Below are 57671 nucleotides of genomic sequence, written 5' to 3' on the forward strand. Positions count from 1 at the left end.
TCGTTCGACAGCGTGAGCAGCACGACGATAGCGGCGGGCGGAAGCACTAACATCGACTTCTGGGTGGTGAATTTTGGTAAGGCTGCCGCCGCCGCGTCGATCTCGGGCCTCTATCTATCGACCGACGCCACGATCACGACCGGAGACACGCTGCTGACGACGGTGGCCTCGCCAGGGCTGTCGGCGAACGGGGCGCCGGGCTATTTCGATCACCAGACGATCTCGCTGGCGCTTCCCGCCAATCTGGCGCCCGGCACCTATTACATCGGCGGAATCTCGGACTACAATAATGCGATTTCGGAGAGCAACGAGGCCAACAACAATCACAATGCTACGCAAATTTCTGTTATTGCCGCATCGTCTCAGGTGCAGGACACGACTGGCGGCAGGGGGGACAACCCCGACTCCGGATTTCATTTTGTCGACCCGACAGGACACTTCATTATAGTCTGACCTCTTCGGGAGCCGATGACGGGTGATGGTCGCGGTTTGTTGCCCCGACTCAACTGCGATGACCAACGGGTGGCCGAGCTATGTCTCTGATCTATCGTTGATATGCAGCCTGAGAGCCGAATGAACGTCCCCGGCCGCCTTCGCCGCCTCATTCATGGCTGGTCTGCGAATGTCGTCCAGATGCTGCTTGCCCTGACCCAGCAGCTCGTTCTGATTCCGGCGTTTTTGCATTTCTGGAGCAGTGACACACTTGCGGCCTGGCTCGCGCTGTATGCGGCCGGAAGCCTCGTTGTCGTCGCCGATGCCGGCCTGCAGCTTCGTGCCATCAACCGCTTTCTCGCGTTCAAGGCCTGCGTCGATTCCGACGGACGCACGGCAACTTTCTACGCGCGCATGATGCGGCTCTATCTGGTGATCGTCCTGGGACTCAGTGCCCTGCTGATTGCGGGAACCGAGCTGTTCCCGCCGGCCGCAGTCCTCGGGTTTCACGAAACGCCGAGCTTCAATGTCGCGATGATCGTCATCACTGTCGGCACGCTGCTCGCTCTGCCGGCCAATCTCGTCTCGGGGCTCTATCGCGTGCGCGGCAAATACAGTCGCGCGGTGTGGTCGCAGAATGTCGCGCTGCTAGTTGGACAGATCGGACAGTTCATCGCGGTTGCATGGCTCGGGAGCCTGCTTGCGGTCGCGATCACTTTCGTCGCGACGCAGATTCTGTTCGCGTTGTTCTTGACCGTCTACGACGCCCCGCGCCAGTTGCCATTCCTGCGGCGGGGACGCGCGATCGCCTCACGGTCCTGGCTATGGAACGCCGGGCAATTCCGTCTTGCGCTGCCATTCGCCGTGGCCAATCTGACGGAGATCGCGCTCGCCAATGCGCCGATGCTGCTGGTCAGCGCGATGGTTGCCGATCGCGTGGCGGTCGCGCAATGGGGCTTGATCCGCGTGATCTCGAGCTTCCTGCGCGGCATCAGCATCCAGATGACATTGCCCATCGGCGCTGAGCTCGGCCACGATTTTGCGATCGGCGACTTGGTACGGCTGCGCGGCCTCTACGCTTACGGATCGCTGTTCATCACCGCGATGGCCAGCTTGATCGTCGGCGGGTTGCTGCCGTTCTGGCCGGATTTCTTCACATTGTGGACGCATGGCAGTATTCCGAACGACGCCGCGCTCACCGTCACGCTGCTGATAGGTTCAGCTGTCGTTGCGCCTTCCCTGATGGCCCTTAGTTTCGCCAATCACAGCAATCGTGGTAATCTCCTAGTGCGGACCAAGGGAGTACAGCTGGGAGTTTTCCTGGTGTTGTCTGCCGTGCTGATTCCCCGGCTCGGTCCGCTCGGTGCCGCAATCGCGATCGTTGCGAGCGACCTGCTTACCCAGTTCGGAATCCTGACGCTCGTGATCGTCTGCCAGACGCTAAGCCATCCGGTCCGCCACGTTGTGGTCCTGATCTCAACCATGGCGACGATCGTGCTCGGCGGATGGGGTCTTGGCGCAGCAATCCGGGATGTCGTGCCGGGGGCGGGGCTGCTGCCTTTCATCGCGGGGTGTGCGATCTGGCTGGTCGTCGTTGCCATCGCGGCCAGTCCGCTTCTGATGGAGCGGGTGCGTGCGCGGGTGCTGGCGGCGGTGCCGAACTGATTTAGCACATCCGGCCAATCGTCTTTCCTGCTCCTGTGGAAGTCAGTAGATCTGGGGATAGCGGCGGTATCGAAGCCGCATCAGCTTCCGGGCGAGCTGGCGATGACCCTCGTCAATCCGCTCGGCGAAAAAACCGAGCCGCTCCTTGCCGGCCGCGGCGAGCCGGCTGCGCTCCTCCGCCGAGCCGACCTTGACGATGGCCTTGGCCAGCGATGCGGGGTCGTCGTAGTCGAACAGGATTGCGGCATCGCCGGCTTGCGCCTTCAATGCTTCCGGATAGATTACGGGCGTTCCGACCGCCCAAGCTTCCAAGGGCGGGAGGTTGGTCGGGCCAAAATAGGTAGCCATCACCATCGCATTTGCAGCCCGATAGAGAGCGGCAAGCTCGGTGGAGGGGACGAAGCCAAGGATACGGACGGAATCTTCAAGCTTATGTTCGGTGACAAGTGCCTCGAAAGTGGATCGTGCACCAGGATCTGAGCCGCACAGCACCAGCCTATGCTTGTGCCCTTGATCTCTCAGCAGGCGCATGGCGAGCAGGATGGTCGCATGGTTCTTATGCGACCAAAACTGTGCAGGGTAAAACAGATAGCCTGGCTCCAAGCCGTATCTGCTTAAAATCGCAGAATCCTGTTCCCGTGTTGCCTCGTCCGCGTTCGCTCGGGTGACGTAAGGTGATGGCGAAAGAGGAATGCAGACGGCGCGGTCCCGCGTCATCGCATAACGAAAACATAATTTATCGATGAGCTCGTCGGCGTTCGTGATGACAAGGGCGGCTTTAATGCAAGCGCTGCGCCAAACGATTTCACGTCGCTCGAACTGGGCGAATTCGCGCACCTCGTCGAACTCGGGGCTGTCGCGGAAGCAACCGTCGAAAACCGTGATGATGAACGGCAGCTTGTAGAGCACCAGATTCCAGTTGGACGTGGTGGTGAAGTAGACGATATCGACCTCAGCGTTCCGGAGCTTTTTCTCGAACGGCGCGCAGGCGCGCAGGCTGTATTGCAGCAGATCGAACGGTCCCAGATATTTGAGGAACAAGAACAGGCGGTCGAGCCAGTTGAGTTTCAGATACACGCTGGTGATGCCGAGCTCGGCAAGGATCGCAACGTTATCGCGCAGCGTCGTGAATACGGTGACCTCCAGGCCGACGGTCCTGGCCCAGTCGTGCATCCATATGATGTCGGTGAGCGACTGCTGGAAACCGCCGCCGACGTCGAGCGGAAGTTCGAGGAACACACCAATGTGGTAGCGTTTCATCGTTCAGCGTCCACTCGTGTTTGTGGCTTCGGCAGCAAGTGATAGCGGCTGGTCAATCGAAACCCGCTGGAGTCTGACGTCGTGTCGACTTTGAATGGACACCCGTAGTACGTTCGGTGTGATTCGTAGGCAGACCACCTTGTCAAACGATCCTCTTCGTCAATGAGTATGTGGTTCACGCGAATGCTCGAGCTGATTTTCGACGCTTTGGGGTTGTGCGATCCGGCGCGAATTGAAGCGTCCCGTACTTGATCCGCTGGATGCGCGCTTGTTGAGAATGATCTTAGGTAAGGTTGCTCGCCGAATCTGAAATGACCAACGTATGCTATCCAGGCCCTTAAATAAAAAAGGCGCCATTAAACTGACATGGCGTCTATCAAGCGCAGGCACTTTGGCTATTTTGATTCGTACCGTCAAGAGCGAAGGACTCGCGACTTTCAGCTCACAAAGCGAAGAATGTCCTCGATCCGCCGCCTGAATGTATGGGTCGAAACTGTCCGCGCCTGTCCTGCGGCAGCAATTGCGCAGCGCTCGTCTTCGTTCCCAAGGTAGCGATCGATCAGCGTGAGACAGTCGTCGGCCGTGTGCCAAGCCGCGACCTCGCTGCCTATATCGAACAGTGTGTGGAGATTGTCCTTGAAATCGGTCAGCAGGAACGTGCCGGCGCCGGTCGCCTCGAACAGCCGCGCGTTGCCGGCCTCGCGGCCAGCCTGATCGATGTGCGAATTGAGCGTCAGGCGCGAGGCCCGGAGCGCCTGGTACATCTCCACGCCCCAGACCTCGCCTTGATAGCAGCGGTGCAGCGGCGACGAGGCGGGCAGGTTCTGCAGGCCGCTGCCGTAGAGCTTCAGGTCGTATTTCCAAGCCACCGCTTCGAGCTGTGCGACCCGCTGCTGGTGATCCGCCGACACCGCGCCCACGAAGGAGATGTCGATGCTGCGCTCGGGCGCCGGCGGAAGAAGGTCGAGGATATCTGGTTCGAAGGCCAGATGGACCACCTCGGACCTGACGCCAACGCTGCGGAAGGACTCAACGACCCGGAGAAGCTGCGAGATCATCAGATCATAGGCCGACCAATCCTCGCCGCGCGAGGGGACGATGCCGACCTGCCCGATCAGTATCGGCCGCCCGATGCCCTTGATCTGCCGCGCCAGGCGCGCATCGATGTGGAAGACGTCCTGGTTCAGCACGACGTCCGGCTTGAATCCCTCGATCTGCGCCAACAGGATCTCTTCCGCCTGCGCATCGAGCCGTGGGCTCAAGCCCACTTTTCGTGCCAGTGGCCTGAGGATCGGCTTGAATGGCGCGATCATGCGTTGAAGCGAGCCGGGGATCGCTCGCCGTTGAGCCTCGTTTCCCGGCTCCGGTGGCTGTTCGAAAGCAAGCCCGTGTTCGCGCGCCCAAGCTGCGCGCATCCAGGGATTGTTGATGTGAATGTCGGCGGCGACATGCCCAGCGGCCGCGAAGTTGCGTGAGTAGAAATCGGCAACGCCGAACAGGCTGGCATTGCGCGCCGCCATCTGCGTCGCGTAAGTCGCGCCGGCAAGATCGGGCGTGCGACGGTACAGCCAGGTCAGAAAGCGTGGGTAGTCGGCGTTGAGGATGAGGACGCGCATCGCGTTAATCCGCTCGTTCGGTTGTGTCTCGCGGCATCACATACCACAGGAGAAACAACACGACGGCTCCATGGGTCAGCATCACAGTCGTGAATGGCACGTTCAGCAGGGTCTGCGGCAACAGTGCCGAGGAAACCAGAACAATGCGCTGGGATGCGCCCGCGGACATGCCGTTGGCGATGGCGACGACGATGCCGCATACGAGTGCAGAGATCGGGGCAAGCAGCGGGCCGACCGACGCAACGCCTTCGGTGGCGAAGAGCGAGGCGTTCATGTAGCCACCGATGCCAAACCAATTGTAAATGACAACTGCCAGTGGCTCCCGATAGTGGCAAGGCATGATTGGCTTCAAATAGCTGATCTGACAGAAATGCGTCTGTTCGTGGCTGAAAAAGAACGCGTTGTAATAGTCCATCGCAAGCGAGGGTATGGCCACCATGCGAAGGTTCACCAGCTGGAATACCGCCATCGCGGACCGCTCAGGCAATAGGCCGCTCTGGTAAAGGCTGAACAGAACCAACCCTGTCGCAGTCGGGAGCAGGAGGGACAGGATGACGGTGAGCCGCAAGCCGATGAACCGTGTCACCACGAACATGAGGACGAGCCATGCCGGGGCAAAGAAAGCCTGCTTGCTCAATGTGACCGGATAGAACAGCAGCAGCAGGATGACGACGGCGCCGGCCCGCCAGAGTTTTCCATGCACGGCGTAGCATGCGAATGCGAACGGCAAGAGGGCCGTCATTGTGATCCCAACCAGGTAGTTCACCAGTGCCGGTGCGGTCAAAGCTTCGCGATACGTGTAGATGTCTCCGAGCGAGACCAGCCTGAAGTTGTAATACGCCCCGATCGCGGCGACGGCGGCCCCGATCAGAACGATCCAGCCCAATAGCCGCTCTAAAGCCTGCGAGGACAATTCCAGCAATCGCGGCAAGGTTGGCTGGTGAAGTGCTGGCAACAGGAATGCCACGGCGGAGGCCGCCGCAGAGAGGCCGCTCAGGCGATGGTTGTAATCGAACTCGGTGAAGTTGTTGAGCCAGAGATAGCCGGCAATCATGACGAAGAGGTAGTAGCCGGCAAAATAGCCGAAGCTGAACCGGGCGCGGACGAACAAGATGGTCAGGACGGCGAACGCTGCGACCGTAGCAATCGCGGTGGGTAGCCTCTCGTTGTCGAAGATAATGCTGTAGACCGGGTAGATGCGCGCCACGCAGATCAGCGAGATGCTGCCCAGGACCAGGTGGCACAGGATGAGCAGCGCTACGCCGCGATCGTTGCCGCGCAAACGAAATCCGTCCGCGGCCCTGTGATCCGTGAAGTTCGTGGGAGGCACCATGTGGCGGATCGGATATCCCATTTGAGGAACGCAGGCAATGTCCAAGGCACGCCCGAATGGGGATATTGAACTGTCTAAAGCCTTGATTTATTCGGGCTTTTGTTAATATAGGTCAGCCTGACCGGTGCGCTCAGACCCTTTCGTCACGAGCCATCAACGGGAAAGATCGAGGTCTTATGGTTAGGTTCGGCCTGCTCGGATGCGGGCGTATCGCCAAGCGCCACTCCGAGATCCTCGGCGGCGGCATCATTGAAGGCGCTCGCCTTGTCGCGGTGTGCGATTCCGATCGCGCACGGGCGGATGCGATCGCCGCGAAGTTCAAGGTCGCCGCGTATGCCGCTCTCAACGAGATGCTCGCACGCGACGACATTGACGCTGTCGCGGTGCTCACGCCGAGCGGGATGCATCCGCAGCATGCGATCGCCTGCGCGCGCGCGGGCAAGCATGTGGTGGTCGAAAAGCCGATGGCGCTGCGGCTGCAAGACGCCGACGACATGATCCGCGCCTGCGATGCAGCCGGCGTCAAGCTCTTCGTCGTCAAGCAGAACCGCTTCAACGTGCCGATTGTCAAGGCGCGCGAGGCGCTCGATGCCGGCCGCTTTGGAAAGCTCGTGCTCGGCACGGTTCGCGTGCGCTGGTGCCGGGAGCAGGCCTATTACAATCAAGACGCTTGGCGAGGGACCTGGGCGCAGGACGGCGGCGTGCTGACCAACCAGGCCAGCCATCACATTGACATGCTGGAGTGGTTCTTCGGCGACGTGGTCAGCGTTCATGCGCGCAGCGCGACCGCGCTGGTGAAGATCGAGACCGAGGACACGGCGGTTGCTACGCTGAAGTTCCGCAATGGGGCACTGGGAATCATCGAGGCCACGACCGCGGTGCGTCCGGCTGATCTCGAGGGGTCGCTCTCGATCCTGGGTGAGAAGGGAACGGTCGAGGTCGGCGGCTTCGCCATGAACCACATCCGCCACTGGCGTTTCGTCAACGAGTTGCCGTCTGACAAGGAGGTGATCGAAAAGTTCTCGGTCAACCCGCCGAACGTCTATGGCTTCGGCCACCAGGCCTATTATCAGCAGGTCGTCGAGTGTCTCGCTGACCGCGGCGCAGCTCTGGTCGACGGGCTGCAGGGCCGCAAGAGCCTGGAACTGATCTCGGCGCTCTACGAATCGATCGAGACGGGGCAGGAGGTGCCGCTTCACTTCGTGCCTCGCCGCAGTCGGCTGGGTGTTGCTTCGTGAGTGGCCCCGAGCGCCATCAGGTCGGAATGCGAGACGTCAGCTTCGGTATCGGCGTCAAGATCGTCGAGCCCTGCAATCTCTACGGTTGCACGATCGGCGATGACTGCTTCATCGGCCCCTTCACCGAGATCCAGAAGGATGTCGTCGTCGGCGCCCGCACGCGCGTGCAATCGCACAGTTTCGTCTGCGAGCTCGTCAGCATCGGTGAGGACTGCTTCATCGGCCACGGCGTGATGTTCATCAACGACACCTTCGCGGGCGGTGGTCCGGCGCGCGGTCGCAAGGAGCTGTGGCGTGAGACCCGGATCGGCAACAGGGTGTCGATCGGCTCGAATGCCACGATCATGCCGGTCACGATCGTGGACGACGTCGTGATCGGCGCGGGCTCGGTGGTGACCAGGGACATCACCGCGGCCGGAACCTATGCCGGCAATCCGGCGCGCCTATTGACCTTGCGGAAGTGACTGATGGCCGTACCCTTCGCTGATCTCCAGCTCCAGTACCAGAACATCAAGGGCGAGATCGACGCTGCGATTGCGGTTGTCATCCGCGACAACGCCTTTATCCGCGGCCCATTTGTCGATGCGTTCGAGCGCGACTTTGCCAAGGCCGCATCCGTCAAGCACTGCGTCTCCTGTGCCAACGGGACGGATGCGCTTTATCTGGCGATGGCCGCGCTCAAGGTGAAGCCGGGCGATGAGGTGATCACGACGGCACATTCCTGGATATCGACCTCGGCAATGATCACTCACGCCGGCGCTGTCGTGAAGTTTTGCGATACCGATGGTGTGACGTTTACGATCGATCCCGCGGCGATCGAGGCTGCGATCACACCGCGCACCGTCGGCATCATTCCAGTGCACCTCTATGGTCAGCCTGCCGAGATGGACGCGATCATGGGAATCGCGAGCAACCATGGTTTGTGGGTGATCGAGGATTGTGCCCAGGCGCATCTGGCCCGCTACAAGGGGCAGATGGTGGGAACGTTCGGCGCGGCCGCAACCTACTCGTTTTATCCGGGCAAGAATCTTGGCGCGATGGGCGATGCCGGCGCCGTCGTCACCAATGACGCCGGGCTTGCCGAGCACATGACGCGGCTCGCGCGTCACGGCGGCCTGGTGAAGCATCAACATGAGATCGAGGGCGTCAACAGCCGGCTCGACGGAATGCAGGCCGCGATCCTGTCGGCAAAGCTTCCGCATCTGGCGGCCTGGACCGAGGCGCGGCAGCGTGCGGCCGCGGTCTATGATTCCGGCCTCAACCGGATCGAGGGGGTGAGCGTACCGCAGGTCGCGCCTGGTCGCCACCACGTCTATCACCTTTATACCATCCGGCATCCGCGACGAGATGCGCTGGCGGCTCACCTCAACGCTAACGGCGTGCAGACCGCAATCAACTATCCGACCGCGCTGCCGCTGCTTCAGGCGTACGCGCGATTCGGTCACACGGCGGCGGAATTTCCACATGCATACCGGGACCAGACCAGCATCCTGTCGCTGCCGATTTTTGCCGAAATCACGCCCGCGCAGCAGGAGAGCGTGATCCGGCTCGTGCGCGAATTTGCATAGCCCCGGTGGCGCGCCTGTCGCGCAAGAGATTTGTTGATCTTTCTCAAAGACTTGTGCAACAGGGACGGTTGTATTTCGTGCCGGGGTCCCGAGCCCATTGCGGGCCTGCAGTGCATTCAAAACTGGCCTCCAGCGGCGGGAATGATTAGAAGCTGCCGTATCAGGTGGGCAGGCAGGTTGGGTGGCCTGCCAGAGGGGAACCGGAACTTTGCGAAAAGTACTTTTGACGGGTGCGGGTGGGTTCATCGGATCGCACCTCGCCGAAGAGCTGGTCCGACGCAATGTCGCAGTGCGCACGTTCGTGCACTACAACAGCGCGGGTTCGTACGGATGGCTCGATTCCTCGTCGCCCGAGATCCGCAAGGAGTTTGACGTCTTCGCGGGCAATGTTTGCGACCCCAACGGCGTGCGAACAGCGATGAAGGGATGCGATGCGGTGCTGCATCTCGCCGCGCTGATTGCCATTCCCTATTCGTATCACTCGCCCGACACGTATGTGGAGGCCAACATCCGCGGCACCCTCAACGTTCTGCAGGCAGCGCGCGATCTCGGCGTCGAAAAGGTCATCCATACCTCGACCAGCGAGGTCTACGGCACCGCGCAATTCGTTCCGATCACCGAAGAGCATCCGCTGCAGGGCCAGTCGCCTTACTCCGCGACCAAGATCGGCGCCGACCAGCTTGCGTTGTCATTTGAGCGATCGTTCGGCACGCCGGTGGTCGTGGTGCGGCCCTTCAACACGTATGGCCCGCGGCAATCGGCCCGCGCGGTGATCCCGACCATCATCACCCAGATCGCGGCAGGCGCGCGCAAGATCAAGCTCGGCAGCATTCATCCGACCCGCGACTTCAACTTCGTCGCGGACACCGTCGGCGGCTTCCTGGCGGCGCTTGATTCCAAGGCCGGCAAGGGCGAGGTCATCAATATCGGCAGCGCCTTCGAGATCTCGATCGGCGACACCGTGAACCTGATCGCAGAGCTGATGGGAGTCGAGATCGAGATCGAGCATGACGACGTTCGTGTGCGCCCCGAGCGCAGCGAGGTCGAGCGGCTATGGGCCTCCAACGCCAAGGCGCAGAAGCTGCTGGGCTGGTCGCCGCGTTTCGGCGGCGTCGACGGCCTTCGTAGGGGTCTTGAGCAGACCATCGCCTGGTTCACCAAGCAGGACAATCTCGCCCGCTATCGCGTCAATACCTACACGTTGTGAGCACCATGAGCATGTCCTCCGCGCAAGCGAGCCCGAATCGTCCCGCCATGCTTGACGTCAAGCCGGTGCTTGACGCCGTCGATGCCGCGCTCGGCTCAGCCCAGCGTCCGGTCGAACTGCATGAGCCGCGGTTCGGGGGTCGCGAGCGCGAGCTGGTGCTCGACTGCATCGACACCAACTGGGTGTCGTCGGCCGGCAAATACGTCACACGTTTCGAGGAAATGGTGGCGGAGGCGACCGGCTCGCGCCACGCGGTTGCGATCGTCAACGGCACCGCGGCGCTGCATGCGGCGTTGGTGCTGGAGGGCGTCGAGCCTGACGACGAGGTGCTGCTGCCTTCGATCACCTTCGTCGCCACCGCCAACGCCATCAGCCATGCCGGCGCGGTGCCTCACTTCGTCGACTCGACCTGGGACACGCTGGGGCTCGACCCGCGTGCGCTCGAGGCCCATCTCGATGCAATCGCCGTGCAGCAGAACGGCGCCTGGGTGAACAGGCACACGGGGCGCCGGCTTCGCGCCGTCGTGCCCGTGCACATTTTCGGGCATCCCGTCGACATGGCTGCGCTCGGCGCGGTTGCGGCCCGCTACGGCCTCGTCATCGTCGAGGATGCGACCGAGTCGCTGGGCTCGCGCCTGAACGGCAAGGGCTGTGGCACGTTCGGCCATTCCGCGGTGCTGAGCTTCAATGGCAACAAGATCGTCACGACGGGCGGCGGCGGCATGATCGTGACCGACGACGAGGCGCATGCCCGCCACGCCCGGCATCTCACGTCGACGGCAAAGAAGGCCCACGCCTGGGCGTTCGAGCATGACGAGATCGCGTACAACTACCGCCTGCCCAACATCAATGCCGCGCTCGGCTGCGCGCAGATGGAGCGGCTGGGGGGAATGGTCGCGGCCAAGCGTGTCCTCGCTCAGCGCTATCTCGATGCCTTCCGTGATTTTCCCTCGGCGCGCATCTATCGCGAGCCGAAGGGGTCCGAGAGCAATTATTGGCTCAATACGCTGGTGCTCGACCGCGACTATGCCCCCGAGCGCGACCGCTTGCTTCAGGCCCTGCACGGCCACGGCATTCGTGCACGCCCGCTGTGGACGCCGATGCACCTGTTGCCGATGTACCGCGACTGTCCGCGCGCGGCGCTCCCCGTGGCCGAGGACATGAATACCCGCTGCATCAACTTGCCGAGCAGTCCGTTCCTGGCGGAAAGCGCGAACGAGCGCTGATGCCCCGGATCGTTTTCTTCACGATTCACAGCACGACGGCCTGGTGGAAGTACCTGGCCTCGCGCATGGAGTTTGCCGACGCCGTCGTGCTCAGCGATCTGCGCGACGACGGCGACCATTCGCTGGTCGACGACTTCTATCGCTTCGTCGACAGGGGCGATGCCGCTGCCGCGGCATTCGACCGGTTCGGCCAGGACGGATGTGCCGATATCATCCTGCGCTGTCGCGTGCTCAGGAGCCTCGATCGCGATGTCGCGCTCAGGATGATCGGCGGCATGACGCAGGCGATCGAGCAGGCTTTTGACAAGCTTGCCCCCGAGCTGGTCACGACATTCACCATCGACCGCTACGTCATGGACGTGATGGAGCGCATCGCGCGGCGGCGTGGCATCGACTTCCTGGAGATGACGACCTCGATCATCCCGGATCAGGTCATGCTGATGCGCCGGGGAAAGCCGGTCTGGTTGCGCGAGCCGTCCGCGGAGGACATCGCCGCGGCCGTCGGCCAGCTCTGCAAGGAGGATTTCGCGCCGGCCTATGTGCGTGACGCCAAGCGTTTTTCGCTCGCCAGGTTCTGGCGGATCTTCGGCTACTATGCACTGCGCGGGGCCTACTTCAACATCTGGCGGTTCATCAAGCGCGATCGCTACAATTGCCACTATCTCGACGCACTGAAGCGGCTGAAGCACAAGGTGCGTATGCGCGACGTCGCCGTGGTCGGGTTGCTCGATCACGGCTGGGACAAGCGGCTCGCCGGAGTCGAGCGCGAGCGCCGGGTATTCCTCGGGCTTCAGCTCTTCCCCGAAGCTTCGATGGACTACTGGCTCGAATCGCAGGGTATGCTCGCGCATGACGACGTGCTGGTGCGCTATTGCGAGGTGCTCGGCCGTGCAGGCTACCGCATCTTCGTCAAGGACCATCCGCTGCAATTCGGTTTTCGTCAGCGCGAGCTGTTGGAGCGCCTGGCGAAGCTGCCGGCCGTTGTGCTGGTGCCTTACGACGTGCCTGCGAATCTGCTGATCGGGAAGTGCGCGGTGTCGGTCACGTTCACCGGTACCATCGGCTTCCAGGCGGCGCTCGCCGGGTTGATTTCCGTCGCGACCGAGCCTTACTACGCAACCGAGCAGCACTTCCTGCATGTCCGCGACACAAGCGAGATCGACGGTCTCGCCGAGCGGCTTGCAAAATGGCAACCGCCTGACGATCTCGCCGCGACGCGTCGCGCAATCATGCGGCACCTGGCGTCGATCAGCGTCGAGGGCGACTATTTCGGCTGGCGCAAGTTCGATCCCGAGAACGAAGCCGTGCGGGCTTCAGTCGAGCCGCTGGCACGCTCGTTGAACGCGCACCTGCCGCAATTCATGAAGTCCTGCAAGGCCGTCGCTTGACGATCCCGCGGGGAACGCACTTGCAACCGATGTCGTCGTCCGGCGGAGATGGAAACAGCGCGATGCGACTTCGTCTGCTTGATCTCGTGACGCGTCCGGCGGTTGCCGGCACGGTCGCGGCGCTGGTGCTGCGCGCGCTGACGCTGGCGAGCCGCTTTCTGCTGTCGTTGCTGCTGGCGCGCATGTTGTCGCCAGCGGAAATGGGACAGTACGGCCTCTTGACCGCGACGCTGGCCTTCGCGCTGCTCGCAGTCGGTCTGGAGTTCTACTCCTACACCTTGCGCGAACTGGTGCCGGCCACGCCTGAGCGGCGCGCGCGCATCATCGCCGACCAGATGGTGCTTGGCACGGCCGCGCTCGTGGCGGTCGGCATCGTGGTTGCCGTCGCGATCGCCGCGGGCTCCTTTCCGGCGCGTCTGGCGCCGTGGTTCATCCTGATCCTCGTCACCGAACACGTCTCGCTGGAGGCGACGCGGATCCTGATCATCACCTGGCGGCCGGTGAGGGCTTATATCGGCGTGTTCCTGCGCGGCGGGATCTGGGTGTATGCGATCGCCGTTCTGATGTTCGCGGCGCCCTCGACGCGGACGCTGGAAACAGTGATGGTCTGGTGGGCGCTCGGTGGTATGGCGGCGATTGCCTTTTCTGCGTTCTCGCTCTCCGAATTGCCGTGGCGCGAACTCGGGGGATACCGGCCGGACCTCAAGAACATCCGGCAGGGCCTCTGGATCGCGCGTCCCTTCATGCTGACGGCCGGGGGAGCGCTGGTCATTTCCTATGTCGATCGCTTCGTCATCGACGCCTTCGTCGGCCGCGATGCGCTCGGCATCTACACGTTCTATTCCACGATCCTGATCGGCCTGCTGTCACTGGGCGCCTCGGTGTCGCACCAGTTCCTGCCGAAGGTTATTGCGGGCTATACGGCGGGCAGGGATGCCTATCGCACCGCGCTGCGCTCGTTCTTCTGGTCCATGCTGGCACTCGTCTGTGCCACGATGATCCTGTCGGCCTTTGCGATGAGGCCCATGCTCGCGCTGCTCGGGCTGTCGACTTACGCAGCGAGCATCGGTGTGTTTTACGCCATGCTGCCAGGAATATTCCTGCGCATGCTGGCGGATGTTCCCTCCTATGCGCTGTATTCGGCGCGGTCGGATAAGTATCTTCTGATCTGCAATCTCGGTTCCGCCGCGGTATCGACGGTGCTTAACGTGACGATGATCCCCGTACTCGGCATCTACGGTGCGGCGCTTGCCGGCGGGATCGCCAGCGCGGCGCTGTTCGTGTCCCTGACCGGCTTTGCCGTCCACAGGATGCGCGAGAGCTTCAGGGAACCCGCCGCAACCGAGACGGTCGGCCTTCCCACCGATCCAGACATGCTCTACCCCTGAGGGCGGTTCATAGGTAAACGTCAAGACAATTTCACGTCTTAACCCGAGGGGCGCTTCTTGGACGGCAAATTGCAGCAGCGGCTGCTTCCGTTGGTCGGCGCTCTCGCGTCGCCCGCGATTCTGATGACCGTAATCTGGTTCGGGGCGCTTTTCGCTGTCGCCGTCGGGCCGATCGACTATCCGGGACAGCCGTCGATGGCAGTGCTGACCGTGGTTGCGATCGGGCTGGCGGTCTTCTTGCTGTCCTATCGGGGCGGCAAGCTAGCCTTCGATCGCTGGTTCGCAGGCCACGACCGTTCCCCGCCGGCCTCTGCACGACTGCTCAACAACGTCACCTTAGCCGCGTCGCTGTTCGGCATCGTCGGCATAGCGCTGGTGGCGCTTGACCGCACGTTCCTCAGCGGCGTGAGCAATTCCAGCTATGCCGAACTGCTACGTTGTGCGCCTGGGCTCGTCGACACGGTTGCGATCAGACGCACGCCGCTGCTCTATGGCGGTTACGTGATGTTCTCGTTTGGCTTCGCCTCCCTCGTGCTGTTCTTGCTCAGGGGAGAGGAGATCAGGGGATGGGCAGCGGCATTGGCGCAACTATCCATCATCTCGCCGGTCGGTTATGCGCTGCTTTATTCCGGACGCATGCCGATCCTGTTCGTTCTCGTCTTGGTCGCGATGGCGATGCTGGTGCGCCTCGCACAGGGACGAACGCTTCTGCCGCGGGGCCATTATCTCCTGCCCAAGACCGTGATCGCCGTGGGCGTGTTCGCGGTCTATTCGAGCGCGATCTGGTCCAGCCGCCAGAACTTCTGCATCCTGATGTCGCCCCTGATCGCCGAATTGCAGCAGGAGACAAACCAGCTCGACACGGCCGCGGCAGCCGGCGCGCCCGCGGCATCAAGCAAAGCCCACCGCTCCAGGCCCGCGGAGGCGATCACCGCAGCCGAGCTCAACAAGCGCGTCGCTGAGACGAAGGCGGTACCGTCACAGGCCACCGGTACGACCTCGATGGAAGCCGTTCTGGCCACGATGCTCGATGCCTGGAACGTCAAGCCGCGCGGCTATGTTGCGTCGGCGATCCAATCTAGCCGTGTGTCGGCGCGCAGCGCGATGATTGGGTTGAGCACGTATTTTTATCTGACACACGGCGTGCGAACGGTCGATATCGTCTGGAAGTCGCGCGACAAGTTCACGCCCCAATGGGGCGTTTACGAGATCGGCGCGCTGTCGCCTTTGCTGCGGATATTCTTCCCGGAGAGCGATCAGGTCGCAATCATGGAGGCCGAACTGCGGGAAGCGCTGATCTATGGCTTCTTTCCGAGCGTCTGGGCCGCCGCCTTCATCGATTTCGGCCTTGTCGGCGCGATCGTCTACGTCGTGATCTGGGGAGGGGTGGCCGGCTGGAGCACGGCAGGAAGCCGGCACTCCGGTCTGATGACGCCGCTGCTGCTGCTCGTGTTCGCGCTCGCCAGCGTCCTGCTCAGTCCGGTTCAGGGACCTCTCGGCGTGGCCAATTCGGCCCTGGTGCTGGTGTCGATGGTGGCGACCGGGCTGGTGCTGGATCTCGCCAGGCTGCGCGCGAAGGCACCACAGGAAGCCGGCGGAGTCGGGCTTAACAGGCCGGCGACTTGATCTCAGCGCGCGGAGATGTTGCGCAGCCAGGCAACGGTTGCTGCGACGCCTTGCTCCATATCGCACGGAAGCGGGCCGCAGACCGCGGCGGTCTGTGCCAGATCGAACTGATACTGCGTGAGCACGTTGTTCAGGCGAAACGAGTTGAACGGAAACCGCTTCAATCCCATCGCGTTCACGGCGTCGCCGCAAAGCGCCAGCGTGTGGGCGACGCCGGTCGGCAGATGCGGGATCGGACGCGAACCGAAGGCGCGTTGGAATGCGTCGCTCCACGCGATCAGATCGATCGGCGTGTAGTCGGCGAGATAGAACGTCCGGCGATGGATCTGCTCCGCCGGAACGCTCAGCAGACGCCAATACTGGAAGGCGATGTTTTCGATATAGCTGTAGGACTTCCAGAGCGGGTCGTGCCCGACATGGAAATAGTGGCCGCGCTCGATCATGTGCAGGAAGCGCTGGTAGTGCGCGCTCATGCCGGGGCCCCAGACGGTCGTGGGGCGCACCAGGCACCATTCGCGCTCTGCGCCGTCGGCGCTGCGGACGATCTCCTCGGTCCGCACCTTGCTCTTTCCGTAGAGCGTGTCGGCCTTGTAGTCGGTGTCGCTGGTCGGCACATAGCCGACGCGGCAGACGAGCTGCGACGAGGTCCAGATCGCTCGCCGCACCGACGGCGTGCGCCGCACGGCCTCGACCAGGTTTTCGACGCCCTCGATATTGGCGGTGTAGCCGGCAAGGTCGGTCTTCTCGTCGAGGTCGATGCGGGCGGCGAGATGAACCACCCCATCGGGTGCGGCGCCGGTGACGGCTTTCGTCAGGCCGCCGGCATCGAGGATATCGCACACGATATCGGTGGTCTCGGCCGGAACCTTGTCGAGCCCCACGACCTCGCAATGCTCGGCGCGCAGTCGCCGCACCAATGCCTGGCCGATGAAGCCGGAGCTTCCGGTCACGAGTACTTTCATGCTGATGTCGCTGTCTTTGCCCACGGGGCGGTCGCTTGACCGGCTTGCCGGGCTGATCTACCAAACCGACCAGTCGATTGCAAACTGTCGCAAATTCATTGTGAGCAGGGGCATTTTGCGATCGCGATCCTCCACCTCGGCTTCTGCCCAACCGGCGCTCGCTTCATGAAGGCATTCGTCTCTGCCGCGTTTCAGGCCATCAATAACGTCCTGGAACCGATCGGCCTGCGCCTGATGCGTACCAACGCGCCGGTCAGGAATTTCAGTCTGTTCTTCAAGCATCTGAAGTCGCTCGGCTTCAATGTGAAGACGGTGGTCGACGTCGGCGTCGCATTCGGCACGTCGCCGATCTATGATGCATTCCCGCGCGCCAAATACTTCTTGGTCGAGCCGGTGGCGGAATGCCGAACGCTGCTGGAGCAGCTCAAGCAACGGCTCAACGCCGAGTATTTCTTGGTCGCGGCCGGTGCCGAGAACGGCGAGATCACCTTCAACGTCCATGACGACATCTCGGGCTCCAGCATCTTCGCACAGGTCGAGGGCAAGGCGCTCGACGGCGAGGCGCGCAAGACGCCGATGCGCCGGCTCGACTCGCTGTTGCCGGAGACGCTCGAGCACCCGGTGTTCCTCAAGGTCGATACGCAGGGCGCCGAGATCGAGGTGTTGAAGGGGCTCGGCACGCGGATCAGCGAGATCGATCTCATGATCCTCGAAACCACCATGATGCCCATGCGGCATGGCATTCCGCAATTCGCCGACGTCGTGCGCTTCTGCGACGACGCCGGCTTTGCAGTCTACGACGTGCTGGAAGGGCATATGCGCTCGCTCGACGGCGCGCTTGCCCAGATCGATCTTGCTTTCATCCGCAAGGACAGCCCGCTGCGCAGCCAGGCGGCTTATTTCAGCCCCGAGCAGCTTGGCGAATATCTCAAGCGTCCGAGCAAGCTGCAGCGGCAAGCTTGACGTCAGATTTCCGCGAGCAGGATGAAGAGGCAGCGGCGCTCGCCCTTGTTGACCATGCCGCCGCGATGCATGCCGTTGCCGTCGAACAGCACGCAATTGCCGTAGTTCGAGGTCGCGGCGAAGTGGCCCTCGCGCAGGCGCGCCACGTCGGGCGAATTGTCCGGCAGGTCGCCGCCGAAGTCGGCCTTCTTGCGCAGGAAAGCCGGCAAGGCCATGAACTTCTTGCGCGCGTCCGGCCGGCGGCCGGAGAAGCCGGAGAAATCGTTGGTGCGGCGGATCATGCCCTCGAACCAGCCGATCTTCGCGTTTTGGCTGCCGCGGATGTAGCAGAACGGGCCGCCATCCGGGCCGATGTCATGGACGTAAATCGCGCATTTCAGCATGCCGTAGGTGGCATCGATGTGCAGATAGCTGCCCCAGGGGTCGGCAAGCTGCGTATCCGGGAACACACGCTTCCAGAATGCTAGATCTTGATCGTTAATCTGCGCATTGACGTGCTTCACGCCGGCGGGGCGGCCCAGATAGGCGCTTCCCGCTTCCATGATGCCGTAGCGCTTGAAGATGGACTCGACGGTCGCGAACGCCTGCGGATCGGCGGAGCGCGTGCACCAGTAGACGTTGTCGTCGAACTTGCGCTTCTCCGGCGAAATGTTGGCGCGGCGCTCGTCGAGCTTGGCGAAGCCCGGATTTGTCACGTTGCGGATCTGCTCGATCTCGTCGGGTGTGAGGTTCAGGCAGACGATGCCGTCGGATTTGATCTTGTTGAGCAGCGCCGGGTTCACCGGCTTCGCAGGACGGCGCGTACCGGTCAGCCAGCCGATCGCGCGGCTCGCACGGATTCTCGCGAACATCGAGACGTAGCGCAGCGCTGTCCGCGCATTGAGACCGCTGAAACCAGCCTCCTTGGTGAGCAGCGGCATGTTGTCGTAATCGACCATGCGACGAATGGTGACGAAGGCGAAAGTGCGCGCAAAAACGTTCAGGGCATAAAGCCGCTCACGCAAGGTGGGCTTCGGGAACATGCCGCCATAAGCCGGGTGCGCATCATAGTCGATCGCAGGAATCGTGTTGCCGCGATAGGGCGGAATCGGAAGTTCACCGATCTCGACGGCGCGGGTCGCCGGCGTCACGTCGGAAAGTGATTCGATCGTCGTCATGTCGCGTTCTCCCGGAACGAGCGCCGTTCGTCTCCGGCGCGCCCCCATCTATACAGCCTGGGGTGCTGCGCAGGCAACAATGGACGGGACTTATACGGCCAATCCAGAGGGTTTCGGTGGAGGTGCTAAATCATGGAAATGCTTGGGGAAAGCGCGCCGAAGCTCGATCTTTCGAAGGGTTCCGGCAATGGCCTCTGAGGCCCCGCCGCGGCCGTAGGGCGGATCAACGCCCGGATCGGGCTGGAACCGGCCGTCGAGGACACGTTGGAGACTTGCGAGAACGGCAGCCGAATCGGCCGGGCAGTCGATGATCGAGGCGGCGCGCAGCCGGCCCTTCTGGCGGTCGCCGATGTTGATTGAGGGCACGCCGACGGCCGGCGCCTCCAGGATACCGCTGGAGGAATTGCCAACCACGGCATCGGCGAGCCGCAGTGCAGGCCAGTAGCGTTCACTGCCGAGTGAGGCGAAAAGGTGAGCGCGTCCGGGTCGCTCCGCGACAAAAGCCGAGATCGCGTCATCGATCGCGCGATATCCAGGATCGGCGTTGACGCCGGTGAAGATGATGCTGCGGTCCTCGACCTCGGCGAGCGCGCCAAGGGTCGCGGCAAGATTTGCGGCGTCCGCCTCGGGCTGCGCGGTGGTCGGGTGCAGCGTCACCAGCAGGAAGCGCTCCGGACCGCCGATGCCGAGCTTTGCGAACAGCTCGGCGCGGGTCAGTGTCGGCGTGCTGTCCGCCAGATCGAGGCCCGGCGCGCCGACGTTGAAAACAAAATCGGGCTGCTCGCCCATCTGGATCACGCGCTGGCGATAAGGCTCTGCCGCAACGAAATGCAAGCAGGCCATTTTCGTGATGGCGTGCCGGATCGCATCGTCGAATGCACCGGCGGTGATCTCGCCGCCATGAATATGAGCGATCGGAATATTGAGCAAAGTTGCCGCGACCGCGGCGGCCAACACCTCGTAACGATCGCCCAGCACAACAAGGATGTCGGGGGCGAGCTTCGGCAGCACCTCGGCAAATCCGGTTACGCCGATGCCGGTGCCGCGCGCTACAGACTCGGCGCGGTCGTCGGCGAGCGCGAGATCGACTTTCGCGGCGATCTGAAAACCGTCAGCCTCGATCGCCCGCCAGGTTTCGCCGAAGCGCGGCACCAGATGCATCCCGCAGGCGATGATGCTCAGCGCGACGTCGTCGGCCGCCTTTAGCCGCGTCAGTATGCCCCGCAGCAAGCCGTAATCGGCGCGCGAGCCCGTGACGACAGCGATGCGGCGGCGTGCGCTCATGTTCGCTGCTGCCACCGCGAAGCATCGAGCATCCCGTGCTCGATGACGTAGGAGGCATAGGCGAGGTCGGCCGCACTCTCGATCTCGATGGAATGCATGCGATCCATCATGATGCCGTAACTCGCGGACGGATCGGCGTAGATCTTGCGATGCCTGCGCATCGCGTCCCAGCCGACCAGGTAGAGTGCGCCGTTCATGGTGACTTCGACGGCCTGATCCTGCCGTCGCTGCGCCGTCGTGGTCAGCATTTTCTCGACGATGCCTCCGATGGAGCCGTCCTTGCCGAGCGTCCCGACGAAGATCGAGGAGACCTCGGTCTCGCGCATGCCGACCACGAGGCTCGCTTTGCGCGCGGCGAAAAGGTCGACGGCCTCGTCAAAATGCGCCGGCGTGGCGAAGGGCGAAGAGGGTTCCAGCAGCATGATCGCGTCGTAGCGCCGCTTCTCGTGCGTCTCGATCCAGTCCATCGCGTGCAGCACCACGTCGTTGGAGGAGGCGGTATCGGTCGCAAGCTCGGCCGGCCGCTCGAACAGCACCTCGGCACCATGCCGCTCGGCCTCGGTCCTGATCTCGGCGCTGTCGCTGGAAACGATCAGGCGCGAGCAGTAGCGGGACTGCCGCGCAGAGATTGCCTTGTAACCGGTCAGGCTGAGGCCGCCGATCTCGCGCAGATTCTTGCCGGGCAGACCCTTCGATCCACCGCGGCCGACCAGCAGGAACAATATCTCAGGCGTTTGCGTCATTGGCTCTCGATGATCCGGCTTCTGTGTCCTTGCGAATCGGCATGATTCGTCGTCCAGCGGGACACCCGCGGGGCCTTTGGACACGCCGCGAGCCGCCCGCCTGCGTTGCTTTTACCAGCGTGCTCGACTAAGACAACCGCTTGATTGGCGGGCGATTTCGCTGCGCCGCGCGACGAAACCCCATGCACCGCCGAACCCTGATCATTGCTGAAGCTGGCGTCAACCACAACGGCGACCGCGCGCGCGCGCTGGCGCTGGTGGAAGCAGCTGCGCGGGCCGGGGCCGACGTGGTCAAGTTTCAGTCGTTCCGCGCCGACAAGCTCGCGACAGCCGAGGCCGCGAAGGCGAGCTACCAGCAGGCGACGACCGGGAAGGCACAGTCGCAGCTCGACATGCTTCGTGCGCTCGAGCTCAGCACTGACGACGAGGTCCAGATCGCGGCGGCCTGCGCGGCCGCTGGGATCACCTACATGTCGACGCCGTTCGACGCAGACAGCGCCACCCATCTGGTCCGCCAGGTCGGGGTTTCAACGTTGAAGGTCGGTTCAGGCGACCTGACCAATGCGCCGTTGCTGCTGCATCTGGCGCGCTTCCGCCTGCCGATCATTCTGTCCACCGGCATGGGGACACTTGCCGAAGTGGAGCAGGCGCTCGGCGTCGTTGCCTTCGGCTATCTCCGCGATGCATCGGCGCGGCCGACGCCTGCGGATTTCGCAAATCTCCTGCTGGATCGCGCGACTTGGACAGAGTTGCGCGCAAAGGTCACGCTGCTGCATTGTACGACCGAATATCCGGCTGATCCGCAATCGATCAATCTGCGCGCGATGGCGATGCTAAGCGGTGCGTTTGGCCTGCCTGTCGGCTTCTCCGACCACAGCCGCGGTATCCACATCGCGTCGGCTGCGGTGGCGCTGGGTGCAACCGTGATCGAAAAACATCTGACGCTCGATCGCAATTTGCCGGGGCCCGACCACCGGGCCTCGATCGAGCCGGACGAGATGGCGGCAATGATCGCCGCGATCCGCGACGTCGAGACAGCGCTGGGAGATGGTCGCAAGGTGCCGGCGCCGGAGGAGATTCCAAACCGCGTGGTGGCACGCCGCAGCCTCGTTGTGCTCCAGCCGGTGCGCGCCGGGGAACGCTTCACGGAAGGCAATCTTGGCGTCAAGCGCCCGGGCAGCGGTATTCCGCCGATCGAATATTGGAGCTATCTCGGCAAGACCGCCCAGCGCGACTACGCGGCCAATGAGGCGCTGGAGCCATGAGTCTGATCGTGCTTTGCGCCGGCGGTCACGCCCGTGTCGTCATCGAGGCGTTGCTGAGCCGCGGCATACGTCCGATAGCCGCGGCCGACGCCGCGCGCATCGGCGAGGTTATTGGCGGCGTCCGGATCACGGTATCGGACGACGACGTCCTGAAAATGTCCGCTGATGAGATCGAGCTCGCCAATGGTCTCGGCAACCGCGCCTCGCGCCGCAATTCCGGATTGTCCGACCGGCGCGCCCTGTTTGAGCGGTTCGCCGGGCCGGGCTACAGATTTCCGGTGATTGCGCATGCTTCCGCCGTAATCGCCTCCGATGTACAATTTGGCGACGGCGCGCAAGTGATGGCCGGTGCCGTGATCCAGCCCGCGGTGCGCATCGGACGGAACGCCCTGATCAATACGCGCGCAGTGGTCGAGCACGATTGCATCGTGGGCGATCACGCGCATGTTGCTCCGGGGGCGGTGCTGTGCGGGGGCGTGTCGGTAGGCGAGAGCGTTCATATCGGCGCAGGCGCCGTGGTGCTGGGCAGCATCAAGGTGGATGCCGGAGCCGTCGTTGCCGCGGGCGCGGTGGTTAGAAAGGATGTCGCGGCCGGCGGATTCGCCGGCAACGAATAGGATGAGTTTGTCATGAAGGGTGCATTCGTCGTCGGTGAAGGTACGCCATTGATCGAGACGCTGCGGCGGATCGATCAGGGCACGCTGCAACTCGCCGTCGTCGAGCGCGACGGCAGGATCGTCGGTACCGTCACGGACGGCGACGTACGGCGTGCGCTGCTGGGCGGCGTCAGCCTTGATGCTGCCGTCAGCCTCGTGATGAACCGTTCGCCGGTCACGGCCTCCGTCGGCATCTCGAATCCCGCGGCGCTCAATGTCATGCGAAAGCATTCCATCCATCAGCTTCCGCTGGTCGATGCGGAGGGACGGGTGGTCGAGGTCAAGCTGATCGACGACCTTGCGCTCGCGCAACAATCCGATCATTGGGTCGTGCTGATGGCCGGCGGCCTCGGTTCGCGGCTGAAACCACTCACGGACGACATTCCCAAACCGCTGATCCGCGTCGGCGACAAGCCGATCCTGGAGACCGTGCTCGGCGGTTTCGTGAAGGCCGGCTTTGGCAAGTTCTTCATCTCGGTCAACTACAAAGCCGATATGATCCGCGACTATTTCGGCGACGGTTCGGCCTGGGGCGTGGAGATCGACTATCTCCAGGAAAGCGAGCGGCTCGGCACTGCCGGAGCCTTGTCGCTGCTGCCGGAGCGGCCGACGCAGCCATTCTTCGTGATGAATGGCGATCTGCTGACGACGGTGAATTTCGAGCAGATGCTGAAATACCATCGCGAGCACCAGGCTTTCTCCACGGTCTGTGTGCGGGAGCATTCGGTGACCGTGCCGTTCGGCGTGATCGATTTCGACGACCATCGGCTGCTCGGCATCCGCGAAAAGCCGACGCAGAAATTCTTCGTCAATGCCGGCGTCTATCTGCTCGACCCCGGCGTGCTGGATCATCTCGATGCCAACGAGGCCGTCGACATGCCGACGCTGATCGAGCGCACCATCGCGAAGGACAAGCCTTCGGTCGTGTTTCCGCTGCGCGAGTACTGGATCGATGTCGGCCGCCTCGACGATCTGCAGCGTGCGTCCGACGAATTCCAGAGGATATTTGGATGAGCACCGAACGCTCGCTCCGCGAGATGATGTCGCTTAACGGCCGCATCGCTGTTGTCACCGGCGGCGCCGGCCACATCGGTCGCGCGATCGCGGCAGGTCTCGCCGAACTCGGCGCCGCCATCGCGCTGGTCGATATCGCGGCGTCCGCGGGCATCGAGGCCGCGGCGAAGCTCGCCGCCGATCACTCCGTCAAGGCTACGATGTTCGATTGTGATTTCGAGCAGGGCGACGCCGTAAAGGATCTGCCGCGCCGGGTGCGCGAGGTCTTCGGGGGCATCGACATCATCGTCAATTGCGCAGCCTTCGTCGGCACCAGCGGGCTCGAGGGTTGGGCGGTGCCGTTCGAACAGCAATCGGATGCGACCTGGCGCCGGGCGATCGAGGTCAACCTCACCGCGCCCTTCGTGCTGATCCAGGCCGCGGCGGAGGACCTCGCCAAATCGGGCCATGGCAGTGTGATCAATATTTCCTCGATCTACGGCCTCGCCGGGCCCGACTGGCGGCTCTACGAAGGAACGGCGCTCGGGAACCCGGCCGCCTATGCCGCGAGCAAGGGGGGGCAGATCCAGATGACGCGCTGGCTGGCGACCACGATGGCGCCAAAAGTGCGGGTCAATGCGGTCGCGCCCGGGGGGGTCTTCAGGGCCACGCCGGAGCCGTTTTTGAGCCGCTATGTGGCCCGGACGCCGCTTGCCCGCATGGCACGCGAGGACGATATGAAGGGCGCTGTGGCCTACCTTGCGAGCGACCTGGCAGCCTACGTCACGGGCCAGTGCATTGCGGTCGACGGGGGGTGGACGGCGTGGTAAGCCAGCAGCAAATCATGCAATTGCAGGAATTTCCGAAATGTTGAGCTGTAGTAAGTGCTTACTGCCGGAAACGGCAGAGGCAACATCGTTCGACGAGACCGGTTCGTGCAGCGTCTGCGCCCAGATCGAGGTCCGTGACACCCAGATCAATTGGGACGAGCGCCACGCCCAGATGATGGAACTGGTTGCGCAATACCGTGACAAGGGTCTGTACGACTGCATCGTGCCCTATTCGGGAGGCAAGGACAGCGTCTTCCAGCTCTGGTACGTCGTCAAGAAGCTCGGTCTCAAGCCGTTGGTGGTGCGCTTCGACCACTGGTTCTACCGTCCGCTGATCGAAGAGAACAACACCAGCGTGTTCAAGCAGCTTGGCGTCGACGTGCTGAACTTCACGCCGAACTGGCATGTGGTGCGTGAGCTGATGCTGGAATCGCTGAAGCGCCGTGGCGACTTCTGCTGGCACTGTCATACCGGCATCTATGCGCACACCATGCAGATCGCGATCCGCTACGAGACGCCGTTGCTGTTCTGGGGCGAGAGTCTGGCCGAATACCAGTCGTTCTATTCCTACGACGAAATGGAAGAGGTCGACGAGAAGCGCTTCAACCGCGCGATGAATCTCGGCATCACCGCCGACGACATGTACGAGTTTTTGGGGGGCCGCGTCGCCAAGCGCGACCTCTATCCCTTCGTCTACCCGCCGCGCAAGGAGTTGATGCGGATCAAGTGCCGCTCGATCTGTCTCGGCAGCTACATCAAGTGGGACACCAAGAAGCACGTCGAAATCATCAAGCGCGAGCTCGGCTGGAAAGGCCAGGAGGTCGAGGGCATTCCGCCGGAGTACGATTACGAGAAGATCGAGTGCTTCTTCCAGGGCGTGCGCGACTACCTGAAGTACATCAAGCGCGGCATGGGCCGGACCAACCATCTCGCCAATATCGACATCCGCAACAAGCGCATGACCCGCGAGCAGGGGGAAGCGCTGGTGCGCGAGTTCGACGGCAAGCGGCCGCCGAGCCTCGATCTGTTCCTCGACTATCTCCAGCTCACGGAGGAGCAGTTCCTGGGGATAGCGATCAAGCACGAGGTCAGCCCGTGGCAGTTCGCGCCGAATACGGTCGAGCCGGGTCGCCGCATGCCGGACATGGACAAGTGGAACAACACGCAGGTGCCGTGGCCGAACCATCCCGGCGTCGAGATCGGCGGCGGCAAGGGATAGGCAAAGGTTGATGGGAGGCGCGGAGACCGCGCCCGGGGGAGCAGGCGATGTCAGGCGTAGCGATCGTCGATTACGGCATCAACAATGTACGCTCGGTGAAGAACGCCGTCGAATATTGCGGCTTCGATCCGGTCGTGACCCATGACGCCGACGCGATCGCGGATGCTTCCCACGTCATCCTCCCCGGCGTCGGCGCGTTCGGCGACGCGATGAGCAACATCCGCGCCCGTGGCATCGACGAGATGCTGGAGCGCCAGGTCCGCGAGAAGGGCAAGCCTTTCCTTGCGGTGTGCCTCGGGATGCAGCTGCTCGCCAACACGTCGGAGGAACATGCCGACGACGGCGTGGCGCATCGTGGGCTCGGCTGGTTCGATGCCGACGTCTGGCGGCTGTTGCCGAACGATCCCGCTTTGAAGATCCCGCATATGGGCTGGAACATGGTGGCGAAGGAGCGTGACCATCCGATCCTCGCCAACATCCGCGAGAGCAATCTGGCGTTCTATTTCGTGCACTCCTTCGCGATGCGTTGCAGGGATGCGGGCGACGTGGTCGGCTTCGCCCAATACGGCCAACCGGTGACCGCGGTCATCGCGCGGGACAATATCGCCGCCACGCAGTTCCATCCCGAGAAGAGCCAGGACACCGGGATCGAGCTGATGAGCAATTTCCTGCGCTGGAATCCCTGAAGCCTTTGCGATGCTGAAGAAGCGCCTCATCCCGAAATTTCTGCTGCGCGACGGCAGGCTCGTCAAATATGTCCGCTTCTTCGAGAACGAGCGCGTTGCTGGCAATCCGGTGACGACGGCGAAGGTCTATAACGACTACGGGGTCGACGAGTTGATTGTGCTCGACATCGTGCCGAGCGCGGCCTCGCGCGGCCGCGTCGTCGACATCATCGAGCGGATGTCGGAAGAGATCTTCATGCCCTTCACGGTCGGCGGCGGGGTCAAGACACTCGACGACGTCAACATGCTGCTCCGTGCCGGAGCCGACAAGGTCTCGGTGAATTCGGAGGCGGTGCGGCGCCCGGAATTTCTACGCGAGGCTGCACGCACCTTCGGCGACCAGTGCATGACGGTGTCGATCGACTACAAGAGGATCAGTCCCAATCACGCCAGCGTATTCATCGACGGCGGCCGCGAGCATGCCGCGCTCGATCCGCTCGAATGGGCGCAGCGCTGCGAGGACCTGCATTGTGGCGAGGTGCTCCTCGGCTCGATCGATCGCGACGGCACCATGAGCGGTTACGACCTCGAACTGATCCACAAGGCGGCAAGCGTCCTGAGCGTGCCGCTGATCGTCTCAGGCGGCTGCGGTTCGCTCCAGCATGCGATCGACGCGCTCGAGGCCGGAGCGTCGGCGGTAGCGATCTCCTCGATGTTCCTCTTTACTGACCACAGCCCGATCAAGCTGCGCAGTCATCTGTTCTCGCGCGGTCTGGACGTGCGCGCCAGCTTCTCGAGCAGGAATTAGGACGATGCAGCTTTCGCTGGCCCGTACCGATCTTGTCCACTATGTGCGAAAGCAGTTCGAGAACTTGTTTCCTGATGGCGCACACCTCGGCGATCTCCCGAAATTCGTTGAGCTTGCGCTCGGCCGGATCGATCATTGCTTTTCGCGGGTGCGGCTGAAGGGATTCTCTGCGAACGGCGAGGCGCGATTCTCGCACTGCCACTCCGACCAGTACGCGATCTTCCTTTACTATCTCGCCAATTCGGCCTTTCGCGAACGGCCCGGCCACCCCATCGCGGACAAGGCCTACGCCTTGAACAAGGCGCTGCACGCGCTTGACGCGTTCTACGAGGTCGAACTTCCCGACGTGTTTGCGGTCCAGCATCCGGTGGGCACCGTGCTCGGTCGCGCCACCTACTCGGATTACTTCATCTGCTACCACAATTGCACGGTGGGCGCGAACCTCGACACTGACTATCCCTCGTTCGGGCGCGGCATCGTGATGTATGGCGGCAGTCGCGTCATCGGCAAGACCGAAGTGGGCCAGAACTCTTTCGTCTCGACGGGCGCGATCGTAATCGACGGCGGCACGCTTGCCGCCGACAGCGTCTTGCATGGTATTTATCCGAAGGCAGCGCGCTCGCCGACGTCGCGCAACGTGGTGCGCGATATCTTCGGGGTGACGAGCTGATCAGGTCAGACGCTTGAACCCGGAGTGAGCGACGGGGCCGCGCAGCAATTGCCTGACGGCCTGCTGATCCACCGCCGTGCGCAGCTCGCGGAATACCTCGCCCACCGTTTCCAGGTAACGGTCGATATGGGCGTCGGTGTGCGACCACATCGCGTAGAACGAGCCGGTGGCGAGGATGCCGCGGTCCAGCATCATCTGCGTGAACAGCGTGCGCACCTCCTGCGCGTCGGGCAAATCGAAGGCGAAATGGCCGAGCGGCGAGATGCCGAAGACATGCAGCGGCAGGCCGGTGGCCTGTGACGCCTCGGTCCAGCCCTTCTGGATGCGCGTGCCGATCCGCATCAGATGCCGCGCGACGTTTTGCTCGCGATGCTTGCGCAAGGTGGCGAGCGCCGCGACCGGGCCGACGCGCTCGGTCCATGCCGTCGAGCTGACGAAGGTTTCCTGCGCAGCGTCCATCACCGAGGCGCGGCCGATGATCGCGGCCATCGGGAAGCCGTTGGCGATGGCCTTGGCAAACACGGCCATGTCAGGATCGACGTCATAGGCGAGATGCGCACCGCCGGAATTGATGCGGAAGCCTGAAGTCACCTCGTCGAAGATCAGTGCAGCGCCGCAGCGGTCGGCGAGCGCGCGGATACCCTTGATGAAGGCCGGTTCGGGCTCACTGGAGCGCACCGGCTCCATCACGATAGCGGCTAGCCGTTCGCCATGGGCGGCGACGATCGCCTGGATCTCGTCGAGCTTGTTGAAATGGAATGGATGCATCAGGCCGGCGAGACTACGCGGCACACCCTTGGTATCGAGGCCCGGCAGCAGATGGCCGTCGAGCGCTGTCGTCTCGCCAAGATTGGCGCTAAGATACCAGTCGTGCCAGCCGTGATAACCGCAGAACGCCACCATGTCGCGGCCGGTCGCGGCGCGCGCGATGCGAACCGCAATCGCCATGGCCTCGCCGCCGGCGCGCCCGAAGCGCACCATGTCGGCCCAGGGATGCAGCTCGACCAGGAGCTCCGCCAGCTCGATATCCTCGGCGCAATTCAAGGTCGACATCGAGCCCATGTCGATTGCCGACTTCACGGCGGCGTCGACGTCGGGATCGGCGAATCCCAGAATGGTGGCGCCAATGCCGCAATAGCTCATGTCGAGATAGGTCTTGCCGTCGAGGTCTGTGACCTCGGCGCCCTTGGCCGATTTGAAATAGGTCGGCCATTGACCGGGAAGGAACATCTCCGGACGCTTCGATAGCAACTGGGTGCCGCCGGGCATAACGGCACGGGCACGCTCGTAGAGCGCTCGAGCGGAATTAGACATTGCGCTTCTCCAATACGGTCGTGCGATCTAGATCGATACCTCAAAGCGACACCGGCTTGCAAGGAGCTCTGGTGCCTTAGCAGAAGGGGCGCGTTGCAACGTTAAGGTGCCGCAAGCCGGGCAGATGAAGCGCGGCTCAAGATCCGATAGCCGCAGTCGTCAGACGATCCATCTGCGCTCAGGACCGCGTCGTGGCCGCAGCGATAGTCGGCGCTGTTAGCGAGGACGTCGCGCTCGTCCATTGCGCGCATCTGCCGAGAGTGATCCTCACCGGGCAACCGTCAGCGCGTGCCTGCCGGAGTCGAGTTGAGATCATCGCGTCATCGACGACTCGCGATCTCGTCGGCGGAAAGTTGATAGTTCCCCGGCAATCCAATAGCGCATCAATGCGGATGCTGAGGCCCACTCACGGGCAGTGGTTCATCTCGCGAAGCTCGACCGCGAACCTCGAACGGCGGGCCGACGCTGCCTTTACCCAACTGGCTTTTCTCTCACCAGTCATGGTTTCCGGCGTTAGTGCGAGGATATTGGTGGTTGCGTGTCTCCAAACTAGGACCATTGCGTGAGCGCCTGATTGCGGTGTTTAAATACCAACTGGTGAGAATTTAGATCGCGTCTTAGATCTTATGTTCTTGAAATGTTCTAGTGATACGCCACTTGATCCATCGGATCGTTGTCCTAGGGAGTAGACCGGAACCGAATGCGGAGGCCGCACTAAGCGGTTCTCAGCGCCAATTGAGAGCGGTGGAGGTCAGCTGAACCGGAATTGGCATCCTACGGCATTATTTGGGCGATCCGCGAGGCTAGAGTTTGGGCCAATCCAGGCCCTCCAACCCTCTCGATTTTACGGAGGAAGTGTGTTCTTAGAGCCCAGTCCCCCGGCTGGAGTCGCGGAACTGGCGACTGCCTTCAACCCCTGAATGATGGGCCGACCTATGTTTGTAAAGAATTGCCGCATGTGCGCGAGCGAGCGTCTCGCGCTCTTTCTCGACTTGGGAGAGATGCCGCCGGCCGACCAGTTCCTGCACAAACACCAGCTGAGCGAGCACCGGGATGCGTACCCACTGCAGGTCGCGGTCTGCGAAGACTGCGGGCTGATCCAGCTCAACTATGTCGTGCCGCCCGAGATTCTCTACTGCGACGACTATCCCTATGAATCCTCAACCACCTCGGCCGGCCGCCGGCATTGGGGGGAGTTTGCTCGCACCACGACGCGCCTGCTCGGGCTAACCAAGGATGATCTGGTCGTCGATATCGGCAGCAACGTCGGCGTGCTCCTGCAGATGTTCAAGGGGGAGGGCACTAAGGTGCTCGGCGTCGACCCGGCCGCCAACATCGCGGAGATCGCCAACAAGAACGGCATCGAGACTGTCGCCGCGTTCTTCAACAGCGAAAGCGCCAAGGAGGTCGTTGCCAGCAAGGGGCAGGCCTCGGTCATTACCGGAACCAATGTCTTCGCTCATGTCGGCGATCTGCATGATTTGATGCAGGCCGTCTCTATCCTGCTCGCCGAGCGCGGCACCTTCATCATCGAGGCTCCTTATTTCCTCGAACTTCTGCACAGCCTCGAGTACGACACCATCTATCACGAGCACCTGTCCTATCTGTCGGTGAAGCCGCTGGTGCGGTTCTTCAAGCAGTTCGGCATGGAGATATTCGACGTGCAACTGCGCGACATCCATGGCGGTTCGATCCGCCTGTTCGTACGCAGGATCGGCGTCTCGTCCAGCCCGGTCGCTCCGATCGTCGAACAGATGCTGGCCAACGAAGAACGCGAGAAAATCTACGAGCTGGATACCTTGCGGAAGTTCGCGCAGGGCGTCGCCAACAACCGCCTGGCGCTTCGGGCGATGCTGACCGGCCTCAAGCAAAGCGGGAGCAAGATCGTCGCCGTGAGTGCGCCGGCAAAGGGAATGACTCTGCTGAATTATTGCGGACTGGGCGGCGATTTCCTCGACTTCGTCACCGAGAAGTCGAGGCTGAAGCTCGGCCGTTACACGCCGGGGATGAGCATTGAAGTCGTTTCGGACGATATGTTACTGAAGCACCAGCCTGATTATGCGCTTCTGCTGGCCTGGAATTTTGCCGAAGAAATCATGAACAATCTGAAGGAGTTTTCAGATCGAGGCGGCAAGTTCATCATCCCGATTCCGACGCCCAGGATCGTCGGCTGACATCTTTCCAACTAGTTCCTGCCAGGCAACTCAACTTGCCGTCGGCAGCAGGGAGTCATGAGATGAATTTAAAAAAGCTTCCGATTTCCTTTGCGGATACGCGCGGGGAAATCATCGACGTGCTGCAGCGGGAGCCCATCGAGTATGCGACCATCATTCACAGCCGGAAGGACGCGGTTCGCGCCAACCACTATCACAAGGAGACGTGGCAGTGGCTGTACGTGCTGTCGGGGAAGCTTCGCACCGTTTCGCAAATGCCGGACCAGGCGCCAGTCGAGGCGATCATGGGGCCTAACGATCTCATCCTCAGCGTCCCCCACGAGCGGCACGCTTTTGAGGCGCTGGAAGACACAACCTTTCTGGTGCTGACGCGCGGCCCGCGCGGCGGCGAGGAATACGAGAAGGACACCTTTCGTCTCGACATCCCCCTGATCGCACCGAGGTCGTAATGGAAGCGGCCCCGTTCATTCCAGTCTCCGAGCCCCTGATCGGAGACAACACGGCTCCCCTCGTCAACGAGTGCATCGAAACCGGATGGGTTTCCTCGGAAGGGCGTTTCATCCAGGAGTTCGAGCGGAAATTTTCGCAGTTTTGTGGCGCCGCGCACGGTGTGGCGGTCAGCAATGGCACCACAGCCCTTCAGGTCGCCATGAAGGCATTGAGTCTCGAGCCCGGCTCCGAGGTCGTCATGCCCTCCTACACCATCATCTCCTGCGCTATCGCGATCCTGGAAGCCGATTGCGTGCCGGTGCTGGTGGATTGCGATCCCGAAACCTGGTGCATGGATCTCGATCAGGTTGAAGCCGCGATCACGCCGCGGACGCGCGCGATCATGCCGGTGCACATGTTCGGGCATCCCGTCGACATGCGTCGCGTCATGAAGCTTGCCGCCAAGCACGATCTGCGCATCATCGAGGACGCCGCCGAGGCTCACGGTGCGGAAGTCGAGGGCCGTCGTGTCGGCAGTTTCGGCGACATGGCCTGCTACAGCTTCTACGCCAATAAGATCGTGACCACAGGCGAAGGCGGGATGGTCGTTACCAGCAGCGACCACTATGCCGGCCGGCTGCGCTCCCTGCGCAACCTTTGCTTCCGCCCGGAGCGACGGTTCTATCACACCGAAATCGGTCACAATTATCGCCTGACCAATCTGCAGGCTGCGATCGGCGTGGCTCAGGTCGACCGCGTCGAAGATCATATCCGGCGCAAGCGAAAGATGGCCGTCGCGTATTATGAACGGCTGTCCGATCTGGCGCAGATCAAGTTGCCGATCGAGCGGGAATGGGCAAAGAACGTCTACTGGATGTATTGCCTGATCCTCGCCGATGACGTTGGCTTTGACGCCGTCGAGTTCGCGAAGCGCCTGCGTGCAAAGGGGATCGACACGCGGCCGCTTTTCCTCGGGATGCACGAGCAACCGGTCCTGCGCGAACGAGGCCTTTTTGCCGGAAGCAGCAGCTATCCGGTGACGGAGCGGCTGGCGCGCCGCGGCCTGTATGTTCCCTCTGGACTTGGCTTGACCGAGGCGCAGATCGATCGCGTCAGTGCCGCGGTTCGTGAGGTTCTTTCGTGACAGGCGTCTTCAACGACTCGTATGCGGCGACCTATGACACTGTCTACGCCGAAAAGAACTACGCCGCCGAATGCGAGGCGGTGGAGAACTTAATCGCGAAATTCAGGCACGGCGAGATCAGAAAATTGCTCGATCTTGGCTGCGGAACCGGCAAGCATGCCGTGATCTTCGCAGGCCATGGTTTCGACGTCACCGGCGTCGATCAATCCGAACCGATGGTGGCGCGCGCGCGCGATCGCGCATCGCACATGAAACTTGGCGCCAATCCGAAATTTTTTTCCGGCGATATCAGGAATTTCTCGGGCAAATCACCGTTCGATGCGGCCCTGATGAATTTCAACGTCATCGGTTATATGACCAGCAATGACGATGCGCTGGGCGCGCTCGGCGCGGCGCGGAAAAATCTGCGGCAGGACGGATTGCTGATCGCAGATTTCTGGTACGGGCCAGCCGTGGTCGTGGATCCGCCGGGTGAGAACACCCGAAGGTTCGAGACTGGCGACGCGGTCGTCGTCAGGTCGTCTTCAGGCCTGCATCTGCCTGACAGCCAGCGCTGCGAAATCACGGTCAAGGTCACGCGCTCGCAAGATGACACGGTCCTTGAACAAGCAGAAGAGACCCATCAGGTTCGGTATTTTTTTCCGCTGGAGCTCGAACTGATGCTTCGGATCAGCGGATTCAAGCTGCTGGCGCTGACCGGTTTCCCGGACATCAATGCGCCCGCGAGTTGCCGTAAATGGGCTGCAGTGATGGTCGCGGTCGCGGTCTGATGCTTTTGCCGAGCAGGCTATTTAGGAAAGCGACCGGATCTCTGCTCGTCGACAGACTCGACTTACTCGTGCTTACGGTAGACCTCGAACGTCCGCTCTCCGACCGCGAAGCTGGCCGTGAGCGCGAAATGCTTAGCCACCACGTCGCCGAACGGAATGCCGTCGCGCACTGTCCCGACAAGCGTGTCGCCATAGTTCTTGCGGCGCTCGATCAGCAGCGTCTGGTAGTCCCGGGCCAGCGCTAGCCGCATGCTGGCCTCGCTCCAGAAGCCGGCTTCCCAGATCACCGCGTTGACCCTGTCGCGCTGGTCGTTCGTCAATCCGGTCTTGGGCTCGCGTAAGACCGTGGGCAGGTACAAGGATCGTGGCTCGATCACGCCGCCGGCCAGCCAAACCGCTTGTGCGACCTCGACCCGATCGCTCAGGACGAAAACGCGGCCTGTTGGAGGGAGGCACGGCCGCAACTGGCGCGAAATCTCCGTCGCCGCTGTCCGCAGTTTTTCAGTTTGCGGGCGCAACAGAGTGGGGAAGGAAGGAAAGACCTGCATCACTGCGGCTGCGATGCAGAGGCCGCCGAGCGCGACATAGACTAGGTGGCGATTGCGCCCAAGCCTGGATATCTCCCCAATCAAGGCCGCCGCGGCGAGCGCGCCAACTGGCAGAAAGTAGTTCGTGTAGGGAATAATGCAGTCGACGCAGTAAGACAGCGACAGCATGTAATGCAGGATGGCGGTGATCCAAAAATAAGCGAGGATCAGGTCGATCGGTTTCAGGCGACGGTCCTCACTCGAGCGCCTGGCTGAATAAATCCGCATCCCGATCATCGCCAGCGTGATCACGGACACAGCAAAATACGGCCGAAAAAAATATGAGTTGAAATAGACAGGGATTTCACGGAGCCGAACCACGGGGTCCAGCGGTGACACCGTAAGCGGCAGGAGGTTGGAGGTTGGGGCCGCCGGCACCCCCAGCGCCATTGCAATCTGCGCCAACCCCGGCGTGTCCAGAACCACATCCACCAAACCACTTCCGAATATCCAGAGTGTTGCCATGGATGCGGCGAGGAACGTCAGAAAGCCGATCGTGAAGCACTGCAGCTTGCGCCTGGGTTCGATCAGGAGGCTCCAGCCGGTCGGGATCATGGCAAACGGCAGCATGTCGGGCCGAGCGAACAACAACGCCCAAAGAATAACGCCGGCAACCGCATAGGCGATCCGTCGTGCGTTTGCAGCGAGCAGAATATGGATCATCGCCAGCGACAGACAACTCACCATCGCATAGGGCGTAGCGGTAGCAAAATAGGTCATGGTTACGGGATACCCCACGACGAGGATGGCCGCGCCAACACCGGCAAGGCGAGTACGGCCGATCCGCGCGCCGGCCAGGTAAACTAGCACCAAGCATCCGATTGCGAACAGGAGCATCAGAGCGCGGCCGGGAAGATAACCGGTGCCGAACAAGCGCTCCATCGAACCGACGGAGTAGAATGGCAGCGGCATGTACCAAGTCGGATCCAGCGCAGAATAGGGTGCGATCTGACCGGTAAGGTACCAGTAGCCCTTCATCAGGTACTTGCCCTCGTCCATCCAGGTGTCGAGCGTAAGGGCATTGAATACGAGCTGGCCAATTGCAAACAGCAGACAAGCCAGCAGCATCCAGCGGGCGAGACGATTGTTGGCCTCTCCGACAATATCGACGGCCGGATGCGATGTTTGGTCGCGTGCCTGCATCGTCAAATCGTCGCAGCTGGAAGGTCGACAGTCGGTCTTAGGCGCGAGATCATGATGGATTCGATATTCCGTCCGTGGCAGATGGCGCAGGCACCGCGTCCCGAGCGTGTAAGCGATGCCATTCGAGAATACTTCCGATGACCGCAAGCAGGCAAGTGACGGCCACGACAAGGGTCGCAAGCGCCAGTGCATCGACCATTGAAACATCTTGCAGACGAAGCAGTGCCACCAGCGCACCTCCCGCAGTTACTTGGCCGATTGTGATCGGAATGAGCCCCGCAATGCTTACCAGTCCGGCGATCCAGCACCAATCGGCGAAGTCGATTTTGATGCCGATACCGACCGCCAGAACAATGAATGTCAGAACGTTGACGATGTGCACCAGCGCCCCGATCGATACGCCCATCACCACCCGCCACCACTGACTGACCGCCACATGCCATTGCCGAATAGCGTTCCGCAATTCCCTGGCGAGTGCGACCGAATAGCCGTTCGTCGAACCTTCGGTCCACGTCACAACGCGTTCGGCCCAACGGAAGACAGCGTCGTGACGCAGCGCAATCAAGGTCCCGATCAGCAAGACCAGGCTCGCCAGCGCAATGTGCTGAAGTCTCGGTGGGTAGTGACTGGAGGACATCCCAAAGCCGATCACCGAGACAGACAGCATCCCGATGAAGGATGTCAGCCGATCGGTGAGGACCGAGACCGCCGCACCGCTGACGTTACCCGAACCGCGGGAAATCAGGTAAATCTTGGCGGCTTCTCCGCTAGCCTGTCCGAGAAAGAAAAAGCTGTAGAACTGACCGATAAAGGCGGCCTTGAAAAGGTCCACCACCCTCAGCGCAGGGATAACAAGCTGCCATTTGACCGCATTCAAGCCGACGGCAAGCATGGATAGCACGAAGGCCGCTGCGTCGCAGGCAAAGCCCGAGCGAGCCACAACCGCATAAATTTCCCTGACATCGCTGAGCCAGACGACGAGCCCTATGGCGACCGGGATGATCACGAATTTCAGGATCGATAACAACCTTCGCATCAATGATCCGGGCCTTTGAGATGTTCCGCCGCGGCTTGAGGGCGCGCATCGAGCTTCAATCCGATCAGCGTTCGAGCCGCACCAGCAGCGTTCTTACGCGCCGCGTAATGAGGGCGATGATCGTGGCGGTAAGCAACAGCGCCACCAGCGGAAACCCAAGCGGTACGCCTGAGGACCCATCATTGAGCAGGGAGGCCCTGCCGGTCGCGCCAAGAAAGGAAAACAGGAATACCTGCGGGGCGCTGAAGACAAAGGTCGCGATCGAATAACTGACGATGTCGATCTTTGTCAGTCCGAACAGATAATTCTGCAATGCGCTGGGAACGGGTGCCCCGAGGCGCGAAAGAGCGATGATGCGCCAGCCCTCTTCGTCCACGGCCTGCGCGACAACCTTGAGCGTCGGCCTCGTCTCCAGCTTTCGACGGAACCAGTTTGCAGCGATGTATCGCGACGAACAGAACGCAAGGATCCCGCCGACGGTCCCGCTCAGCAGAATGATTGGAGCAGCTGCCATCCCGAACGCCACGCCCGCCACAATGATCAGCACGGTGCGAGGAAAGACTATGAAGGCGGTCAATAGAAATACCAGGCAAAGTGCCGCCGCGGAAACCGGCGTCAAACTACCAAAATGCTGAAGCCAATTGCTAAGCGCTTCCGTCATCAGACCAGTACTAGCCCGGATCCTTCGCGGCCCCTGATGGGTTGCTGGAGCGATTGCCGCCGATTTCGCAATAACCCGTGTATTCTCGCACCAACAGGGCTTATTGCAGCCTGACCTGAACCAGCCCCAAACGGAAACCGCAGTAATACGAGCGATCCTCTAGCAAATCAAAATAGCCCTGGCTATAGGCGCCTTCAGGACGATGGGCGGCAGGCTAAAACTAGGCAAATTTGCCTGAGACGCGAGCCTAGGGCCACTAGGTGATGCGTTCCGGCCACGGACGGCTGAGTCGCTATTCGGAGCCCCCGCGCGGTACTTCCCTCTGTGGTCAGATTAGGATAGGCCAAGTCCCTTGGGGGCGTCCCCGCAAGGGGAAATGTTCTTGACAGCCCGGGAGGCGCAGACGGCCTTCGGTCACCGCGATGCCTCGGCTTTCATTCTTTTGCAAAAAGCGAAAATGGATCTGCCAGGTATCCTGGTTCGCCAACCAGATGCTTTCGATCTCGACTACCGTTCTGAGGGACAAAGATGACGAGCAATGTTGAGGTGTCCATCGAGCCACGGTTGAGCGTCGTCATCGCGGTCTTGAATGAGGAGAACAACCTCGCTGCGCTCATCGATGAGATCAACGGCGTCTGCGATGCGCGCGGCTGGGTGCGCGAGATCATTGTGGTCGACGACGGCTCGACCGACAACAGCGCGCGCGTTGCGGGATCGATGGCGAACGTCACGGTTTTCCGCTTTCGGCGTAATTTTGGGCAGACCGCCGCCTTCGACGCTGGCTGCCACGCCGCCCAGTACGAATACGTGATCACCATGGATGGCGACGGGCAGAACGACCCCGCCGACATTCCCAGTTTGATTGCGCATCTGGAGGCCAACAATCTGGACGTTGTCTCGGGCTGGCGCGTCCAACGGCAAGATACGTTTGGCAAGCGCTTCGTCTCGCGCGGCGCAAACCTGCTGCGCAAGGTGTTCCTCAACGACACTATTCACGACAGCGGTTGTTCGTTGAAGGTCTACCGGCGTGAGTGCTTCGACAACGTCCATCTGTACGGTGAAATGCACCGGTTCATCCCGGCGCTACTTGAAATGCGGGGGTTCTCCGTCGGAGAGTTGCCCGTCAATCACAGGCCGCGCCGGAGCGGGACGTCGAAATATAACGCGGTCCGGACCATCAAGGGCCTCGCCGATATCGTGCTGCTCTGGTTCTGGCGCAGCTATTCGGTCAGGCCGATCCATCTGCTCGGCGGCATCGGGGTTCTGTTCTTCCTCATCGCGGCGATTTTCGGCTTGCGCACGGTCTGGCTGTTCGTCACCGACAGGAAGTTGTCGAGCACGCTGGAGCCGCTGCTGACTGTCTTCAGCTTCATCGCGGGGCTGCTGTTCGTGTCGCTGGGAATCCTGACCGACATCCTGATCAAGATCTACTATGCGATATCCGCCGAGCGCTATTATTCGGTTCGCGAGATCGTCAAGAACGGCGCGATTATGAAGGTGACGAATGCCCCGAGCAAGCTGAGCGAAGTGCGTTCCGGGCGTGCGTCGACGGACGCCTTATGATTGCACCCGGCACACAATCAATCACCCGCGACGTGTCGCCGTTATCGGCTTCGTTGAACCAGGTCGGCATCAGCGCATTTCCGTTGTCTATGGGACGCGACACCGGACGCGGCCTAGAACGGGTGATTGCGGAGTTGGTCACAGGCCTTGATGCCATTGAGCAGCCTTACGTCTTCCACGATCGCGGCATGCTCCTCACCGAAGCCGCGGTGCTTAAGCAGGCGCCGAATTTCCTGTGGGATTTGCGCGGCGTCCAGCACGACGTCTGGTTCGGCGTCTATTCGGTGTCGTCGATCTTCACAATTCTGGCGCGCAAGCGCCCGGTCGTCACCGGGGTTTACGATCTCATTCCCTTTCTGGCGCGGGGGTACGACAATTTCCTGAAATACTCGATCAAGCGCCGCTGCATCGAATTCGCGTGCCGGCATAGCGACGGACTGATCGTGCCGTTTCCATCGACGGCCAAACAGGTGGTCGACATGTTCGGCGTGCCGGCGGATCGTATCGGCGTTATCCCGCTTGGCATCGACCACAGTAGATTCTGGTGTGATGCCGCGATTCCTAAGCGCAAATTCCGCATCGGGTTTTTGGGCGAAGCCAAGCGGGCGAAGGGTCTCGATGCCGCGATCCTCGCCTTTGGCGACATTGCCAGGCAGAATCCGGATGCGTTCCTCGCAATCGCAAGCGGCGGCAATGAACTGGAGGAGATGAAGGATCTTGCGCGCAAGAACATTCCGCCGGATCGATATGAATTTGTCGGCTTCGTGCCCGAGGAGAACATAAGGCAGTTCTATTCTGAGTTGGATCTGTTCTTGTTTCCCTCCAGGTATGGATTTGGCCTGAGTGCGGTCGAGGCCATGGCCTGCGGAACGCCGGCAATTACCGGTCGTACGCTTGATTCGACGGAATTCTTTACCCACGAACTATCGTTAGTCGATCCTGACTCGCCCTCGGAACTCGCCGATCGTATCTCGTTGCTTCTAAATGACCGCGAGCGCTACGCCGAGCTGCGGCAATGGGGGCTGCAGCAGGTCCAATCGTTGTCGTGGACTCGCATGGCAGAAAAGTACGTGGAGTTCTGGAAGGAGATCCGCTCCCGATACACATCCCGACTTTAGCGTTCCGGCGGAAACTAACCGGCGGCCGCGCATGCGGTAGTTTGCGCGTCAGGAATTTTCGGCACCTCTAAGGTTTAGCATCATTGTCATCAACAAATTCAGTGTCGCCTAAAACAAAATCGAACGATGTTTTGCGAATACTTGCCACGGTCGGGCTCCTCGCCGCGACGCTGGTGTCGATTGCCACCTATTTTTGGGGCCTCTCCCAATACTCAACTGCAGATCAGACCTCGACTTTGAAGCGGCTCGGTGCATTTCTCGCCGACGTGAGATCCATTCAGTTGAGCGATGGATCTCTTATCTCCAATCTTCTGATTGCCTACCCAGGAGAGTGGCTGAACTCGATCCTGAGCCGTTTGTATCAGCTCAACGATCTGATCGTCTGGGACATTCACTACACGCCAATCTTGCCGTTTGCGTTTTTCCAGGTCGTCGTTGCACTGGTCTTGATGGCTTATCTGGCCTCGCTCGTCGTGAGGTTGGCCGGCGCGTCCACCTGGAGCTCAAACGCTTTTCTGTTCACGCTGCTCGTCGTCATGAACTTTCCGATGCTCAAGGGCATCGCAAAGGTTCTCAAATACGACATTCTGTCTACGTTATTTGCCGCCATCGCCATCCTTCACTACGTCGGATATCGCGCATTTGGGCGCAATGGCGTGGCCGTGATCGCGATATTTTGCGGCCTCGCCTATCTGGAGAAAGACACCTCGCTCTCGATCACGATCCTGATTTGCTGGCTCGAGCTGATGTTGATACCGCTCTTGGTGCCGGCGCCGCGCGAGGCGGCGGCCGCGGCGGGACGATTTTTGGTGATCTTCGGCCTGACCGTTTTAGGAACGTGCGTGTTGCTGGTGCCAAAGATCTGGCTCAATCCGCTCCAGATGCGCTCAATCTTCGCCAGCGTGCCGCTATATTTCGTCAATATCAAGCCGTCCATCGCGCTGCTGCCGTTCGTGGCCCTGTTGCTGATTTACCTGGGGCTGCCGGCAATCCGTAAGCGATGGCCGGCGCTAGTGCCGTCCAAGATGCCGGCGCAAGTCGCCACGATATTCTTTTTAATCATTTCGCTGACTGTCGTGGCACTTGGCGTGTCGGCAATATTGTTCCAGCAGAATGTTCTGTTTGATCCGACAATCGTCGGCAACGACATCGATGTTGAAGCGCTTCGCGCGCAATCGATCTACGTGGCCAGGCCGATTGCCTACAGCGCCATCACGACGATGGATCACAGCGCCATGCTTCAGCATCTCAAGGAATTCTGGAGCATGGCGCGAGTCATTTTCTATACTTTGCCAGAGATCACCCTGGTGATGATCGTCGCCGCCGCGCCATTGTTCCTGTTTTTGGCGCGAAGAAATCGGTCCGTGCTTGATCTTCACATGATACCGCTAATCCTGGTTTTGTTCTTCCCGGTCGCGATGCTGAGCGCGTTTAGCTTCGCGGACCTGCCGTTCGAGCCGAAATACCTCGTTTTGGTAAGCCTGCTACTGACGATTTTCGGCGTCTATCCAATGTTGGTATGGTTCGAGAACATCAGCACCGCGACCACCGCTGCGGTACAGACAACTGTCGCCGCTCTGATGGTGCTGGTCGCACTGTCGGCAGCGCCGTCATATTTGCGATACAAGAACGTGGTGCGGGACCGGGCGCTGGACAATGCCGCTGCGCTAGACATGAATCGCTACATCTGGTGGACGTGGCCTGGCTGGGGTGAGACCGCTTACCCAATGAGCCAGTACGTCGAACAGAACGTTACGACCAAGCCTGTGACGGTCGCGTTCGATTACTGGGCGCCGTTCTATCGCGCACCGGGATTGATCTGGCTGGAAGCTGATTTTGCGAAATGCCAGTCGATGGATGATCTGAAGAAGCGATTGCAGGAAATGGAGGAGCGGTCCGTCGACTTTCAGATCATTAGCAAGAACATGAGCAACAGGCAGTGGTGCTTGAATACCATCCTCGGCAGGATAAAGGATAAGGCAGTGTTCGTCGATAGTCAGCAGGGTTTCGAGTACGGCTGGCTATTCCGATTCGGCGATGTCCTTGAGGCGTTTCCTCACTAGGTTCTTAGAAAAATGCCGGACTTTGTCCGCTTCGGAATGATGGCTTGCTGCTTCTCGCAAGGGCGGCGCTAGCCAACCAAATGCTGCAGCGACAATCCATACCTCGGAACACACCAAGTCGCCGTTCGCGACGATCTCCGCGAAGATGCGCGCCTTATCTCCTTATCTCGTCGCTTCAATTTCGCTGACGGCGGGTCTCGGTGAAGACCTCAACCCGCCGCACCGGCTCGGTAACAGCGTTATGCATTTGTCCATTCTAAGCTAACGGTCCGAAGAGACCGCAGACTCACAGAACACTCCGCCATCTGGTAGAGCGCTGAACAGCGCTTACTAGGTAACCATCAGCCAATCATCGAAATGAGGAACCCGCTTCGCGGCGCCGCTGCCCAGATCGCGACGCTCGCCGCGCCTCACATCCACGTTAGCTGGGAGCGGCGGATCGGGGCGGTAACGACGTGGTTAGTTTGGGTAATAATGGTCGCCTGGTCCCTGATAACGTTCCGATGTGCAGGCTGGATCAACGATTCCGCAGCGCGAAAGGTCATCTGCGGCCGCACACGTGCAAACTAGTCAATCACCCCCGCAGAGTGGCGCACACTTCGTTCATGGTGCATCAACCGATTTCTTTGACTTCGAAAAGCCGAAGGCAACCCAACCGCACGTCATTCTTTGCCAAATATTCTTCGGCAGCCGAGAGAAGATCGTTCACAGCCACAGCATTGTGGCCCTCAGCATTGGTACTAAGTACCAAATGAGTCTCCACCACCAAAACTCTCTTTAGCCGCCAGCTGTCAGTTCTTTAGCTTGTGCGGATGATTGAAGCCCATCAGCAATTGTCCCAACGTTTTCGAGCAAATCCCATGAGCACGCGGTCAGCCAGAATGGATTAAACGTCAGCTCCTAACAGTGCAGTTACCCTATCGCGCGCGAGTCAAGTACCGGCCTAAGCCCGTGACCCACCAGGAGCGCAGACATCGCGGCCATATTTGCTTGTCGTAAATCGTATCGAGTAGCGCTCGTCCCTTTCGAGACTTCGTGAGCTGAGTATCTATCCTAGGACCCCTCATGTCAGCAACTGCAGAGAAGCATTTTGCGACATTCCTAATCCAACCAAGCTCACCCGTTAACTAGAATGTCTTTCCCGGTAGACAGCCTGCTACGCAGGGCTCAGGATTAGAAGACTGGTCGTTGAGCCTTTGAACAGGTACATACGTCTGCCGTTCGCACTCCTCTACTATGACCGGGAGTCTCGACCCTTTGTATTTATCGCCGTCGAAGAAGACGGCGTATGGCGATTGCTGCTTACCAGAGGATGAAGCCACCTCTCTAATACAGACCATGGATGATCCTGGGCCGTGATCAGTCTTGCGCACAGTGGACACTTCGAGCGGACCTGTAAAATGCGCACTATTGGCTGCTTGTGTTACTCCTATCCGCAGCGCATGGTCCGTCAATGGATTTTCCGGAGGAGCCGCAGGAGGCGCAACTGAACTGTCTGTCCAGACCGAGCAGGCGGACAGAAGAAGACATAGCAAGGGAAAGTAACGCATGGGATCAGTCATTGCCCTAAACAAATAAGCGCAGCCATCGCTTGGGACAAGCGCGCCGCAAGCGTCCGCTAATCTGGTTAGGGATATCCGCGCCATCGGCGTGTGTCACTCAATGGATTGAAGGACCACGATTGCCGCATATGAGAGCACTCAAGGATTTGCTCGATAGGAAGCCCCGCCAATGTGATCCGGTCCGTCCAAGAGCAATATCCATTACGATGCCATTACTCAACTATAACGCCGTTGCGGGTAGCTTCCGACGGAACCTCGGCGGAGGCTGCGAGTCCTGGGATGCTTTTCGATTTCTGGCGCCTTGCACCGGGGTCGCGGCGCTCGGCGCGATGAGATTTGTGATGGGGAGGCGTGGTGGATGCAGCCGGTACGTGGCTAGCGCCGGCGTTGCGCTTCGTACGGGTCACGTGCGCCTGGATCAGTCACCCGATAGACGCTCCCATTCGTGTTCGGGTCGGAGTTGTCGGATGCTGAGAATACAAGGACCGGCGGATCGTTGCCTGTCTGAAGGAAAATATATCGGCCGCCGCCCAATGCAGAGACTTCGGCTTCTGGGATGTGCGGCGGCCCGAGCGCCAGACCATTCTCAGTCAATGCCAGCGTCGCGCGGCGTAGGTCGTTCGGGATGTCTCCTTTTGCTCCCGCAATCTTATGGTAAGATAAATAAGCGTTGGGGCCAATCTTGGTGAAAGGTCTGTGTAGCACGTCGGCATCACCTGATGGTTTGTACGTTGCATCAAGGTGAAACGCGATTGGAAGGTACGCCGCGGTCACTACGAATGCCACTATGATAGGTCTCATACCGGTTGTATCCCCGCTAGGACTGTCAGGTTGTGCAGAGCTATACCGTCTGGTCGTTGTTGTCTATTTTCTCTGCGGGTCTGAAGTGTTCTCAGGCAAGCGATCGATCTGATGCGACTTCCGAGTGCATCAGCTACTTTGCAGGCGTGAGGTCGCTCAACGGCGTGCGGCCTGGTCGACTTCGTTCAAGGCCTGCCGATAGCGAGCAAGTGCAATGTCTTCGCGATATTTCTCGGCGATGCCGGCCGCACGAACGCCCTTGTCCTTCGTGGCCTGACGGTCGCCGGCCGCACGGCGAATGGTGCGCGCAAGCTCGGCTGGAGTTTCGGGAGGAACTACCCATCCAATTGCCGCTTCTACAACCACGAGCGCGCCTTCGGAACTGGCTTCGGAGGTGATGATGACGGGTCGCCCGATCGCCAGGATGTTATAAAGGCGGCTAGGGACCGATACGCCAGCGACGTGCCGACGATAAGGAATAACCCAAAGATCGGCCGCAGACAGAAATTCTAAGAGTTCATCTTCGGGAACGGGTTTCAGGATCGTGACATTCTGGAGTCGGTCCTTGGCGTAGAGGTCGTCGAGCGTGGCCCAGCCAACGCCCCATCCGGACAGGATGAAATGAATCTCCTTCTGGTCTTGCAAAAGGCGGGCCGCTTCGAAGACCGTGACGGGATCGTGTGTGAAGCCGAGATTTCCGGAGAGGCCGACGATAAATCTGGACGAATCCGGCGCACGGAAGCGGCTGGCCGGGTCTATCTCTCGATAGCCAATGGGGAGCAGCGCCCAGTTCGGAATGTAGCGAAGCTGCTCGGGGGTGACACCGCGATATTTTTCGATCAGCGGCGGCACGTCGCGCCCGATCACGACGATCGCATCAAGGCGCCGGAACAAGAGCATATTGGCAAAGTGAATGAGGCGGACCGCGAGCGAGTTCGAGTGGACTATGCCGGCCGCCTCGAGCGCTTCCGGGTAGAGATCGTATATCAAAAGCATTGTCTTTGCTCCGCGCAATCGGGCGGCGAGGAGCACAGTGTAAGGCAGAGTGAACGGCGTAGTGACGCAGAACACGATGTCTCCCGACCTTGCCCGCCGCAGGACTGAGAAGAACATCTGCGTTGCAAGAAGACATATCGCTGCCGCCCGCTGGACGATCGCTGACTTGCGAGGATTCCAGTTCTTGATTTCAACGACCTCGGGCTTGCCGGTTTGGCCGATCGCGCGCGAGCCCGGCGTTGCCGAGATCACGACGACCTGGCGATCCCTGGCGAGGCTCTCGGCGATCCTTCCGATATAGACTGCCGTTGTGGTCGTGTCAGGCGGATAGAACTGTGCCGCGACGATCAGTTTTGAGGAAGTGGTCATATGCAACGTGATCCTCGGCGGTCAGTCGTGCGGCTTATGGCCGTTTGTCTGGCTTTCCGCCCGATACGCCTCGTAGACGCGCTTCAAGCCATTCTCGAGCGAAGTCGTCGTGTGCCATCCGAGCTCGTCGAGCCTGCTGACGTCGAGCAGCTTGCGCGGCGTGCCGTCGGGGCGCGAGGTGTCGAAACTGATCCCGCCGCGATAGCCGACGATTTTGGCGACGACGCGGGCGAACTCGGCGATGGTGATGTCCTCGCCGGTGCCGATGTTGACCAGATCCGCGCCGGAATAGGTCTTCATCAGATGCACGCAGGCATCCGCCATGTCGTCGACATAGAGGAACTCGCGCCGCGGCGTGCCGGTGCCCCAGACGGCGACGCTCTTGGCGCCCGCCAGCTTCGCCTCATGGAAGCGGCGGATAAGCGCGGCGACGACGTGGCTCAGCTCGGGATGGTAGTTATCCCCCGGGCCGTAGAGATTGGTCGGCATTACGCTGATGAAGTCGCTGCCATACTGACTGCGATAGGCCTCCGCCATCTTGATGCCGGCGATCTTGGCGATCGCATAGGGCTCGTTGGTCGGCTCCAGCGGGCCTGTCAGCATCGAGTCCTCGCGCAAGGGCTGCGGCGCTAGCTTCGGATAGATGCAGGACGATCCCAGAAACATCAGCTTCTCGGCGCCGTTTTGGTGCGCCGCCTGGATCACGTTCGCCGTGATCGCGATGTTGTCATAGATGAACTCGGCGCGCAGCGTGTTGTTGGCGACGATACCGCCAACCTTGGCCGCAGCCATGAAGATCACTCGCGGTCGCACCTTTGCGAACCAGTCGAGCACTTGGGCCTGGTTGCGGAGATCGACTTCACGGCGGTCGACGGTGACAAGCTTGACTTCTTCCCGCGCCAGCCGGCGAACGATCGCGCTGCCGACCATGCCGCGATGGCCAGCGACGTAGACGCTTTTGCCCCTCAGCTCAAACGGTACGCTTGCCATTTGCGACATCCCGCTTGGCCTCAGCTAGATCGCTTGCCATCATCTCTTCGACGAGTTGCGCAAAGGACCGCTTCGGCTTCCAGCCCAGCACCTGACGCGCCTTGCTGGAATCGCCGATCAGCAGATCGACCTCGGTCGGCCGGAAATAAGTCGGGTCGATCTTCACCAAAGTCTTGCCGCTCTTGGCATCGACACCGATTTCGTCCACGCCGGCGCCGCGCCATTCGATGCTGCGGCCGACATGCGCGAAGGAGAGCTCGATCAGTTCGCGCACCGAGCGCGTCTCACCGGTGGCAAGCACGAAATCATCGGGCTTTTCGGCCTGCAGGATCATGTGCATGCCCTCGACGTAGTCCTTGGCATGACCCCAGTCTCGCTTGGCCTCGAGATTGCCGAGATAGAGCGTCTCCTCCAGCCCTACCTCGATCCGCGCCACGCCGCGGGTGATCTTGCGGGTGACGAATGTCTCGCCGCGGATCGGGCTCTCATGGTTGAACAGGATGCCGTTAGTGGCAAACATGCCGTAGGCTTCGCGGTAGTTCACCGTGATCCAGTAGCCGTAGAGCTTGGCGACGCCGTAAGGCGAGCGCGGATAGAACGGTGTGGTCTCCTTCTGCGGGATCTCCTGCACGAGGCCGTAAAGCTCCGACGTCGAGGCCTGGTAGAACCGCGCCTCCTTCTCCATACCGAGGATGCGGATCGCCTCCAGTAGGCGCAGCACGCCGATGGCATCGGCGTTGGCGGTGTATTCCGGGCTCTCGAAGCTGACGGCGACGTGGCTCTGGGCGGCGAGATTGTAGATCTCGGTCGGCCGAATCTGCTGCACCAGGCGGATCAGATTGGTCGAATCCGTCATGTCGCCATAATGCATTAGGAACGGCACGTTTCCGACATGCGGGTCCTGGTAGAGATGATCGACCCGCGCGGTGTTGAACGAGGACGAACGCCGCTTGATCCCGTGCACGACATAGCCGAGCGAAAGCAGGTATTCGGCGAGGTAGGCGCCGTCCTGCCCGGTAATACCCGTGATCAGAGCAATCCGTTGTCCGGCATCTTTGACATTCATAGCTTTACCGAAGTGTCGCCCTTTTTGTAAACTGCAGTGTGCGCATCCACTCTGTGCGTCCTTACCCTCGGCTCCAGAGGAGCGCAAGAAAATTAGACAGTGTTGTCAACGGACTACGTGGCTCTAGATGGAGGGAACCGTCGCAAAGGCGTTCCGCCTGGCCGCAAAATGCACAGCGCGTACTTGACTCCCCCGTACCACCAGATAGTTCGTCCGTCGAGCGGGATCTCAGGCACTTTCTGATGGCTCGTTTCCAGTTCATGGAATTGTTTGAAACCTAGGGATATCGCTTATGGCCTTCAATCATCCGAATGCTCGGGCAGTTTGGGAAGCCAAGGAGCTGACGGCGGACGGCATCAAAAGGGTATTAGTCTTGGAGACCTATTTGGTGCTTACCCCCAGTGTAGACGGCCATGACCATGGAGCTGTGAGCGATCTTCTCTCGGCGGCCAATAGATATTTGGCTCAGAATGCCACACAGTTGGATTGCGTTCGGTTGTTCGAAATTAAGGAAATTGGTTGACCGTGTGGACTGTTCATATGACAGCTTAGGATTCTAGTCCGCTGGCTCGCGAAGGGCGGCCGTAGACGGGCAGAACACCGACTCCTGCAGCTTGGAAGTCTCAGCAACGTGCCATGCGATGAAAATATTAGACGTGCACGGCTATCTCCCGTAAGCAAACGTAGTATCGGCCTGGCCCGTGGTCCGTTGTCCGTGGGGCGGAGATTTCAACCGGCTGCGCTAACTTCTGATCCTTCACGGAGGTGCCGACGCCTTTTTGGATGGCCTCTTCACTAGGCGGCTGAAAGGGCTGGACGGCAGGGGCGGGGGCGCAGAGGCTTCTACCCAGATTGAAGAACAGCTCGATAAGAGCAAACAAAAAAGCGGCGTGTAAACTCTCACTCCAGTAACTCCACTCTCTAGGACCGAGATAAGTCCAGACGTGATCAAGTTCATTCTTCCGGATCTTACGGCTCTAGGCCCTCAAGATCGAAGCCGGTGTCACTACCATCCGCCGCGACGCGGATACGGCGATGATCGTGGCCATGGTCCATGTGCTAAAGGCAACTTGGTGGTCACCGGCCGAATCGTCAGCGTCTTCAAGATCCTTGTTGAATGAAAGGCACGCTAGACGGTATTCGGTTTTACGATCTCGATGCATCGCTGAATTGTTCCTGAAGCGGCGAATTGTACCTCGTTCTTCATCGTAACTGTGGTTGAGCGCGGACGAAGTTAGCCGGATCCTGCATTCGGCGGCGGCTATTGATCTCCTTTAGCAAGAACAGCCGTCTCAGCTGTGCCGCGTTCATTAACGTTTCGAACAAGGTGAAGATCTCGCGGGCCTGCACGTAAACTTCCACGCTAATGGCGTGCTGATCGAAGCCATATGATGCCAGACGTGCTTCAATCTCGTCTGCCGCGATGCGGTCGAGCCGCCAATCGAGCGCGTTCTGAACGATGTAGTGTTCGGCGTCATTTTCGAAGTCGGGCACGATACCGGGCACGTCTATCCGACGAAGCGTCATCTCTATTGCATTTTGTCGATATGATTCCAGCAGCTTGTGCCGCAGAATTCGATAGCGCTGCATCTCCCAGGACAGCTCCGCAACATCAATGGCAAGCAGCCACTCGATGGCCGATTGGGGGGCTATGTCGCGGAAGATGACGGTCTGGAGCGCGCGATAATGGTCGATGCTTTCTCCAGGCAGAAGTTGCGGAGCGGGACACAAGGCCTGAAATTCGGCTGGAATAGCGGATGTGGTTGCGGGCGTGGCGTTGCTCAAGGGGCCATTCATTGGCGTGTGACCTCCGGCCTGCCCTGCGATGTGGTGTCGAAAGTGGCCACAGTAGGATTGGCGTGGTCATGAACAGGGCTGGTTGCCCATAATTCGTTCGCGACAGGCGAGGGCGATATCTGCATATCGGCCCACCACGCCTTTTCGTTGCCATGCCGATGCAGGGCCTGGTGATGAGAGCGGCATAAGGGCACGGTGAATTCGTCGCTGACCTTGCGCCCGAGTGCTCGCGGCTGGGCGAACTTGAGGTGGTGGGCATCGGATGGAGCCTGCTTGCAGACCAGGCAAGGCTGTGCCCGGATAAAAGCAAGGTGGGCCTTGCTCCGCTTGCGCGGGGGCTCTTTGGGGAAGGCGAGGCCGCCCCCTCGCTGGTCCGCCGGCCCATCGGAGCTTGAGCCTGGGATAGCGGCTTGGGAGAGGGAAAGTTCTTCCGCCGGTTCCTGTCCGGTGGCACGCTCGGGCTCGGATGGTGGCAGATCAGCTTCGGTCTCAAGCCGGGCCATCTCCTCGAACCTCACCCGATAGGCCGCCTCAAGCGCCCGGGCGTCGGCCTCAAGCAGGGTGTTCTTCAGGGGAAGGCTGGTTTTGGCCCAAGCCAGGAGGTCGTCGCTATTCCCCAAGGCTGCAGCCAGCTCCGCCAGCAGCCGCTCCAGTAGCTCAGCGGATTGCTGGGGCTTCAGGATAGCCGGTCGGTTCAAGACGGCTTTGGCGGGCTTCGCTTTGGGCCCGGGAGCCATTTGCGGCTGGGCAGCCGCGGGAGGTCCGGCGATTGCATCGGGCGCGTCGAGGTCGTCCTCACCGGCAATGCCAACCAGAGCAAAAAGCGCGTAGCGGCGGGCATAGGTCAATGAGGCTCCCATCCGATGCGGTGCCTCGACCTCCTTTGCGGGGCAGACCGGCCAATCGGAGGAGATCCATTCACCGGAGGCATGGGCCAGCAGGGTCGTGAGACGCACTTGGCCGCTGCTGGAGTCGATCCGTGTGGTCTGGACGGTTGCGATCTCCTGCTTGCTGAGGGTCTTGCGGACAAGGTCCAGGCCTGAAGCCAGGGAGGCGTAGCGGAAGGTCCGGTCGTCCTCCCGCGGGAAGGGGGACCGGATTACCGCCGTGAGGGTCTTTTCCGGGTTGGTAAGCTCGGCCTGTGCTCGGGCAAGGGCACCCGCGATGGCCCCGATCCGCTCACTGGACTGATGCATCGGACCCTCCAAGACGAGAGCGTCAAAGCTAATCGCGCCGGACTTGGAGCGCTTGGCCTTGATCCCGTGCCCGCTTGCCTCCTTGGCATCCTCGGGCACGAGCTTCTTCAACTCAGCTTTAGAGAGCTCGTGCTCCCCGTGGGCGTCCTTGGTGCGGAGGTAGGTTGCAGCGAACTCGCCCCAAGCATTGGACGAAGACATATCGACGACCTTAACGGCCTCCAGCCTTGGTCGTGGCGTTTCGATGTTGAAGAGCAGAGGCGCATCGCCGCTCTGGACGCAGCGCCAGAATTTCTTCTCGGCGGTGAGGAGCAGGTGCTGATAGAGCGGGTCGGCATGAATCTTGATCTCAACCCATTTGCCACCGCCGGTGATGATCGAGAGTACAGACGAGCGAGCGGCGACCACCCACATATTATGCTGCAGCTGTGCCATATGCTTTTCGGCGGCGGCCTCCTCCGTGAACGCCCAGGGCAGCATGAACTTGGCCTCGAACACCGCTCCAGTCTGCTCGACCATGCCATCGAGAGTTGCCGCCATCCATTTGTGCACGGGATGCCGAACCCGCTTCTGGATGTCCGATATGGTTTGTCCTGTTGAGCGCTGGTACCAGGCGCGATTGAGGACCTCTGTTATCGTGCCGAGCTGGACGATGAGATTATCCGAGAGATCTTCTGGTGCGACCTCTCCACGTTTCTCTTGCCAAAGGCGGATGAGCTTGTCCTGATCGTCACCCATGATGACACGCGCATCCGAGCCGCCGATGAAGTGGCGGCGGTCATTGGGGTTGAACCTGATGATATGATTGGCCGCATCGGCGCCGTTTGTTTGAACTGTTGTCACCGGTATCTCCTACGCAAAACAAGCGGCTTCACATGCCGCACTGCTTGAAGCCCCGCTTCCGCGAGGCGAGATACCGGCGCTACGATCGAAGGTGGCGCCCGGTCGAATCAGTAACGCTCCAATCGCGGATGAAGGCCAGTCCTATCTGCAGCAACAATCTTGCTCGTTTTAGCGGCAGGAATGGCTCTTGTTCTCACGCTCTTAGGGCAAGGACGAGACGAGGCTGGCCGGTATAAAACCGACAAAACGAAGCCAATTCACGCATGAACAGCGAAGACCTACGCAAAAGGCGCTCGCAGCGAACGATGTTGTCCGGTGGCATGAATTGTTGAAACAAAGCTGTGATTGTCGGAAGATCGGGGCGCACCCCTCCAACTTGGGCCTGTGAGATTTGAATCGTCCGGCAGTATTTTTCGATCGCGATGGCGTCCTCAATGAGGACGACGGCTATGCTTTTGATCCCGACAAGATCCGGTGGGTAGAAGGAGCCCAACAGGCCGTCAAAGCAGTCAATGACGTCGGATATCTTGCGTTTGTCGTTACCAACCAATCAGGAATTGCGAGGGGGTTCTACGAGGAGTGGCATGTTCGGAATCTGCACGAATGGATGTCGCGTGAACTTGCCAACGTCGGTGCCCGTATCGATGCGTTCGAATTTTGCCCACATCACCCCGATGGCCTGATCGAGCGTTACCGTATCCTCTGCAGCTGCCGCAAGCCGCAGCCGGGGATGATTAGAGCCCTCGTTGAACGGTACTCGGTGGATATCGATGCTAGCTTCATGATCGGGGACAAGCAGAGCGACCTTGCTGCGGCGCAGGCGGCCGGCATCGCAGCCTATCTGTTTGATGGGTCTAACCTGCATGCCTTCATCGCACCGCTATTATCTGCCCGGTCCCAAAATCCTCCGTAACAACATCCATCGTCCGCGAAGACGCGGGAACGGAGGAGTAATGCCGTCGATTTCGCGACCGAAGATCGATCGGCTGCCCGCTAGCAAGCAAGGAGGAAAGTTGGCATCAAAGCGACAAATCGAAGCAAATCGCGCAAACGCTGCGAATAGCACGGGCCCGCAAACAATCGTTGGCAAGGCTAGATCGAGCCGCAACGCTTACCGGCATGGCTTTTCCCGTTGGGACGCCGCCGCTGGTTTTGGTTCCGGCGGGTTCGATACAGCGCTTGCGGACGCACTCAGCGGCTCATTAATGGAAGTCGCACTTCAAGATTTTGCTCAAGCTAGGAAACGTCAGGATCTTCTCCGCGCTCTTAGGTTGCGACTGATCCTGGCCGTGATTGAGGGAGCTGATCGAAGGCAAATGAGAGAGCTCTCGGGGCTAGAGCGGTACGAAAAGGTTGCCCTTTCGCGGCAGCGGCGCGGCCTCAAGCGCATGAAGCCCTGCAACGGGTGAGGGACGACAAGGTGGCGAGCTACGATCGCTGCGGGTCATTGCTTGAGCTAAATGACTTTACCCATGGTAGCACTGCGCGTGTTCGAATGATGGCGGCTACAAACTACGTCTTCCCCTTGCTGGCGCGGGCTTTACCACCGGTCTTTTTCGTGCTCCGCGCGATATGGCGTTGTAAATGGTCGATCCCCGGCCCGCTGATGAGGTCCTAGGCTGGCGCAATCCGGATTGCGCATAGGTCCTTAACGGGTTGCGCAGGCCTTTCGGTAGGGCGAGCTCCCGTACAAGCGTTCCCAGTTTGCCATTCGCATCTGCATCAAAAGCTGCAATGTGCTTTGACAAACTCAACGGGCCCGGGCGTTTACTGACAAATCGCCATGCCCACTGAGTCCTTAAACGGCCGCGGAGCGGCCGGCATATCAGTAGTTCGAAAGGGAGGACAGACGTCTCCCCCGACGACGGTGTTTAGTCCCGAGGCCATCTTTTTCCGACTACCGAGTCAGGTGCAGCGGGAGGCGCTGAGGCTCTATGTCGTGAGGGCCGCCACTTTGGCCATGATTGCCAGCAAAACGTCCTCGATTGTGGGGCAAAGATAGGGTGCAAATCGAGAGCGAGGCGTCGCCGTGAGATCAATTCGCTCCTTGGCCATTTCACTTAGCGGCAAGAGGAAATAGTCCGTCACCTGTCTGTTTGTTGCAGGATCTAGCCTCAGCGCCAAAATGAACTCGGCGGGTTCAATAATCCGTCGATGTACCAGCCAGGCGGGTGCGTGTCGCGGCGCGATGTAGTAGCGAGCCATCCGAAGGGAAATGGCGAGCCTTCCGTCAACAGTCATCACGTTGGTGTCGCCGTCCCATACGGCCGCAGCGCCAAGTGCTCGAATGCGCGTGGCAAGCTTCGATGCCTGTTGCAGCAGTTCAGCATCAGATTGTCGGCGCGCGTCAAGATAATCGAAATCGCGGTCAGAGTTCACATAGCCGACTCGCCGGAAGGCTTCCCGGAGGCTGCCGAAACGGTGTGCATAAAGTGGAGGGCTAGGCACGCCGTCCGTCGCCGCCATTATTGAGACGCTCAACTTACCATTTGCTGTGAGCGTCTCTCGCAGCTTTTTCAACAATTGCTCGTCCGAAAGCCTGACATACTGCTCTTTCAGAAGCTCTTGAGCTTTGAGAAAAATGCTTCTGTCAACGATTGGCTCGTAGAGGCCAGTCGCTCTAATCCATAATTCAGGGGGGTTCTTTTTCATCACCTGCTTGAGCCGGAACGACTTGCGGTTATAAACGCTGTTGCCGATGTAGGCTTCGTTGCTCAGTATATTGCGGATCATCCCCTCGGACCATGGCGTTCGCCGATGATTGGGAACTTGTTCGCTGTTGAGCAGGCGTACAATCGACGCCTGCGACCGTCGTCGGACAACATACTCACGGAAAATCTGGGCGACGATTTGCTGCTCGTGCAGGGGTCCGGGTTGGACGAGGACCCGGTCGGTCTGCAAATGTTTGCGCTGTCCGCTGCCCAGAATGATGCCTCTCGAGCAGCGGTCTTCATCAACCAGTTCGCGCTTGAGCCCGTAACTGATGGCGCCGCCCTGCCTGAAGCCAAGGCTCGCCATTCGACAGGCGCCGGCGTGAACCTTGACCGAAAGTTCTCTTGAGTACTCGGCCGCCATCACTCGCTTGAGATTCTTCACTATGGTCGCAATCACACTGCCGTCGTTATCGAATTCTTCGGCGCAATAGCAGACCTTGATCCCAGCCTGACGGCAGGTGAACTCGTAATACGCGCTCTCATCAATGTCCTGGAATCTTCCCCAGCGGCTGACGTCGTAAACCAGTATATGGTCAAAGTCCGCCCGGTCGCTGCGGACATCGTCTATCAGCTCAATCAAGCCTTCGCGGCGATGAATGCGAAGGCCGCTCTTCCCCTCGTCTGCGTAGGTGCGAACGATGATCAGACTGTGCTGCGCGGCATAGACGGCGATAGCTGCCGCCTGGTTTTGGGTCGAGTATCGCTGATGGTCCGTTGACATGCGCACATACTGGGCCGCGCGCCCGGTTTTCGTCGGCGCTAAAACATCGGCCCGACGCCGAAGGATCAGTGCGTTGGCCATGCTTCTGCCTCCGCCAGGTTGCGTGAGGGCCGATAGTATCACCAACCAGACCAGGAAGAGAGATGCTTGCCGACCCAGTTCAGCACAACCGAGCAGATGACGGATGCCAAGCCGGCCCAAAGCCAGGATCGCTGCCGTGCCGCGCTTATAGATCTCAGGTACAGAATGCGCCGAGAAGAATGCCGTAATTCCGTTTGAAGTCGCCATTGAGCTGGGCGATCTTCGACAGCTCGCTAGATGCTTGGCCTTCCTCCGCCATTCGGCTGCTCCTTCAATTTCGTAGGACCAGCGCTCTATAAGCACCTGTTTTGCCCGACGGCGCAAGCGATATTTCGGCAAATCGAAATTATCTCAAGTCGAGAGCTCACAAACCGGACTCCGCTTATGGAAATGAACATCTCAGTGGGTGTAGAAGCCGTCAGCATGATCTGGCGCGTAGAAGTGTTGCCAGGATTGGGTTTATCGCCGCGGCCTCCAGGACCTCAATCCGACGAATTGCACGGGTTACCGGCTAGCGCCCAAGCAAACGGCTCCGCCGCTCCCGGATTCCCTTGGTCTTCAGGTGCGAGATTCGCAATCGACGCCCGCCACATCCGATTAATCCCGGTGGTGATCGCCTGGCCAGCGCGGATCGCAGGCAAATAAAATCCTTGCCTCTAAACGGCTGAGCGGCTTCTTTGCCCGGTAGCGTCCAAGCTGAATAAGCAGCGGTCAGACTGCCTGCCCAAGGTGGTCGTTCGATTCGAGAAAAAGATGAAACGAGTGCTCGCTATAGCCGTGATGCTACTTCTGCCGATAACCTGCCTGAACGCCGGATCAACGATTGTGGGCGCTGGCTCGCAATCTTGTACCGCCTGGCTGAATAGGAAGAAGAACTTAGTCGTAAAGGCAGCCTTTGAATCCTGGGTCGTGGGCTTCGTCAGCGGTCTAAACGTGAGTGCCGAGAGGGAAATTGTCGGTGGCGGCGATTTCTCCGCGATCGTTGCTTGGATGGACCGGCGTTGCAAATCTCAGTCTTCAGATCAGATTGGAGTCGCAGCTCTGGATCTAGCGATGGAATTGGCCGGCAACGCGGCGAAGCGCTGATCTGGTAGACCCGCGAGTTGACCCCGAGCCCTCCTAAGAGGCGACCAGGCATCCTGGCGCTAAGTGTGGAGTCCGCGCAGTTCATGATAGGATTTCGGAGCCGGCCTGAATCGCGGAGACACATGTGCGGATCAAGCTACCCGAGACAGACCTAAAGTCAGTGCAAAGCCTTGGTAGCATTGAGCTCAAAGACGAAGGCGGCGGACACGTCGGCCAATACTTTTTCGGAAAGGGTCACGGCCGGACCGTCTTTCTATTCGGGAAGTACAAGGGCACTTTCAAGACCCACCCTGAGTGTCAAGCATTCATCGATGGCGTGACCGCTGTGATTGATGACAGCCGCAGCTCGCGCAGCAAGGAAGCTGAAGCGTGATGGCAATAGCTTCGTTATCTTGAGTTTTGAGGCAGTTCGCGCATTCTTCTGGCGCGTCAATTGCACCGCAGGCCGGAGCAGGCGTTTGAGCTTGGCAAAGACCTGTTCGATCGGGTTCAGTCGGGTGAGTATTTTGGCCGACACGCAATCCTCGCGCCAGCCATTCCGGCTTACGAGAAAGGGCCAACCAGGAGATCCAAAAGGGCGTCATCGCTCGTCCGCGATCACCTTGCCGTCGTTCGGCAGCGCACCGGGCCTCACCAGCTCAATCTCGCCTCCGAGCTTCGTCACTGCGCGCAAGGTGCCTGCAATCTCCTCACGCAACGCGTCGTTTGCGACCGCCGTCTCCGCTTTCAGCGTCATTGCATCGGCCTCGCCCTGGCGCGTGACGACGAGGCGCAATCTTCCGAGTGCGGGATGGCGGTTGCCGATCTCGGCGACCTGCTCGGGGCGGACGAACATGCCCTTGACCTTGGTGGTCTGGTCGGCGCGGCCCATCCAACCCTTGATGCGCATGTTGGTACGCCCGCAGGGGCTGGTCCCCGGCAGTGCCGCGGTGAGGTCGCCGAGAGCGAGCCGGATCCAGGGATGGTGCGGGTCGAGCGAGGTCACGACGATCTCGCCGACGTCGCCGGACGCCACGGGATCGCCGGTGCCGGGCTTGACAATCTCCATGATCAGATCCTCGTTCACGACCATGCCGTCGCGCGCGCTGGTCTCGAAGGCGATGAGGCCGAGATCGGCGGTGCCGAAGGCCTGGTAGGCGTCGATGCCGCGCGCCTTGATCTCCGCCTGGAGCGAGGGCGGGAATGCTGCGCCCGAGACCAGCGCGCGCTTGATCGAGGAGACATCGCGTCCCGAGCTTGCGGCAGCATCGAGCAAGATCTTCAGGAAGTCCGGCGTGCCGCTGTA

General features: G+C 60.7%; 50 protein-coding genes and 1 pseudogene (1 of these 51 running past the window's edge). 30 read left to right on the forward strand and 21 right to left on the reverse strand.

The features are described from left to right. Both AC0L3U_RS30890 and AC0L3U_RS30895 read left to right on the forward strand, forming a co-directional pair. Window positions 1-453: CARDB domain-containing protein (locus tag AC0L3U_RS30890; protein ID WP_473364288.1), on the forward strand; the 453-nt coding region annotated here is incomplete at its 5' end. A gap of 120 nt (window positions 454-573) precedes the next feature. Beyond that, window positions 574-2097 (forward strand): MATE family efflux transporter, encoded by a 1524-nt coding sequence (locus AC0L3U_RS30895; RefSeq protein WP_473364289.1) that lies wholly within the window; start codon window positions 574-576, stop codon window positions 2095-2097. A 42-nt stretch (window positions 2098-2139) separates the two neighbouring features. Here the strand turns inward: AC0L3U_RS30895 and AC0L3U_RS30900 are convergent, their stop codons facing one another. From AC0L3U_RS30900 to AC0L3U_RS30910, 3 genes are all read right to left on the reverse strand, one after another. Next, window positions 2140-3357, reverse strand: a complete 1218-nt coding sequence (locus AC0L3U_RS30900) for a glycosyltransferase (RefSeq protein WP_473364290.1) — start codon at window positions 3355-3357, stop codon at window positions 2140-2142. A 437-nt stretch (window positions 3358-3794) separates the two neighbouring features. Further along, entirely contained in the window at window positions 3795-4973 is a 1179-nt protein-coding gene (locus AC0L3U_RS30905; protein ID WP_473364291.1) for a CgeB family protein, read from the reverse strand. A gap of 4 nt (window positions 4974-4977) precedes the next feature. After that, entirely contained in the window at window positions 4978-6255 is a 1278-nt protein-coding gene (locus AC0L3U_RS30910) for a hypothetical protein (protein WP_473364292.1), read from the reverse strand. A gap of 227 nt (window positions 6256-6482) precedes the next feature. Between AC0L3U_RS30910 and AC0L3U_RS30915 the strand changes: the two genes are divergently transcribed. The 8 genes from AC0L3U_RS30915 (at window position 6483) to AC0L3U_RS30950 (ending at window position 15947) form a co-directional block, all read left to right on the forward strand. Next, window positions 6483-7544, forward strand: coding sequence for a Gfo/Idh/MocA family protein (locus tag AC0L3U_RS30915; protein WP_473364293.1), 1062 nt, complete (start codon window positions 6483-6485; stop codon window positions 7542-7544). 26 nt (window positions 7545-7570) lie between these two features. Then, entirely contained in the window at window positions 7571-8008 is a 438-nt protein-coding gene (locus AC0L3U_RS30920; protein WP_247818906.1) for an acyltransferase, read from the forward strand. Window positions 8009-8011: 3 nt separating this feature from the next. After that, window positions 8012-9112 carry a DegT/DnrJ/EryC1/StrS family aminotransferase gene (locus AC0L3U_RS30925; protein WP_247290310.1) on the forward strand — a complete coding sequence of 367 codons (1101 nt, stop codon included), beginning with the start codon at window positions 8012-8014 and terminating at the stop codon, window positions 9110-9112. Window positions 9113-9320: 208 nt separating this feature from the next. After that, entirely contained in the window at window positions 9321-10319 is a 999-nt protein-coding gene (locus AC0L3U_RS30930; RefSeq protein ID WP_473364294.1) for an NAD-dependent 4,6-dehydratase LegB, read from the forward strand. Window positions 10320-10324: 5 nt separating this feature from the next. Continuing rightward, window positions 10325-11545, forward strand: coding sequence for a LegC family aminotransferase (locus AC0L3U_RS30935; RefSeq protein ID WP_473364295.1), 1221 nt, complete (start codon window positions 10325-10327; stop codon window positions 11543-11545). Continuing rightward, window positions 11545-12933 carry a hypothetical protein gene (locus tag AC0L3U_RS30940; RefSeq protein ID WP_473364296.1) on the forward strand — a complete coding sequence of 463 codons (1389 nt, stop codon included), beginning with the start codon at window positions 11545-11547 and terminating at the stop codon, window positions 12931-12933. The genes AC0L3U_RS30935 and AC0L3U_RS30940 overlap by 1 nt, the downstream gene beginning before the upstream one ends. Window positions 12934-12995: 62 nt before the next feature. Further along, a complete protein-coding gene (locus AC0L3U_RS30945; protein ID WP_247290302.1) occupies window positions 12996-14321 on the forward strand; it encodes an MATE family efflux transporter in 1326 nt (441 codons plus the stop codon). Window positions 14322-14378: 57 nt separating this feature from the next. Further along, on the forward strand, window positions 14379-15947 hold the full coding sequence (locus AC0L3U_RS30950; RefSeq protein WP_247290300.1) for a hypothetical protein: 1569 nt from the start codon (window positions 14379-14381) through the stop codon (window positions 15945-15947). Window positions 15948-15949: 2 nt separating this feature from the next. On the opposite strand, the gene AC0L3U_RS30955 is transcribed toward AC0L3U_RS30950, so the two are convergent. Then, on the reverse strand, window positions 15950-16909 hold the full coding sequence (locus AC0L3U_RS30955) for an NAD-dependent epimerase/dehydratase family protein (protein WP_247290298.1): 960 nt from the start codon (window positions 16907-16909) through the stop codon (window positions 15950-15952). A gap of 165 nt (window positions 16910-17074) precedes the next feature. Here AC0L3U_RS30955 and AC0L3U_RS30960 point away from each other — a divergent pair, with 165 nt between their 5' ends. Then, on the forward strand, window positions 17075-17872 hold the full coding sequence (locus AC0L3U_RS30960; protein ID WP_247290296.1) for an FkbM family methyltransferase: 798 nt from the start codon (window positions 17075-17077) through the stop codon (window positions 17870-17872). Window positions 17873-17874: 2 nt separating this feature from the next. On the opposite strand, the gene AC0L3U_RS30965 is transcribed toward AC0L3U_RS30960, so the two are convergent. From AC0L3U_RS30965 to AC0L3U_RS30975, 3 genes are all read right to left on the reverse strand, one after another. Beyond that, window positions 17875-19029, reverse strand: a complete 1155-nt coding sequence (locus AC0L3U_RS30965) for a phytanoyl-CoA dioxygenase family protein (protein ID WP_473364297.1) — start codon at window positions 19027-19029, stop codon at window positions 17875-17877. A gap of 90 nt (window positions 19030-19119) precedes the next feature. Continuing rightward, a complete protein-coding gene (gene neuC, locus AC0L3U_RS30970) occupies window positions 19120-20313 on the reverse strand; it encodes a UDP-N-acetylglucosamine 2-epimerase (protein ID WP_473364298.1) in 1194 nt (397 codons plus the stop codon). Next, on the reverse strand, window positions 20310-21056 hold the full coding sequence (locus AC0L3U_RS30975; RefSeq protein WP_247290289.1) for an acylneuraminate cytidylyltransferase family protein: 747 nt from the start codon (window positions 21054-21056) through the stop codon (window positions 20310-20312). Before AC0L3U_RS30975 ends, neuC begins: the two co-directional genes overlap by 4 nt. A gap of 182 nt (window positions 21057-21238) precedes the next feature. On the opposite strand from AC0L3U_RS30975, the gene neuB reads away from it, so the two are divergent. Genes neuB through AC0L3U_RS31015 form a run of 8 tightly spaced genes read left to right on the forward strand, consistent with a single transcriptional unit; the run spans window position 21239 to window position 28162 of the window. Continuing rightward, window positions 21239-22321: an N-acetylneuraminate synthase gene (gene neuB / locus AC0L3U_RS30980; protein ID WP_473364299.1), complete on the forward strand. Its 1083-nt coding sequence runs from the start codon at window positions 21239-21241 to the stop codon at window positions 22319-22321. After that, window positions 22318-22938: a NeuD/PglB/VioB family sugar acetyltransferase gene (locus tag AC0L3U_RS30985; protein WP_247290285.1), complete on the forward strand. Its 621-nt coding sequence runs from the start codon at window positions 22318-22320 to the stop codon at window positions 22936-22938. The genes neuB and AC0L3U_RS30985 overlap by 4 nt, the downstream gene beginning before the upstream one ends. A gap of 12 nt (window positions 22939-22950) precedes the next feature. Then, window positions 22951-23991 (forward strand): nucleotidyltransferase family protein, encoded by a 1041-nt coding sequence (locus AC0L3U_RS30990; protein WP_247290283.1) that lies wholly within the window; start codon window positions 22951-22953, stop codon window positions 23989-23991. Then, on the forward strand, window positions 23988-24800 hold the full coding sequence (locus AC0L3U_RS30995) for an SDR family oxidoreductase (RefSeq protein WP_473364300.1): 813 nt from the start codon (window positions 23988-23990) through the stop codon (window positions 24798-24800). Before AC0L3U_RS30990 ends, AC0L3U_RS30995 begins: the two co-directional genes overlap by 4 nt. A gap of 37 nt (window positions 24801-24837) precedes the next feature. Further along, on the forward strand, window positions 24838-26019 hold the full coding sequence (locus AC0L3U_RS31000; RefSeq protein ID WP_473364301.1) for an N-acetyl sugar amidotransferase: 1182 nt from the start codon (window positions 24838-24840) through the stop codon (window positions 26017-26019). Between the two features lie 47 nt (window positions 26020-26066). Then, window positions 26067-26705, forward strand: coding sequence for an imidazole glycerol phosphate synthase subunit HisH (hisH, locus tag AC0L3U_RS31005; RefSeq protein ID WP_247290278.1), 639 nt, complete (start codon window positions 26067-26069; stop codon window positions 26703-26705). A gap of 10 nt (window positions 26706-26715) precedes the next feature. Continuing rightward, window positions 26716-27492, forward strand: a complete 777-nt coding sequence (locus tag AC0L3U_RS31010; RefSeq protein WP_247290276.1) for an imidazole glycerol phosphate synthase cyclase subunit — start codon at window positions 26716-26718, stop codon at window positions 27490-27492. A gap of 4 nt (window positions 27493-27496) precedes the next feature. Beyond that, window positions 27497-28162: an LbetaH domain-containing protein gene (locus AC0L3U_RS31015; protein WP_473364302.1), complete on the forward strand. Its 666-nt coding sequence runs from the start codon at window positions 27497-27499 to the stop codon at window positions 28160-28162. On the opposite strand, the gene AC0L3U_RS31020 is transcribed toward AC0L3U_RS31015, so the two are convergent. Next, the gene (locus tag AC0L3U_RS31020; RefSeq protein WP_247290265.1) at window positions 28163-29476 is read right to left on the reverse strand and encodes an aminotransferase class III-fold pyridoxal phosphate-dependent enzyme; all 1314 of its coding nucleotides are present in this window, start codon (window positions 29474-29476) and stop codon (window positions 28163-28165) included. A gap of 956 nt (window positions 29477-30432) precedes the next feature. On the opposite strand from AC0L3U_RS31020, the gene AC0L3U_RS31025 reads away from it, so the two are divergent. From AC0L3U_RS31025 to AC0L3U_RS31040, 4 genes are read left to right on the forward strand one after another with little or no spacing between them, the layout of a single operon-like run. Then, on the forward strand, window positions 30433-31650 hold the full coding sequence (locus AC0L3U_RS31025; RefSeq protein WP_473364303.1) for a class I SAM-dependent methyltransferase: 1218 nt from the start codon (window positions 30433-30435) through the stop codon (window positions 31648-31650). Window positions 31651-31685: 35 nt separating this feature from the next. Further along, window positions 31686-32099: a cupin domain-containing protein gene (locus AC0L3U_RS31030; RefSeq protein WP_473364304.1), complete on the forward strand. Its 414-nt coding sequence runs from the start codon at window positions 31686-31688 to the stop codon at window positions 32097-32099. Continuing rightward, entirely contained in the window at window positions 32099-33223 is a 1125-nt protein-coding gene (locus AC0L3U_RS31035; RefSeq protein ID WP_247290259.1) for a DegT/DnrJ/EryC1/StrS family aminotransferase, read from the forward strand. Before AC0L3U_RS31030 ends, AC0L3U_RS31035 begins: the two co-directional genes overlap by 1 nt. After that, window positions 33220-33993, forward strand: coding sequence for a class I SAM-dependent DNA methyltransferase (locus AC0L3U_RS31040; protein WP_473364305.1), 774 nt, complete (start codon window positions 33220-33222; stop codon window positions 33991-33993). Before AC0L3U_RS31035 ends, AC0L3U_RS31040 begins: the two co-directional genes overlap by 4 nt. A gap of 62 nt (window positions 33994-34055) precedes the next feature. On the opposite strand, the gene AC0L3U_RS31045 is transcribed toward AC0L3U_RS31040, so the two are convergent. The 3 genes from AC0L3U_RS31045 to AC0L3U_RS31055 all read right to left on the reverse strand — a co-directional run bounded on the left by AC0L3U_RS31045 (window position 34056) and on the right by AC0L3U_RS31055 (window position 37420). Further along, window positions 34056-35723: an ArnT family glycosyltransferase gene (locus AC0L3U_RS31045; protein ID WP_473364306.1), complete on the reverse strand. Its 1668-nt coding sequence runs from the start codon at window positions 35721-35723 to the stop codon at window positions 34056-34058. A 49-nt stretch (window positions 35724-35772) separates the two neighbouring features. Further along, entirely contained in the window at window positions 35773-36750 is a 978-nt protein-coding gene (locus AC0L3U_RS31050; protein WP_473364307.1) for a lysylphosphatidylglycerol synthase transmembrane domain-containing protein, read from the reverse strand. A 73-nt stretch (window positions 36751-36823) separates the two neighbouring features. Beyond that, complete coding sequence (locus AC0L3U_RS31055; protein ID WP_247290255.1) at window positions 36824-37420, reverse strand: TVP38/TMEM64 family protein; 597 nt, start codon at window positions 37418-37420, stop codon at window positions 36824-36826. A gap of 382 nt (window positions 37421-37802) precedes the next feature. Here AC0L3U_RS31055 and AC0L3U_RS31060 point away from each other — a divergent pair, with 382 nt between their 5' ends. The 4 genes from AC0L3U_RS31060 (at window position 37803) to AC0L3U_RS31075 (ending at window position 42164) form a co-directional block, all read left to right on the forward strand. Continuing rightward, window positions 37803-37952 (forward strand): hypothetical protein, encoded by a 150-nt coding sequence (locus tag AC0L3U_RS31060; RefSeq protein ID WP_473364308.1) that lies wholly within the window; start codon window positions 37803-37805, stop codon window positions 37950-37952. Beyond that, window positions 37949-38983, forward strand: a complete 1035-nt coding sequence (locus tag AC0L3U_RS31065; protein WP_473364309.1) for a glycosyltransferase family 2 protein — start codon at window positions 37949-37951, stop codon at window positions 38981-38983. The genes AC0L3U_RS31060 and AC0L3U_RS31065 overlap by 4 nt, the downstream gene beginning before the upstream one ends. Further along, window positions 38980-40101, forward strand: coding sequence for a glycosyltransferase family 4 protein (locus tag AC0L3U_RS31070; RefSeq protein WP_247290250.1), 1122 nt, complete (start codon window positions 38980-38982; stop codon window positions 40099-40101). Before AC0L3U_RS31065 ends, AC0L3U_RS31070 begins: the two co-directional genes overlap by 4 nt. Before the next feature lie 83 nt (window positions 40102-40184). Further along, window positions 40185-42164 carry a hypothetical protein gene (locus tag AC0L3U_RS31075; protein WP_473364310.1) on the forward strand — a complete coding sequence of 660 codons (1980 nt, stop codon included), beginning with the start codon at window positions 40185-40187 and terminating at the stop codon, window positions 42162-42164. Window positions 42165-44101: 1937 nt separating this feature from the next. Here AC0L3U_RS31075 and AC0L3U_RS31080 read toward each other — a convergent pair. The 4 genes from AC0L3U_RS31080 to gmd all read right to left on the reverse strand — a co-directional run bounded on the left by AC0L3U_RS31080 (window position 44102) and on the right by gmd (window position 47948). After that, entirely contained in the window at window positions 44102-44512 is a 411-nt protein-coding gene (locus tag AC0L3U_RS31080) for a hypothetical protein (protein ID WP_247290246.1), read from the reverse strand. A 171-nt stretch (window positions 44513-44683) separates the two neighbouring features. After that, entirely contained in the window at window positions 44684-45892 is a 1209-nt protein-coding gene (locus AC0L3U_RS31085) for a glycosyltransferase family 4 protein (protein WP_247290243.1), read from the reverse strand. A 21-nt stretch (window positions 45893-45913) separates the two neighbouring features. Then, complete coding sequence (gene fcl / locus AC0L3U_RS31090; protein ID WP_473364311.1) at window positions 45914-46882, reverse strand: GDP-L-fucose synthase; 969 nt, start codon at window positions 46880-46882, stop codon at window positions 45914-45916. After that, window positions 46863-47948: a GDP-mannose 4,6-dehydratase gene (gene gmd / locus AC0L3U_RS31095; RefSeq protein ID WP_247290242.1), complete on the reverse strand. Its 1086-nt coding sequence runs from the start codon at window positions 47946-47948 to the stop codon at window positions 46863-46865. The genes fcl and gmd overlap by 20 nt, the downstream gene beginning before the upstream one ends. Before the next feature lie 292 nt (window positions 47949-48240). On the opposite strand from gmd, the gene AC0L3U_RS31100 reads away from it, so the two are divergent. Beyond that, window positions 48241-48471: a hypothetical protein gene (locus tag AC0L3U_RS31100; RefSeq protein ID WP_473364312.1), complete on the forward strand. Its 231-nt coding sequence runs from the start codon at window positions 48241-48243 to the stop codon at window positions 48469-48471. Window positions 48472-49151: 680 nt separating this feature from the next. Here the strand turns inward: AC0L3U_RS31100 and AC0L3U_RS31105 are convergent. The 3 genes and pseudogenes from AC0L3U_RS31105 to AC0L3U_RS31115 all read right to left on the reverse strand — a co-directional run. Next, complete coding sequence (locus AC0L3U_RS31105) at window positions 49152-49733, reverse strand: hypothetical protein (RefSeq protein ID WP_473364313.1); 582 nt, start codon at window positions 49731-49733, stop codon at window positions 49152-49154. Window positions 49734-49741: 8 nt separating this feature from the next. Continuing rightward, window positions 49742-50941 (reverse strand): ERF family protein, encoded by a 1200-nt coding sequence (locus AC0L3U_RS31110; RefSeq protein ID WP_473364348.1) that lies wholly within the window; start codon window positions 50939-50941, stop codon window positions 49742-49744. 6 nt (window positions 50942-50947) lie between these two features. Beyond that, a pseudogene (locus AC0L3U_RS31115) lies at window positions 50948-51742 on the reverse strand (YqaJ viral recombinase family protein); the annotation flags it as partial. 433 nt (window positions 51743-52175) lie between these two features. Between AC0L3U_RS31115 and AC0L3U_RS31120 the strand changes: the two are divergent. Next, entirely contained in the window at window positions 52176-52697 is a 522-nt protein-coding gene (locus AC0L3U_RS31120) for a D-glycero-alpha-D-manno-heptose-1,7-bisphosphate 7-phosphatase (RefSeq protein WP_473293925.1), read from the forward strand. Window positions 52698-53716: 1019 nt separating this feature from the next. Here the strand turns inward: AC0L3U_RS31120 and AC0L3U_RS31125 are convergent. Next, window positions 53717-55300, reverse strand: a complete 1584-nt coding sequence (locus tag AC0L3U_RS31125; RefSeq protein ID WP_473364314.1) for a recombinase family protein — start codon at window positions 55298-55300, stop codon at window positions 53717-53719. 753 nt (window positions 55301-56053) lie between these two features. Here AC0L3U_RS31125 and AC0L3U_RS31130 point away from each other — a divergent pair. Then, entirely contained in the window at window positions 56054-56386 is a 333-nt protein-coding gene (locus tag AC0L3U_RS31130) for a hypothetical protein (protein ID WP_368507581.1), read from the forward strand. Window positions 56387-56639: 253 nt separating this feature from the next. On the opposite strand, the gene AC0L3U_RS31135 is transcribed toward AC0L3U_RS31130, so the two are convergent. Together AC0L3U_RS31135 and AC0L3U_RS31140 are read right to left on the reverse strand one after the other, a co-directional pair. Further along, window positions 56640-56903, reverse strand: a complete 264-nt coding sequence (locus AC0L3U_RS31135; RefSeq protein WP_473364315.1) for a hypothetical protein — start codon at window positions 56901-56903, stop codon at window positions 56640-56642. Between the two features lie 63 nt (window positions 56904-56966). Beyond that, window positions 56967-57671: the 3' portion of a phenylacetate--CoA ligase family protein gene (locus tag AC0L3U_RS31140; protein WP_473364316.1), read on the reverse strand. The gene runs 519 nt beyond the window's last position; the window shows 705 of its 1224 coding nt (coding positions 520-1224); its start codon lies off the right edge, out of view — the gene reads right to left on this strand; it ends in the stop codon at window positions 56967-56969.

This window comes from Bradyrhizobium sp. Kon69, assembly GCF_055807515.1.

What these genes read in the sequence shown, in the direction of transcription:
- AC0L3U_RS30895 (WP_473364289.1), top strand. Translation starts at nt 574, where the DNA reads ATGAACGTCCCCGGCCGCCTTCGCCGCCTCATTCATGGCTGGTCTGCG.
- AC0L3U_RS30900 (WP_473364290.1), bottom strand. Translation starts at nt 3,357, where the DNA reads ATGAAACGCTACCACATTGGTGTGTTCCTCGAACTTCCGCTCGACGTC.
- AC0L3U_RS30905 (WP_473364291.1), bottom strand. Translation starts at nt 4,973, where the DNA reads ATGCGCGTCCTCATCCTCAACGCCGACTACCCACGCTTTCTGACCTGG.
- AC0L3U_RS30915 (WP_473364293.1), top strand. Translation starts at nt 6,483, where the DNA reads ATGGTTAGGTTCGGCCTGCTCGGATGCGGGCGTATCGCCAAGCGCCAC.
- AC0L3U_RS30920 (WP_247818906.1), top strand. Translation starts at nt 7,571, where the DNA reads ATGCGAGACGTCAGCTTCGGTATCGGCGTCAAGATCGTCGAGCCCTGC.
- AC0L3U_RS30925 (WP_247290310.1), top strand. Translation starts at nt 8,012, where the DNA reads ATGGCCGTACCCTTCGCTGATCTCCAGCTCCAGTACCAGAACATCAAG.
- AC0L3U_RS30935 (WP_473364295.1), top strand. Translation starts at nt 10,325, where the DNA reads ATGAGCATGTCCTCCGCGCAAGCGAGCCCGAATCGTCCCGCCATGCTT.
- AC0L3U_RS30940 (WP_473364296.1), top strand. Translation starts at nt 11,545, where the DNA reads ATGCCCCGGATCGTTTTCTTCACGATTCACAGCACGACGGCCTGGTGG.
- AC0L3U_RS30945 (WP_247290302.1), top strand. Translation starts at nt 12,996, where the DNA reads ATGCGACTTCGTCTGCTTGATCTCGTGACGCGTCCGGCGGTTGCCGGC.
- AC0L3U_RS30955 (WP_247290298.1), bottom strand. Translation starts at nt 16,909, where the DNA reads ATGAAAGTACTCGTGACCGGAAGCTCCGGCTTCATCGGCCAGGCATTG.
- AC0L3U_RS30960 (WP_247290296.1), top strand. Translation starts at nt 17,075, where the DNA reads ATGAAGGCATTCGTCTCTGCCGCGTTTCAGGCCATCAATAACGTCCTG.
- AC0L3U_RS30965 (WP_473364297.1), bottom strand. Translation starts at nt 19,029, where the DNA reads ATGACGACGATCGAATCACTTTCCGACGTGACGCCGGCGACCCGCGCC.
- neuC (WP_473364298.1), bottom strand. Translation starts at nt 20,313, where the DNA reads ATGAGCGCACGCCGCCGCATCGCTGTCGTCACGGGCTCGCGCGCCGAT.
- AC0L3U_RS30975 (WP_247290289.1), bottom strand. Translation starts at nt 21,056, where the DNA reads ATGACGCAAACGCCTGAGATATTGTTCCTGCTGGTCGGCCGCGGTGGA.
- neuB (WP_473364299.1), top strand. Translation starts at nt 21,239, where the DNA reads ATGCACCGCCGAACCCTGATCATTGCTGAAGCTGGCGTCAACCACAAC.
- AC0L3U_RS30985 (WP_247290285.1), top strand. Translation starts at nt 22,318, where the DNA reads ATGAGTCTGATCGTGCTTTGCGCCGGCGGTCACGCCCGTGTCGTCATC.
- AC0L3U_RS30990 (WP_247290283.1), top strand. Translation starts at nt 22,951, where the DNA reads ATGAAGGGTGCATTCGTCGTCGGTGAAGGTACGCCATTGATCGAGACG.
- AC0L3U_RS30995 (WP_473364300.1), top strand. Translation starts at nt 23,988, where the DNA reads ATGAGCACCGAACGCTCGCTCCGCGAGATGATGTCGCTTAACGGCCGC.
- AC0L3U_RS31000 (WP_473364301.1), top strand. Translation starts at nt 24,838, where the DNA reads ATGTTGAGCTGTAGTAAGTGCTTACTGCCGGAAACGGCAGAGGCAACA.
- hisH (WP_247290278.1), top strand. Translation starts at nt 26,067, where the DNA reads ATGTCAGGCGTAGCGATCGTCGATTACGGCATCAACAATGTACGCTCG.
- AC0L3U_RS31010 (WP_247290276.1), top strand. Translation starts at nt 26,716, where the DNA reads ATGCTGAAGAAGCGCCTCATCCCGAAATTTCTGCTGCGCGACGGCAGG.
- AC0L3U_RS31015 (WP_473364302.1), top strand. Translation starts at nt 27,497, where the DNA reads ATGCAGCTTTCGCTGGCCCGTACCGATCTTGTCCACTATGTGCGAAAG.
- AC0L3U_RS31020 (WP_247290265.1), bottom strand. Translation starts at nt 29,476, where the DNA reads ATGTCTAATTCCGCTCGAGCGCTCTACGAGCGTGCCCGTGCCGTTATG.
- AC0L3U_RS31025 (WP_473364303.1), top strand. Translation starts at nt 30,433, where the DNA reads ATGTGCGCGAGCGAGCGTCTCGCGCTCTTTCTCGACTTGGGAGAGATG.
- AC0L3U_RS31035 (WP_247290259.1), top strand. Translation starts at nt 32,099, where the DNA reads ATGGAAGCGGCCCCGTTCATTCCAGTCTCCGAGCCCCTGATCGGAGAC.
- AC0L3U_RS31045 (WP_473364306.1), bottom strand. Translation starts at nt 35,723, where the DNA reads ATGCAGGCACGCGACCAAACATCGCATCCGGCCGTCGATATTGTCGGA.
- AC0L3U_RS31055 (WP_247290255.1), bottom strand. Translation starts at nt 37,420, where the DNA reads ATGACGGAAGCGCTTAGCAATTGGCTTCAGCATTTTGGTAGTTTGACG.
- AC0L3U_RS31065 (WP_473364309.1), top strand. Translation starts at nt 37,949, where the DNA reads ATGACGAGCAATGTTGAGGTGTCCATCGAGCCACGGTTGAGCGTCGTC.
- AC0L3U_RS31070 (WP_247290250.1), top strand. Translation starts at nt 38,980, where the DNA reads ATGATTGCACCCGGCACACAATCAATCACCCGCGACGTGTCGCCGTTA.
- AC0L3U_RS31085 (WP_247290243.1), bottom strand. Translation starts at nt 45,892, where the DNA reads ATGACCACTTCCTCAAAACTGATCGTCGCGGCACAGTTCTATCCGCCT.
- fcl (WP_473364311.1), bottom strand. Translation starts at nt 46,882, where the DNA reads ATGGCAAGCGTACCGTTTGAGCTGAGGGGCAAAAGCGTCTACGTCGCT.
- gmd (WP_247290242.1), bottom strand. Translation starts at nt 47,948, where the DNA reads ATGAATGTCAAAGATGCCGGACAACGGATTGCTCTGATCACGGGTATT.
- AC0L3U_RS31100 (WP_473364312.1), top strand. Translation starts at nt 48,241, where the DNA reads ATGGCCTTCAATCATCCGAATGCTCGGGCAGTTTGGGAAGCCAAGGAG.
- AC0L3U_RS31110 (WP_473364348.1), bottom strand. Translation starts at nt 50,941, where the DNA reads ATGCATCAGTCCAGTGAGCGGATCGGGGCCATCGCGGGTGCCCTTGCC.
- AC0L3U_RS31125 (WP_473364314.1), bottom strand. Translation starts at nt 55,300, where the DNA reads ATGGCCAACGCACTGATCCTTCGGCGTCGGGCCGATGTTTTAGCGCCG.
- AC0L3U_RS31130 (WP_368507581.1), top strand. Translation starts at nt 56,054, where the DNA reads ATGAAACGAGTGCTCGCTATAGCCGTGATGCTACTTCTGCCGATAACC.